The sequence below is a fragment of the Kitasatospora sp. NPDC059408 genome (genome assembly GCF_042751525.1).
GTDB lineage: Bacteria > Actinomycetota > Actinomycetes > Streptomycetales > Streptomycetaceae > Kitasatospora.
In genome coordinates, this window is the sequence record NZ_JBHYWI010000018.1 from 95,798 (window position 1) to 139,362 (window position 43,565).

Sequence of the window (43,565 nt, forward strand, 5' to 3'; positions counted from 1 at the left end):
CTCCTCCGTCCTCCTCTCCTCCCGTCCCTTCCGGCGGGGCGCGCGCGCCCCCCCCCCCCGCCCCCCCGCGACCAGGCTAACCAGACGTCAGCCGGCGGCCGTCACACCACCATCGGCAGCGGCGGTTCGACGGCCAGCGGCGCCGAGCTGCGCGCCCGGTGCTGCGCGGCCCAGGACGCGAGCGCCACCGTGCAGGCGTGGTCCAGGTGTCGCAGGCCGGACCAGTCCAGCTCCACCGGGCGGTCGGCCGGCAGCCGCTCCAGCGCGTCGAGCAGCCGCGGCAACCGCAGGAACGTCGCGTTGCCGCTCAGCCGCACCCGCTGCAGCGCCTCGCCCGAGGGCCGCCGCTCCTCCTCCACCCGGATCTGCAGGTGCGAGGTCTGCCACGCGGACTTCACCACCGCCAGTCCGACGCCGATCAGCACCCCCTCGAACAGGTCGGTGACGACGATCGAGCCCGCCGTCACCCCGAGCACCACCGCCTCGCCCTGGTGCTCCCGGCACAGCGCCGCGATCCGCCGCACCGGGACGAGCTTCGCGCCCGCGTGCACGAGGACGGCGGCGAGCGCGGTGAGCGGGACGAGCCCGAGCACGCCGGGGAGCAGCGCGGTGAACAGCAGCAGCCAGACGCCGTGCAGGGTGCGCGAGGCCTTGCTGCGGGCGCCGGCCTGGACGTTGGTGGCGCTGCGCACGATGACGGCGGTCATCGGCAGCGCGCCGAGCAGTCCGCACACCGTGTTGCCGATGCCCTGCGCGGTGAGTTCGCGGTCGTAGTCGGTGCGCGGGCCGTGGTGCATCCGGTCGACGGCGGCGGCGCTGAACAACGTCTCGGCGGAGGCGATGAGGGTGAAGGCGACGACGGTGCCGAGGCCCGCGCCGCCGGCCAGTTCGCCGAGGGTGACGCGGTCGGGCAGGTGGACGACGTCGAGCAGGCCGGCGACGCGGACCCGGGCCACCGGCAGGTCGGCGGCCGCGGTCACGGCGGCGGCGAGCCCGACGGCGGCCAGCGGGGCGGGCACGCCGCGGGCGACTCGCTCCGGCAGGTGCTTCCAGAGGACGAGCACCAGCAGGGTGGCCACGCCGAGCGCGACGGCGCTCGGGTTCGCGGCGCCGGTGAGGGCGTCGCGCAGCAGGGCGGGCAGGCCGGCGATCTTCTCCGGGCCGGTGGCCGGGGCCCGGCGGTCGGCGAGCGCGTACAGCTGGCCGGAGAGCAGGGTGAGCCCGATGCCGGCGAGCATGCCGTGCACGACGGACGCGGACATGGCGCGGAACCAGCGGCCGAGCCGCAGGGCGCCCATGGCCAGCTGGAGCAGTCCGGCACCGAGGACGAGCAGGCCGAGCGCGTGCGGGCCGAAGCGGTGGACGGCGTCGTAGACGAGGACGGTGAGCCCGGCGGCCGGCCCGCTGACCTGGAGGCTGCTGCCGGGCAGCAGCCCGACCACCAGGCCGCCGACGATGCCGGTCACCAGGCCGAGCTCGGCCGGGACGCCGGAGGCGACGGCCACCCCGACGCACAGCGGCAGGGCGACGAGGAAGACGACGATCGAGGCGGGCAGGTCGTAGCGCCAGGGGACGGTGCGCAGGAGCCCGGTGAGCGAACCCCGGGGCCGGCCCGGGGGCGCGGTGCGGCGGGGGCGGCCCGGCGGGCCCTTGCGGCGGTGGGGCGGACGGCTCACCCGGTCACCGCCGGGCGACGGACGGGGTTTCGGCGCATGGGTACGTTCCTTCCGCGCGCCCGCCGGCGGCGGGCACGCTGCTCCGGGGCGGGCGGGGAAGCGTGCGGGTCGGCATGCGGGGAGGCATGCGGGAAGCGTGCGGATCGGCATGCGGGGAGGCATGCGGGGACACAGGCGCGGACGACACATGCGCAAACACATGCGAGGAAGCGTGCGACGGGACGTGCGGGCGCGAGGGGCACGGTACGAAGGGCAGGGCCTGCGGTACGTCCGGCGCTTGCGGATGCGCGCGGTGCTAGTGGGTGCGGGCGGGAAGAAGGGCCGCACGACGGGGGCGACAGTGGGTGGCCCGGCGTGGCTCCGACGGTACCCAGGGGTGCGGGGCGGGCCAACCTCGCACACGGCCCCTTCACCCGGGCTGCACACCGGGTCCGCTTTCCGGGCCGGAACGCACGGTTCCCCGGGCACACTTGCACGACAGCCGTCCGCGTGTACGAACGAGGTCTGCCCACCACGGATCCCACAGGCCACACCCTGGGCGAACGTCCACAATCTGTTGAATCTCCCCTTGACGCCCCGACAGGCTCCGTCCTACCTTTTCTTCCACATACAGAAACCGTTCTTCCGTATGGTGGAATTCTGGAGATGAGCCCTCCGAGCCACTGCGGGCCGACGCAGGAGAAACCCGATGCCTCGTATGACAGCCGCCCGCGCGGCCGTGGAGATCCTCAAGCTCGAAGGCGTTGAGGTCGCGTTCGGCGTGCCGGGCGCAGCCATCAACCCGTTCTACGCCGCCCTCAAGGCCTCCGGCGGGATCAGGCACACGCTCGCCCGTCACGTCGAGGGCGCCTCCCACATGGCCGAGGGCTACACCCGCGCCAAGGCCGGCAACATCGGCGTGTGCATCGGCACCTCGGGCCCGGCCGGCACCGACATGATCACCGGCCTGTACTCGGCGATCGCCGACTCGATCCCGATCCTGTGCATCACCGGCCAGGCCCCGGTCGCCCGCCTGCACAAGGAGGACTTCCAGGCCGTCGACATCGCCTCGATCGCCAAGCCGGTCACCAAGGCGGCGACGACCGTCCTGGAGGCCGCCCAGGTCCCCGGCGTCTTCCAGCAGGCCTTCCACCTGATGCGCTCCGGCCGTCCGGGCCCGGTCCTGATCGACCTGCCGATCGACGTCCAGCTCACCGAGATCGACTTCGACCCGGAGGCCTACCAGCCGCTGCCGGTCTACAAGCCGACCGCGAACCGGATCCAGATCGAGAAGGCCATCGCGCTGCTCCAGGAGTCCGAGCGCCCGCTGATCGTCGCCGGCGGCGGCGTCATCAACGCCGACGCCTCCGAGCTGCTGCTGGAGTTCGCCGAGCTGACCGGCGTCCCGGTGATCCCGACCCTGATGGGCTGGGGCATCGTCCCGGACGACCACGAGCTGAACGCCGGCATGGTCGGCCTGCAGACCTCGCACCGCTACGGCAACGAGAACTTCCTCGCCTCCGACTTCGTCCTCGGCATCGGCAACCGCTGGGCCAACCGCCACACCGGCGGCCTGGACGTCTACACCGCGGGCCGCAAGTTCGTCCACGTCGACGTCGAGCCCACCCAGATCGGCAAGATCTTCGCCCCCGACCTCGGCATCGCCTCCGACGCCAAGGCCGCACTGGAGCTGTTCGTCACGGTGGCCAAGGAGCTCAAGGCCGCCGGGCGGCTGAAGGACCGCGGCGAGTGGGCCGCCGCCACCCAGGCCCGCAAGGCCCAGCTGCAGCGCCGCACCCACTTCGACAACGTGCCGCTCAAGCCGCAGCGCGTCTACGAGGAGATGAACAAGGCCTTCGGCCCGGAGACCCGCTACGTCACCACCATCGGCCTGTCCCAGATCGCCGGCGCGCAGATGCTGCACGTCTACAAGCCGCGCCACTGGATCAACTGCGGCCAGGCCGGCCCGCTCGGCTGGACCATCCCGGCCGCGCTCGGCGTCGCGACCGCCGACCCCGAGGGCCAGATCGTCGCCCTGTCCGGCGACTACGACTTCCAGTTCATGATCGAGGAGCTGGCGGTCGGTGCGCAGCACCGCATCCCCTACGTCCACGTCCTGGTGAACAACTCCTACCTGGGCCTGATCCGCCAGGCGCAGCGGAACTTCGACATCGACTTCCAGGTCAAGCTGGAGTTCGAGAACATCAACGCGCCGGAGCTGGGCGTCTACGGCGTCGACCACGTCAAGGTCGCCGAGGGCCTGGGCTGCAAGGCGATCCGGGTCACCGAGCCGGAGGGCCTGCTGCCGGCCTTCGAGGAGGCCAAGAAGCTGGCCGCCGAGTTCCGCGTCCCGGTCGTCGTCGAGGCGATCCTGGAGCGGGTCACCAACATCTCGATGAGCGGCAACGACATCGACAAGGTCAACGAGTTCGAGGAGCTCGCGACCCTGCCCGAGCACGCGCCGACCGCCATCAAGCCGCTCGCGGTCTGAGGCGGCGCACGGACCCGCAGCGTGGGGGCGGACGCGCCGCTCAGTGCGCCCCCACGCTCGCGGAACACCGGCGGCGCCGTCGTGGTTGAGCCTTCCGGGAGCGCTACCGTAACCCGGGAGTCCGACCCCACCGACCTGCCAAAAGGGACCACCGTGAGCCTGTACGACATTCCGCTGCGCACGCTGTCCGGCGAGGCCACCTCGCTCGCCGATTACAAGGGCAAGGCGCTGCTGATCGTCAACGTCGCCTCCAAGTGCGGTCTGACCCCGCAGTACGCGGGCCTGGAGCGGCTCCAGGAGCGCTACGCCGGGCGCGGGTTCAGCGTGCTGGGCTTCCCCTGCAACCAGTTCGCCGGGCAGGAGCCGGGCAGCGCCGAGGAGATCGAGACGTTCTGCTCGACGACGTACGGCGTCACCTTCCCGCTGTTCGAGAAGATCGAGGTGAACGGTGACGACCGGCACCCGCTGTACGCCAAGCTGGTCGGGACGGCGGACGCCGAGGGCGAGGCCGGCGACGTCAAGTGGAACTTCGAGAAGTTCCTGATCACCCCGGACGGCTCGGTGGCCGCCCGGATCCGCCCGGCCACCGACCCGGAGTCGGACGAGGTCATCGCCGCGATCGAGGCCGTGCTGCCGGCCTGATCGCCGCACTGCCACGAGAACGGCCCGGGGCACGCGCCCCGGGCCTTTCTCATAGCAACAGCCGTGTGCCCGGCGGCAGTTCGCCGTCCCGGGCGGCGTCGCGCAGGTGCGCCAGCAGGGTCTCGCGCAGCGCGTCGGCGGCGCGCGTGAGCGGCACCTCGTGGCCGTGCGCGACGGCGATCGTGCGCCCCAGGCCCGGTCCCGCGAACGGGGTCACCCCGAGCCCCGAGCGGGCCGCCACCATGCCGGGCACCACCGCGGGCCCGAGCCCCGCCCGGACGAAGCCGAGCACCGCGTCCATCTCCCCACCCTCCACCGCGAACTCCGGCTCGAACCCCGCCGCCCGGCAGGCCGCCAGGGTCGCCTCGCGCACGTCGTAGCCCTCGCGGAACATCACCAGCGGCCGCCCGCGCAGCTCCGTCACCCGCACCGTGCGCCGGGCCCGCTTCGGGAGGGCGGACACCAGCACCAGCTCCTCGTGCAGCAGTTCGGTGACGTCCAGGGCCGGCGCCGCCTCCCCGCTCGCGGGGGTGATCACCAGCGCGAGGTCCAGCTCCCCCGCCGCCAGCCAGCGGACGAGGTCGCGCGAGCCGCCCTCGCGGACCGCCAGCGCCACCCCCGGGTAGCGGTCCCGGAACACCCGCAGGACGTCCGGCACCAGGCTCGTGCACAGGCTCGGCGGCGCCCCCAGCCGCACCCGGCCCCGGCGCAGCTGGACCGTCTCCTGCACGGCGAGCCGCGCGCTCTCGGTGTCCGCGAGGATGCGCCGCGCCAGCGGCAGCAGTGCGTCCCCCGCGTCGGTGAGAGCGATCCGGCCGCGCGTGCGGTGGAACAGCTCGGCGCCCAACTCCCGCTCCAGTGCCCGGATCTGCTGCGAGAGGGACGGCTGCGCCACGTGTGCCGCCTCGGCCGCGCGCGTGAAGTGGCGGGTCTCTGCGACGGCCAGGAAGTAGCGGAGTTGCTGGAGCTGCACACGGCCAGGATAGGCCTCCTTGATAGTGGCTGCCTATCGTCACGAGCCGCATCATGTCTTGGACGCACCCTTGCGGCCGTCCCTACCGTGGCTGCCATGACAACCGCGACTCGGACGGCCCGGCACCCGTCCACCCTGGCGACCCTCTGGCGGTCGACCGTCGGCAAGAAGGCGGTCATGGCCGTCAGCGGACTGGCCATGCTGCTGTACCTGGTCGCGCACATGCTGGGGAACCTCAAGGTGTTCTTCGGCCCCGACGACCTCAACGGCTACGCGCACTGGCTGCGCACCATCGGCGAACCGTTCCTGCGCTACGAGTGGTTCCTCTGGATCGCCCGCTCCGGCCTGCTGGCCGCCGTCGTCCTGCACGGCGTCGCCGCCTACCAGCTGAGCCGGCGCGACCTCGCCGCCCGGCCGAGCAAGTACGTGCACCAGCGCCGCCGCGCGAGCTACGCGACCCGCACGATGCGCTGGGGCGGGGTGATCCTCGCGCTGTTCATCGTGTGGCACGTCCTCGACCTGACGACGCTCACCGTGAACCCCGTCGCCGAGCACGGCCACCCGTACCAGAACATCGTCGCCACCTTCGGCCGCTGGTACAGCGACGTGATCTACATCGTCGCGATGCTCGCCGTCGGCCTGCACGTCCGGCACGGCTTCTGGAGCGCCGCGCAGACCCTCGGCGCCAACAACGCCCGCCGGGACCGGGCGCTGAAGCTGGCCGCCAACGGCCTCGCCCTGATCCTCACCGCGGGCTTCCTGTCCGTCCCCGTGGCCGTGATGACCGGAGTCGTGAAATGAGCTACGCGTCCTACACCGTCGGCGAGCCGATCGCCGACACCAAGGCGCCCGCCGGGCCGATCGAACAGCGCTGGGACCAGCGGCGGTTCGACGCCAAGCTGGTCAACCCGGCCAACCGCCGCAAGCACACGGTGATCGTCGTCGGCACCGGCCTGGCCGGCGGCGCGGCCGGCGCCACCCTCGCCGAACAGGGCTACCATGTCGTCCAGTTCTGCTTCCAGGACTCCCCGCGACGCGCCCACTCGATCGCCGCCCAGGGCGGCATCAACGCGGCCAAGAACTACCGCAACGACGGCGACTCCGTCCGCCGGCTGTTCTACGACACCGTCAAGGGTGGCGACTTCCGCGCCCGCGAGTCCAACGTGCACCGGCTGGCCCAGGTCTCGGTGGAGATCATCGACCAGTGCGTGGCCCAGGGCGTCCCGTTCGCCCGCGAGTACGGCGGCCTGCTCGACACCCGCTCCTTCGGCGGCGTCCAGGTCTCCCGCACCTTCTACGCCCGCGGCCAGACCGGCCAGCAACTGCTGCTCGGCGCCTACCAGGCGCTCTCCCGGCAGATCGCCGCCGGCAACGTCGAGATGCACGCGCGCACCGAGATGCTCGACCTCGTCGTCGTCGACGGACGCGCCCGCGGCATCGTCGCCCGCGACCTCGTCACCGGCGAGATCCGCACCCACACCGCCGACGCCGTCGTGCTCGCCAGCGGCGGCTACGGCAACGTCTTCTACCTCTCCACCAACGCCAAGAACTCCAACGCCACCGCGATCTGGCGGGCCCACCGCCGCGGCGCCCTCTTCGCCAACCCGTGCTTCACCCAGATCCACCCCACCTGCATCCCGCGCTCGGGCGACCACCAGTCCAAGCTCACCCTGATGAGCGAGTCGCTGCGCAACGACGGCCGGATCTGGGTGCCCAAGGCGCGCGGCGACCAGCGGCCGCCGGCCGAGATACCCGAGGACGAACGCGACTACTACCTGGAGCGCGTCTACCCCGCCTTCGGCAACCTCGTCCCGCGCGACATCGCCTCCCGCGCCGCCAAGAACGTCTGCGACGAGGGCCGCGGCGTCGGCCCCGGCGGCCAGGGCGTCTACCTCGACTTCGCCGACGCCGTCCGCCGGATGGGCCGGGACGCCGTGGAGGCGAAGTACGGCAACCTCTTCGACATGTACGAGCGGATCACCGCCGAGGACCCGTACCGGGTGCCGATGCGGATCTACCCCGCGATCCACTACACGATGGGCGGGCTCTGGGTCGACTACGACCTCCAGACCACCGTGCCCGGCCTGTTCGCGATCGGCGAGGCCAACTTCTCCGACCACGGCGCCAACCGGCTCGGCGCCAGCGCCCTCATGCAGGGCCTCGCCGACGGCTACTTCGTCCTGCCGCCCACCCTCAACGACTACCTGGCCCGGGAGAAGCTGCCGGCCGTCCCCGCCGACCACCCCGCCGTCACCGAGGCGGAGGCCGAGGTCGGGGACCGGCTGGGCCTCATCCTCGCCGTCGACGGCGACCGCACCCCCGACTCCTTCCACCGCGAACTCGGCGAACTCCTGTGGGACGAGTGCGGCATGGCCCGCGACGAGGCCGGGCTGCGCCGGGCCCTGGAGCGGATCCCGCGGCTGCGCGACGAGTTCTGGCACCGCATCAAGGTGCCCGGCACCGGCCGGGAGCTCAACCAGTCGCTGGAGAAGGCCAACCGGCTCGTCGACTACTTCGAGCTCGCCGAACTCATGTGCCTGGACGCCCTGCACCGGGCCGAGTCCTGCGGCGGCCACTTCCGCACCGAGAGCCAGACCCCGGACGGCGAGGCCGCCCGCCGCGACGAGGACTACACCTACGCCGCCGCCTGGGAGTTCACCGGCACCGGCACCGCGCCCGTCCTCCACCGCGAGGCGCTCGACTTCGAGTACGTCCACCCCACCCAGCGGAGCTACGCATGAACCTCACCCTGCGCATCTGGCGCCAGGCGGGCCCGGACACCCCCGGCGCGATGACCACCTACGAGGTCGGCGGGATCAGCCCGGACATGTCCTTCCTGGAGATGCTCGACACCCTCAACGAGGAGCTCATCACCCGCGGCGACCAGCCCGTCGCCTTCGACCACGACTGCCGCGAGGGCATCTGCGGCGCCTGCGGCATGGTCATCAACGGGCAGGCCCACGGCCCGGAACGGACCACCACCTGCCAGCTGCACATGCGGCACTTCACCGACGGCGACACCATCGACGTCGAGCCCTGGCGGGCCTCCGCCTTCCCGGTGGTCAAGGACCTCGTCGTGGACCGCTCGGCCTTCGACCGGATCATCGGCTCCGGCGGCTACGTCACCGCCCCCACCGGCAGCGCCCCCGACGCGCACGCCACGCCCGTCCCCAAGGAGGCCGCCGACACCGCCTTCGAGCACGCCGAGTGCATCGGCTGCGGTGCCTGCGTGGCCGCCTGCCCGAACGGCTCGGCGATGCTCTTCACGTCCGCCAAGGTCGTCCACCTCAACGTGCTCCCCCAGGGCGCGCCGGAGCGCTCCTCCCGGGTGCGGAACATGGTCGCCGCCATGGACGCCGAGGGCTTCGGCGGGTGCACCAACACCGGCGAGTGCGCCACCGCCTGCCCCAAGGGCATCCCGCTCCCCAGCATCGCCGCGATGAACCGCGAGTTCCTGAAGGCCGCGCGCGGCTGAACTCCCCCTCCCCTTCGGCCTCCCGTGCGTGCGCGGGAGGCCGAAGCGCGTGCCGGACGCGTCTGCGGCGTCCAGCGGGGCGCGCGGGGCGTCCGCGCGCTCCCCGATGGAGTGGTGGATCGTCAGGACCGGTGCTGCTGCGCGGATTTTCGCGCTACCGTGGTCCTCCGCTACGGAAGGACGGCATATGCCCGAGGTTCAGTCCTGTTCCGGTTGCGGCGGGTCCGGGGGGACCCAGAAGACCGAGGCCACGGTCGAACTGGACGAGGAAGGAAGCATGGTGCCGAGGATCCACACCTTCTGGTCGCCATGCGGTCGGTGCCACGGATCCGGGACGGTGATCGTCGGATGAGGTTGGTCTTCGAATGCGTCGAGTGCGGTGGGCACTACCTGCCGCCCGAGAGCCTGGCGTACCCCGACGGGCCCGCGTCCCCGATCTGGTGCTCGCGCTGCCAGACGGCCAAGCGGGTGGCCGGGGTCCGCGAGGACCCGCTGCTCGCGCGGATGGCGCTGGCCGCCGCCCGCGCCGCGGCGGCCCGGCGCGCGGCGGACACCGAACCGCCCGCGCGCACCGACGTCCGCCCGTCGCGGCCGCCGCTCTCGCGCCGGTCCCGCTCCGGGCCGGGCGGGGTGCGCGGGCGGCTGGGCTGAGCCCCCGCCGCCGTCAGGCCGTCGAGAGGAACTCACGGAGCAGCGCCGCGATGGTGTCCGGGGCGTCCTCGGGGCTGTAGTGGCCCACGCCCGCCGGCTCGACGGTCCGCCCGCGCGGGAACGCCTCCGCGAACAGCGGCAGGAAGTGCCGCGCCCCCCGGCGTCCGGTCCGCGCCGCCCCAGACGGCGAGCGCGGGCACGGCGGCGAGCGCGGCGCGGGCCTCGTCGCCCGGCGTCTCGAACACGTGGGCCCCGGTCGCGAAGCCCTTCGCCCAGCCGAGCGCGCCGGCCGCCTCCGCACGGGTGGGGAACGGCGAGGCGTAGGCGCGCAGCCAGGTGTCGGCGATCAGCGCGTTGTTCTCGAAGCCGTTGAGCTTCAGGGTGCTGAGGATCGTGTAGCCGAGTTCGCCGAGGACGGCGTCCAGGCTGCCGTCCGCGTGCGCGCGGGCGATCCAGCGGACCAAGTCGCGGAAGAGGTAGCCCCAGGTGGGTTCGCCGTGCAGGCAGAGCAGGACGGGGCCGTCGCCCTCGTCGACGTGGTGCATCCGGAAGCCCGGGGCGGTGCTGAAGTGCCGCCGGTACGGGAAGGTGCCGTCGAAGGGCTTGTGGGCGGCGATCATCGCGGGGTGCTCACTCCGTGCTGGTGGCAGGTTGAAACCACTGAGGGCGAGGCCGGACCTCGTGGTTTCATCAAGCAACCAGCACGGTGGGCGAGTTCAGAACAGCGCTTCCTGGGTGTCCGGCTCCGGCGGGCGGACGCGCTCCGCGAGCGCGACGCCGGCGGTGGCGCGGCCCGTGACGGCGGTGAGCGTCCAGCCGGTGAGCAGCCGGGTGTCGAGAAGCAGCGGGTCGGCGCCGTCGGCCTGGTCGAGGAAGAGGTGCCGGCCGACCGGCGCCCGCAGCGTGCCCGCGAGGACGGCGCCGTGCGCGAGCCCGTCGACGTGCCGGTAGCTCTCCGGGGCGCCGCCGGCCAGGCCGAAGCGCTCGACGTGGTCGGTCACCGGGCGGTCCGCGAGCAGTTCCAGGGCGTGGCCGCGCAGGAGCCCGTGCGCCTGCGCCCGGGCGTCGGAGAGCACGGCCCGACGGTGCGGCACGTCGCCGTGCGACCACCAGCGGTCCGTCTTGGCGCGGCTCTTGAACCGCTCGCGCGCCAGGCCCGAGGCGGCGACGGTGAGTTCGGCGCGACGGATCGCCGGGAGGCCGCCGCGCGCGGTGAACGCGTAGGCGAGCGCGCCCTGTTCGAGGAGCCGGCTGTCGCCGCGCTGCTCGGCGGTCAGGCCCACCTTGAGCAGGCCGTCGCCGAACCAGGCCAGGTAGAGCAGGTACGTGCGGCCGTCGTCGAGGATCTGGTCGCGGGCGAGGGCGAGGCCGCGGTCGACGCTCTGGCACGCCGGGCACTGGACGGCGCCACCGCCCGGATCGATCTCCGCGTGGTGCGGACACGGCGTGCGCTCGGTGGCACCGGCCAGCCAGGCCCCGGTGCACCGGCGCGGGCCGCCGAGCAGCCAGCCGACCTCCGTCCCGGCCCCGACGACGCGCTCGTGCACCCGCGGACCGCACACGGCACCGAGCCGCGGCCGGCCCTCGTGCCAGCTCAGGCCGGTGGAGATCCAGCCGGCGGGCCGGTCGGGATGCTGCGGTGCGATCGTCACGGGGCTCCTCTCGGCCGGAACGAGCCCGGGCGCAGCCGGTCTCGGTCGGAACCAGTGAGGCTACCCGCCACCACCGACAGCGGGCACGGCCGGTACGGTGTGCGCGCACTCGACGGCATGCCCGACGACGTACTGCTCGATGCCATACTGCTCGATGACGCACTGGGGGAACGAATGCACGGGACGAGGCCGATCCGCGCATCGGCACGCGTGGTGTGGGCCCACAAGCAGTTGCTGGTGATGCCCGGCATCGCCGGGACGGCCCTGGCAGCGGTGATCGGGCTGCTGGTCGCGCTGGCGGTGGCGCTCTGGCCCCGGCTCGACGGATCCGCAGGGAACATAGCGTTCGCCGTCGCCGGGGTCGCGCTGGTCTCCCTGGTCTGCACCTTCTTCAACGCCGCCCTGATCCTCGCCGCCGACGACGCGCTGAGCGGCCGGCCCGTGACGGTCGGCGGCAGCTACGCGCGGGCCGCGCGGCGGTTCCCGGCAATCGCGGCGTGGGCCGCGGTCGGGGTCCTCGTGTGGCTGGGCGGGGCACTGCTGGAGCGGGTGCCGGTCGTCGGCTGGGTGCTGGAGAAGGCCCTCGGCATCGCTTGGGGCTTCGCGACGTACCTGGTGCTCCCCGCCATGATGGTCGACGGCCTCGGCGTCCGGGAGGCGCTGCGGACGTCCGGGCGGAGCTTCGGACGCGACGGCGGCCGGGTCGTCCGCGGCTCGCTCTGGATCGGGCTGCCGACCCTGCTGGCGTACCTCGCGGCGCTGGGCCTGCTCGTCCTGGGCTTCGGCTCCGACGACCCCGTCCTCACGGTCCTCGCCGCAGTCTGCGCCGGACTCCTGGTGGCCGTCGCGACGGCGGTCGGCGCGGGCCTGTCCGGGGTGTTCCGCACCCGCCTCTACCGGGAGGCCCGCGCCTGACGGCGGCGTCACCCGGGCGCCCGGCATTCGGCGGACACCGGCGAGCGGGCCGAGGGGTGCGTGCCTAGCGTGACGTCCTGGGGGCGATCCGAGCACTTCCGCGGGTCGGGACGGACCGTCCCGGGCCCGCCCTCCAGGAGGCACCGCACATGAGACTTCGGGCTTGTTCGAGCGCGCTGGTGAGCGCCGCGCTGACCCTCGGCCTGACCGCCGCCGCGACCCCGGCCGGGGCCGGGACCGGGGCCGGGACCGCGACCCCGCCCGTGGCCGCCGAGCCGCGGCCGTTCCTCGACCGGCTGAACACCGTGTCCCTCGTCGGGTCCACCGTGCCCGCCAACGGCGACGTGAACCCGTACGGCACGTTCACGATCCGGGAGAGCGTCGGCGACCTGCGCCGGGGCAACGTCCTGATCAGCAACTTCAACAACTCGGTGAACCTGCCGGCGGGCCAGCAGGGCCGGGGCACCACCCTGGTCCAGGTCGCCCCGGACGGCGCCCTGACCACGTTCGCCACGATCGACCCGAACAACCTGCCGGGACCGTGCGACGGCGGGGTCGGCCTCACCACGGCGCTGACCGTCCTGCCCGGCGGCTGGGTGGTCGTCGGCAGCCTCCCCACCTCGGACGGCACGTCCGCCACCGCCAAGGCCGGGTGCCTGCTGGTGCTCGACGAGCACGGGACGGTCCGCGAGACGATCGCCGGGCACGGCATCAACGGCCCCTGGGACATGACCGCCGTCAGCCTCGGCAAGCGCAGCGAGCTGTTCGTCACCAACGTGCTCAACGGAACGGTCGACGGCAACGGCGCGGAGGTGGACGGGGGCACCGTCCTGCGGATCACCCTGTGCGCCGAGGGCGACCAACCGCCCACCCCGGTGGCCTTCACCGAGATCGGCTCGGGCTTCCCCGAGCGGACGGACCCGGCGGCCCTGGTCGTCGGCCCGACCGGGGTCGGCCTGCACGACGGCACGCTCTACGTCGCGGACACCGTGCTGAGCCGGATCACGGCCATCCCCGACGCGCTCACCCGCAAGAACAGCGCGGGCATCGGACGGGTCGTCACCTCGGGCGGCAGCCTCAACGCCCCCCTGGGCATGGCCCTCACGCCCAGGGGCGACATCCTCACGGTCAACGGCGGGGACGGCAACATCGTCGAGACCACCCGGAGCGGACGGCAGGTGGCGACCAAGACGATCAACAACGAGGGCACCCCGCCCGGCGCGGGCGCCCTCTTCGGCCTCGACCTGGACCTCGACCGCGACGCGGTCTACTTCGTCAACAACGCCGACAACGTCCTCGACGTCCTGCACTAGGCGCTCTCTCCCGTCAGGCCGTCGCACCCGGCAGGCCGGCCACCCCCACCGCGTCCAGGAGTGGGCCGCCCGTGAAGGCGGCGAGGGGGCGGCCGTGCCGGGTGAGGACGTACGAGGTGTGGTGCGGCGTGTGGCCGGGCGTCGCGACGGCGCGCAGGGCCAGGCCGTGGTCGGGGTCGAGGTCGAACTCGTCGCCGTCGTGCACCAGGACGCGCCGGTAGGACACCGCCGCGTCGGCGGGCACGAGGTAGTGCGCGCCGGTGAGCAGCGCGAGTTCGGGCCCGCCGGTGGCGTGGTCGTCGTGCACGTGGGTCTCGGCGACGTACGCGATCGGCACGCACCGGCGGGCGGCCGCGGCGAGGACCCGGCCGACGTCGGCCGGCGGGTCGACGGCCACCGCCCCGCCGGGCCCGCCCGCCAGGTAGCCGTGACTGCCCGGCGCCTCGCTCTCAAGGATGTCGACGAAGTACACGCACCCTCCTCACGGATGTACCCCGGATGTACCCCTGGGGGTATCGGGCCGGATCCTAGCAGACGTACCCCCAGGGGTATCGCAGGCGCGCGGTGGGCCGGGGCCGGGGCCGTTAGCATCACGATCATGACCGAGACCCCCACCCCGGACGACCTCGCCACCGCCCTCCGCCTCGCCGCCGACACCCTGCGCGGCGCCCCCGCGGACGCCGACTGGTCCCGCCCCGCCGGCACGCTCGGCTGGTCCTGCTGGGAGACCGTCGAACACCTCGCGGACGACCTCCTCGCCTACGCCGCCCAACTCGGCCCCGCCCGGCCGCCGCGGGACCGCTACGTCCCGTTCGTCTCGACGCGCGAGGCCCCGGGGGCGCCGAACAGCTTCGTCCGCGCCGAGCGCGGGGCCGGCACGGCCGGGCTCGTCGAAGTGCTGGAGGCCAGCGGCGGACTGATGGTCGCCATCGCCCGCACCGCTTCACCCGACGCGCGCGCCTACCACCCCTGGGGCCTCGCCGACCCGACCGGCTTCGTGGCGATGAGCCTGGTGGAGCTCCTGGTGCACCTGCACGACGTCACCCAGGGCCTGGACCTCCCGTGGAACCCCCCGGCCGACATCTGCCACCGCACCCTCACCCGCCTCTTCCCCGACATCCCCACCGTCGACGCCGCCCCCTGGCCCACCCTCCTCTGGGCCACCGGCCGAGCCCCACTCCCCGGCCACCCCCAACGCACGACCTGGCGCTGGCACGCCGACGTCCCCGCCTGACCACCCGGCCCGCAGGAAGTCGGACCCGCCGACTTCCTGCGCGTCGGCCCCATCGGCGCCCCTGAACTCGATGAGCGCGCATCCGGGCCTGCCGGCAAGCCAACATCGGCCTCTCTCCGAACGAAGCTCGGAGAGAGGCCGATACGGTGCCAATCGGACTTCCGCTACTTGGTCTGGGCCTCGTAGGTCCAGCGCTCGTTCGCGCCGCCGGTGCAGTCCCACATGTCGAGCGCGCTGCCGTTCGTGGTGTCCCAGCCGTGTACGTCGATGCAGCGCCCGGATGCCGGGTTGTAGATGGACCCGTCGTACTGGCGGATCCACGTCTGGGCTGCCGGGTTGCCGCAGGGCTGGGCGGTGATCCGGGTTCCGTTGGCGGCGGGCGTGGTCGCCGTGCCCAGGCAGGTGCCGGTGAGCGGGTTCTTGATCTGGTTGTCGGCGGTCATCAGGAGGTGCTGGCTGTCCCCGTTCCAGCAGTCGTAGATCGCGGCGGCGGCGCCGGTGAGGCCGCCCCAGTTGTCCACGCACTTGCCGGGGTTGAAGGCGGTGTGGATCTGGACGAGCGAGTCGGTCGTCGCGAGCGCGTTCGCCTGCGGGTCGGTCAGTGCGTACGGGTAGATCCGGACGTCGCCGACCGCGCCGTTGAGCGCGTTGCCGGCGGGGTAGCGGTTGCTGATGTCGTTGCCGATGTTGAGGCCGCCGGTGGTCTTCCACGCGGTCGGGACCTTGGTGGAGCCGACCGCTCGGCCGTTGACGAACAGCGTGGCGGTGCCCGCCTCTGCGTTGTAGGTGCCGATCAGGTGGGTCCAGACGCCGAGTCGGGGCTTGGCCCGGTCCGTCGTCGGGTCTGTTGCGACGTAGTAGGTGCCGGTGTTGTAGTGATCGCCGTCCGGCAGGACGAAGGCCCATTTGCCGAGCCCGGCCGAGTACTGGAGGTAGAACGGGCTGCGCTCGTCGCCGGTGAGCGACAGCACGCTCTGATAGCCGTTGGTGTTGTTGAGCTTCACCCACGCTGCGACGCTGTAGCTCCGGGTGGTGTCGAGGCCAGACGGTCCGGTGGTGCGGTAGAAGACGGAGCCGTCGAGCGCTGTGGCCTTGTTGGCGTTGCCGGTGTGATCGGCGGTGAGCACGGCGTTCTTCGGGTAGGCAGTGCCGGGCGCTCCGTTCTGGTACAGCGCGTTGGCGTCGCCGGTGTCACCGCTGCTACGGCCGTCGAGTGCCCACCACTGCGGATTGACGGACGTGTTGCCGATCGTGGAGGGGCCGACCTGCCAGGTGTATCCGGCGGCCGGGTTGCCGGGAGCAGTGGGCTGTCCCCACCAGATGTCGATCGTGCCGTTGCCCTTCATGGCCCAAAGGGTCGAGTTGCCGCTGCCGGTGAGGTCACCGTCGGAGCCGACGGTGGGCCAGGTGTCGGCGCTGACTCCGCCGATCTTGGTGCCGGGGCTGATCTGGGTGAGCGTCGGGGCCATGACGGTCTTGCCGGTCGGGTCCAGGATCGGCCTGCCCTGGTTGTCGGTGGCGACGACGGTGCTGGTGGTGAAGGTGTAGGCGAGCAGGTCGTCCCTGGCCGCGTCACCGGTCGCCGCGAGGTTCCGGCTCCACAACCCGGGGTGTCCCTGCTTGGTCCAGTCACCGGGAGTGATGAGTTCCTTGTCCTTCCAGCCGGAGGCGGCCAGTTGGACGGGCTTTCCGAGGGTGCTGGTGTCTGTGGCCGGGTAGTACCAGAGGGCAGCGTCGGAGCCGCCGTTGAAACTTTCGACGGTGAGCAGCCCGGTCTTGTTCTTGAATCCCAGCTTGGGATCGAGGTCGGAGTTCACCGGGTCGCCGAGCGCGGCGACCCGGAGCGTATTCGACCAGTCCTTGGCGTTGTAGCCGGGAGTGCCGAGCCATGCGCAGTTCTCCGTCTGTGTCGGTGAACAGGCGGGCTTCGAGATCGACTTCTTCGCGTCGATCCGCCCGTACACGCCGTCGTTCCCGGGATTGGGATAGACGAGGAGGTCGGGCGAGCCCGGTCCATGGACGATGACGTCATCGAGGTGGGTACCGCCGGTCAGGGTGCCACGGTGCGTGAACTGGAAGTTCTTCCAGCTCAGACCGTCGGGCGCGGCACCGGCGGTGGCGACGGTCGTGACGGACGGGTTCTTGACGTTCGGGTTGCCCGGGGCGTTGTAGGTGCGCAGGTTGCCGGCCTGGTCGGCCAGCAGGATGTCGGGGGCTCCGTCGCCGGTCACGTCGCCGAAGACCGGCGGCGGGCCGTCGGGGTTCCACGGCACGTAGAACGAGTACGACGCGACGGGCGAGACGTTCTGCGCGTTGTCCATCACCTGGATGTACAGGATGTTGGTGCCCCAGCGGCCGGGTGCGACGGGGATCCCGCCTTGCGGCATCTGTGACCCGCAAGCCCAGCCGGCGCCGGAGAACTGGGGGTCCCAGGACCAGCGGGCGCAGACCACACCGGAGGCGTAGCCGCCCCCCGCCGGGGCCGGGTCGGCTGCGGTGAACGGCACGAGACCGGTCTCCCCGACCCGCTTCTTGGTGACCTGGCCGTTGCCGGACGGCGGGTACTTGGTCGCCAGGTCGGCATCCGACAACTGGGTGTAGACGTCCGGGACCGAGAGGGTCGGCGGGGTCAGGTCGACGCCGAAGCGGCAGACCGGGGTCGAGGCCGACATCTGCTGCATCACGGTGTCGGCACCCAGGGCGCCCCAGCCGTAGACGTGACCGTCCTTGATGACGCCGGGCTTGACCTGGAAGACCGCCACGCCGTTGTTGGGCGTCAGAGCGGAGTTGCCTTGGTCGGCGTCGGCGCTGAGGTCGGCGTAGTCCCAGATGTGGAACCAGCCGGTGAGCGAGTTCTGGGCTCGGCTGCTGACAGTGGCGTTGAGCGTGACCGTGCCGTTGAAACCGGCGGAGGAGTTCATCCAGCCGATCGAGTTGCCGTCGCAGCCCTGGTTGGTCGTCTCCGGGACCTTGGTGGTGGGGGCCGGGGAGGCGTTGGGGTTGGTCGGGGTATTGGGGACGCGGTCGTACTTGACGACGACGACCGGGGTGTAGTCGATGCGCTTGAACGCCTTCTGAATCGTCTCGTCGTGAGCGGCGAGGCCGAACGCGAGGCTGTCCCGCGCGGGTGCGTAGTTCTGGTAGACGGAGGTGACGTCGTAGTCGATCTGGTAGCTGCCGGTGCAGCCGTCGTGGTGCGCTCCGGGTACGGACTTCGTGCCGACCACGCCTCCGATGACGCCGGGAGGGTTGTTCCAGGTCGTGTTGTTGTCGATCGGATTGGTGAGGTAGAGGTCGACGTCGTACGGGTTGGTGCAGGAGTAGTCGGAGGACTCGACCTCCCACAGCGACAGGGTCGCGTTGTCGATGACGATGTCGTTGTACCAGCGGGTGTCGAACTGGAAGTACGAGCGTTCGACGCCCTTCTTGGTCCGGTAGCCCTGGAATCCGACGCCGGGGGTGGCGTACTGGTCACCGGTGTTGGCTACGGTCCTCCCGATGTTGGCCGTGGTCGGATAGGCGGATTGGGTCCAGGTCCAGGCGTTGGCCGAGCGGCTGTCGTAGAGCCAGCCCGGGTCGATGAACCAGGGCCCCTGGCCCTGGCCGAGGATGGACTCGTCCGTGGTCAGTTCGACCGCGTCAGGGGTGGCCGTGGTGGCCATGGTGGCGATCTTGGCTCCGGGGCCAGGACCTTCGGCGGTGCTGGTCCGGTCGGACCCGCCTGGTGTCACGTCATCGACGGCACCGGCGGCGTCCCGCTTCGAGGGTGCGGTAGCCGGCGACGTGCTGGTGGAGCTGTCCCACATCTGCGGAGCGGAGGCGTGCCAGCGGACCTTGCCGTCCGCGGTGGTGGCGGTGAGGTTGTTGTCGGCGTCGGCCTTGACGGTCACGCCCTTGGCGGTCGTGGGGAAACGGACCTTCTTGAGTGCCGGGTTCTTCGCCGCTTCGGCGGACTTGACGATCAGGACCGTGCTGAGGCTGCCGAGCTTGGACGTGGCCACCTTGAGGTCGACGCCGGGCGCGACTTCCGGATAGACCAGTGCCTGGCCACCCGGGTCGAGCGTCGGATTGGTGAGCGGGAACGGGGAATCCATGCTCAGCGATTCCCCGTCAGGGCTGGTCAGGGTGGCCAATGGCCCGGCACCCCCGCCGGACAGGCGCACGCCGGAGATCGAGGCCTTGGGGCGGAATCCGCCGGAGCCGTCCGCGATCAGCGTGCCGTCGAGAATGGCCCACGCCCCGTCCTGCTTCACGCGCTGCGGGTCGGCGTGCATGGTCCGGGCGAGGTGGCCGTCGGGAGTGGCGATAGTCTCGCTCGACTCGTCGGTCAGCTCCGGAACCGCGACGGGCTTTCCGGTCTTCTTCGCCTCGGCGATCGCCTTGTCGCCGGGCAGGACGGGCTTCTCGCCTGCGAACTTGGCGTCGCCGGCGGTGATCGCGCCGGACAGTCCGGTCGGAAGGCCAGCCCAAGCAGCGGATGTCGAAGGCGGCGCGGTGTCGGCGAAGGCGCTGGGCGCGATCGGCCCGACCGAGGTCAGCGCGAGAGCCAGACCGATCGCGGCGGCTGATGAGCGCCGTGACGGATACCTGATTCGGCGCATGCCGGAGGAAGCTCCGGGCGGAGCGGTAGGCATGATGTAGTCCCCCCACGAGAGATGCACGTGTCGATGCGTGCGAGCAACCTGCCGGTGAACGTAGGCAGGGCCAGAAGGCAAGCTGTCTCAGCGGCAAAGGCTTCGTCAACCACCTTTCACCGGCTGGATGTCCGATTTGCCATCGGGCCTCCCCGTTTACCCTCCGCGTGAGATCCGTCACCCAGGGCGGGTGTGGTGAATCCGCTCGACCGCCCATTGGTTTGCACGCTACCCTCCGCCACAGTCGTTCGTCCGCGCCGTGTCGCGGTGCGGCCAACTCTGCTGGGGGGCAGTCATTTTGGTTCGTCATGTCCGTTTACGACGATCGGTTGGGCGGGTGGGTCCGCCGCCGACGTGGGGGAAGTCCCGAGTAGCACTCGTCAGTTCGCTGGCGCTTCTTGGAGCGTTGCTGTCACCGGTGGCGCCGGCACTTGCCGCACCGCTGGCGGACAGCGGCAAGGACAAGATCTGGTCACCGCCCAACACGCCGTTGCCGAAGACGGGATCGGTGCCCGGCAAGCACGATGTACCCAAATCGACTCCTCGGGTGACCGGTTCGCCGGACTGGGTGCCGCCGAAGCCTCCGACGGGATCGGCGCACGGCAGCGCGGTGGCAACACTGGCAGCACCTCCGGCCGCCGGTTCGACAGCGGCCCGCAAGGGCGCGGACGGAGTCGAGACGCGGGAACCCGCTGCGGGGGCGTCACAGCGGGCCGGCGATCTGCCGGTATGGCTGGCCCCGGTTGCCACGTCCGGTGAATCCGCTCCGGCCGGCGCTGACGCGGGCTCCGCACCCGTGAACGTTCAGGTCGCCTCATCGACTGTCGCTGACGCCGCCGGCGTGCAAGGTCCACTGGTATCGCTCTCGCGGACCGCGGAAGCCGACGCGGCCAAGGTCAGGATCGGCCTGGACCTGAGCGGAGTGGGGTTCGGCGGGGACTACAAGAACCGTGCGCGACTGGTCGCTCTACCCGCTTGTGCACTGACCACACCGGACTCCACAGGCTGCCTCACCCGTACGCCGGTTGCGTCGCATTACGACCAGCAGACCGATCGTCTGCTGGCCGATGTGGACCTCCCCGCTACCACATCGCCGACGAGCTCGCGCCAGCGAGCACTGGCGAAGTCGTCCGACCTCGGTTCCATGGGCGCGGCGGCGCCGGTCGTCCTGGCTCTGGACGGCACGCCGTCCAGCGGGACGGGCACCTTCAGTGCCACCTCGCTCGGGCCCAGCCAGGCCTGGTCCGCCGGAAGCTCGTCGGGATCGTTCAGCTACGGCTACCCGATCCAGTCCCCGCCCACCTTGGGCGGCGCAGTGCCGTCCCTCGCCCTCGGGTACGACTCGGCCTCGGTGGACGGCAAGACGGCCTCCACCAACTCCCAAGCCTCCTGGATCGGCGACGGCTGGGACCTGAGCTCCGGCTTCGTCGAGCGCTCCTACAAGTCGTGCGACAAGGCCGGCATCCCCGGTTCGGCGGACCAGTGCTGGGGCGGCGCGAACCTGACGCTCTCCCTCGGCGGCCACTCCGGAGAGCTCGTCCCTCATGACGCCTCCTGCGTCGCGGGCAACCCCGCCGACGAGCAGTCCAAGTGCACCTGGCGCCTCAAGAACGACGACGGCACGAAGATCGAGTACCTCACCGGTGCCGCCAACGGCACGTGGAACGGCTCCTACCTGAGGGTCACCGACTCCTCCGGCACGGTCTACTACTTCGGCCTCAACCAGCTTCCCGCCGCCGACGGCACCCCGAGCAAGACCGGGCCCGAGAGTAAGTCCGCCTGGACGGTGCCGGTCTACTCCCCCAACCCCGGCGACCCGTGCTACGACGGCTCCAAGGGCAAGGACTCGTGGTGCCAGACGGCATGGCGCTGGAACCTCGACTACATCGTCGACGTCCACGGCAACCTCACCACCTACACCTACTCGCCCGAGACAAACTGGTACGCCCGCGGCGGCGGCCAGAACGGCGCCGCCGCCGTGAACACCGCGTACACGCGCGCCGGCACCCTCACCTCGATCAGCTACGGCCAGCTGCTGTCCGACCAGCTCACCGTCGGCGGCACCTACCAGCCCGCCTCCAGGATCGACTTCCAGCCCGGTGAGCGGTGCACGTCGACCTCCTGCGACCCGTCGCAGCAGTCTTCCCACCCCGAGTACTGGCCGGACGCCCCGCTAGACAAGCAGTGCCTCGACCAGGGCCGCTGCTCCAACTACGGCCCGAGCTTCTGGTCGACGAAGTGGCTCAACAGCATCACTACCTCGATCCGGTCCGGCGGAGCCTATCGCCAGGTCGACCGCTACGTTCTGACGCACGCCTTCAAGGACCCGAACAACGCAGCCCAGCAGGACCCGGCGAATCCCACGAAGCCGACCGAGAACGCCCCGGTCGCCTGGCTCCAGTCGGTCAAGCGGTTCGGTGAGGACAACTTCAACGGCCAGACCGAGAAGGACCTGCCCGAGGTCACATTCGCCGGCCTGATGATGCCGAACCGGGTCGACGGCCTGGTCCCGGCGCGCGCCCACTACAACCGTCCGCGGCTCGTGGGCATCACCACCGAGACCGGCGGCTCCATCCTGGTGGACTACACCCGGGACTCGTGCTCACGGGTGTCGGGCCGGATGCCGGCCTCGCCCGACAGCAACACGATGAGCTGCTACAACGTCAAGTGGTTCGACAGCGGAGTGCAGAAGACGGTCGACGACTGGTTCCTGCGCTACCCGGTCAAGTCGGTCACCGTCGACCCCAACGCCGCGCTCATCAGCGGTTCGGTGCCCAAGACGACCACCTACACCTACGGTCCCGCGGCGTGGCACCGCAACGACGGCGCGTTCACCGACAACGACTACCGCACCTGGGACCAGTTCCGCGGGTACGCGAGCGTCACCGTGGTGACCGGATCCGGCAAGGACGGCCCGCAGTCCAAGACGTCCACCAGCTACTACCAGGGCATGGACGGCGACTACAAGGCGGACAACAACCCGCGGTCGGCGTCCGTGTCCGGGCCTACGAGTGGAAGCCGACCGGACACGGACTGGCTGTCGGGCCGGGTGCTGGAGACCGACACCTACGCGGACGCGAGCGCCACCTCGCCTGCCGCGGTCGCGGTGAACACGTACGAGAGTCCGAAGGACACCACCGCGACTCACACGCGGACCGGACTGCCCGACCTGGTCGCACGGTACGCCATCGTCAAGACCACCGGCGTCAGCACGGCGGCGACCACGACGGGCACCCGCACGATCTCGACGGTCACCACGAGCGACCCGTCGAACGGCAACCGCGTCCTCACCTCCCTCAGCACCGCAGACGGCACCCCGGACCAATGCACCCGGACCTCGTACGCCACCGGCGCGAACGCACAGATGGCCGCCCTCGTGTCGGAGGTCCTGACAATCTCCGGCAGCAACGCCTGCGGCGCGGCGCCGACGGCGGCCAACACCATCTCCGACAAGCGCACCCTCTACGACGGCCTGGCCTTCGGTACCGCAGGAGCCAAGGCCGAGGTCACCGGCGCCCAGGTCCTCGACAGCTACGACGCCTCGGGCACACCCACGTACGTCACCGTCGGCACCAACACCTACGACGCCTACGGCCGCACCGCCACCGTCACCGACCCGACCGTGACCGACAGCGCCAACCCGAACGGTGCCGTGGTCACCACCGCGTACAGCTCCGCCAACCCCGGCGAGCTGCCCAATCGCACCGTTACCAGCACCGCGGCACCCGCCGGAGCACCCGACGCAGGTGCCCGGCGCGAGACCACGGTCACCCTGGACCCCGCACGCTCGCTGCCCGTCACCACCACAGACCCCAACGCCCGCACGCTCACCCAGGCCTACGACGCGCTCGGGCGCCTCAAGGCCATCTGGATTCCGGGCCGTGACACGGCCGCAGGCGCCAACGTCACGTACGACTACGCCGTGAACGGGCTTACGGCGCCCTCCACGATCACCACCAACTCACTGTGGCCGAACGGCCACGACTACGGCACGTCGACCCAGATCCTCGACGGTCTGGGCAGGGTGGTGCAGACCCAGAGCCCGCCAGCGATCTCGGCCTACCAAGGCCGGATGGTCACGGACTCGTTCTACGACTCCCAGGGACGGGTCAACTCCACCTACGCCGGCTACTACGACGACACCAACCGACCCGGCACCAACCGCTGGATCCCGGACGCCGCGAAGGTCCCGAACAGGACCACGGTCCAGTTCGACGGCGTCGGCCGACCCGTCAGCAGCCAGTTCATCGCACTCGGCCAGCTCCAGACCACCACGACCACGTCCTACCCGGGAGCCGACCGCGTCGACGTGACGCCCCCGGCAGGCGCCACCGCGACCAGCACCGTCACCGACGCCCGCGGTCGCACCGCGCAGCTGTGGCAGTACCGGACACCGACGGCGACCGGCAACCCGGCGGACGCGGACGTCACCACCTACACCTACACACCGGCCGGCCAGGCCGCCACCCGCGTCGATGCCGCGGGCAACACCTGGAGCTACGCGTACGACCAGCGCGGGCGGCAGGTCCGGGCCGATGACCCCGACACCGGTGTCTCCACTCGCACCTACGACAGCGCGGGCCGGCTCGCCACCACCACGGACGCGCGGAACCAGACCCTGGCGATCACCTACGACCTGCTCGGCCGCAAGACGGGCACCTACAACGGGACGGTGAGCCCGGCCAACCAGCTCACCGGCTACTCCTACGACACCCTCCTCAAGGGCCAGGCTTCCAGCTCGACCCGGTACGTGGGCGGCGCCGGCGGAACCACGTACACCAAGGCGATCACCGAATACGACGTCGGCTACCGGCCGACCAAGAGCACCGTATCCGTCCCCGGGAGCGAGATCGGCAAGACCGGGCAGACCACGTTCGAATACACCGCCGCCTACAACCCCGTCACCGGCTCGATGGTCAACGAAGGACGTGCCGCGGCAGGCGACCTCGCCCAGGAGTCGATCAACTACAACTACGAGGCCAACGGCCTCCTCAGCGACATGGGCGGCGCGGGCATCACCTACCTCCGCCAGGCGGACTGGGACGCCTACGGTCGCAACATCCGCTCCACCATGAATCCGTGGGGCACCCAGATCGTCGCGACCAACACCTATGACGAACCGACCGGACGCCTGCTGACCCAGTACGTCGACAAGCAGACTGCCACCACCGGCACCGTCCAGAACACCACCTACACCTACAACCCGGCCGGCAAGGTCACCGCAATCAGGGCCATCCCCGACAACACCCCAGCCGCCACCGACCTGCAGTGCTTCACATACGACTACCTCGGCCGCGTCACCACGGCGTGGAGCGACACCGGGCGGCTCAACCAGCCGACTCCCTCGCTCGCTGGCCAGGGAGCCTGCGCCAACGCCACGCCCACCAGCGGGGCGGTCGCGCCGGCCAAGACCACCGTCGGCGGAAGCACGGCGTACTGGCAGGACTACGGCTACGACCTGGCCGGCAACCGCACACGGATGGTCAGCCACAGCCTGGCGGGCGACACGTCGAAGGACGTGACGGTCGACCAGTCCTTCCCCGCGCCTGGCACGCGCAACACGCCGACCACAGCAGCCGGGACGGGCGGCGGCACCGGTGGCCCGCACGCACTGGCGACCAGCAGGTCCACGTTCGCCGGCGGCTCCTACAACCAGGGCACCGACCAGTACGACGCGGCCGGCAACACCACCCAGATCAGCAACCCCGGCAGCAACAAGACCCTCGGTGCCGGTTTCACCCTCAACTCTGGTGAGTCCGTGCGCTCCAACAGCGTGCAGCTCGCCATGCAGGGTGACGGGAACCTGGTGCTCAGCTCCCTGCGCACCGGGCAGGTGGTCTGGTCCAGCAACACCCAGAACCACCCGGGCGCGTGGGCAACCATGCAGGACGACGGCAACTTCGTGGTCTACGACGCCCAGCGCACCCTGCTCTGGTCCTCGCAGACCGTGGCCGGCGCCGGAAGCGGCTACTTCGCCGTCGTCCAGGACGACGGCAAGTTCAGCGTCTACGCGCCGAACTGGCAGGAAAAGTGGTCGAGCTCCACCTGGAACGCGACCGACGCCGCGAACGGCGCGACGCTGACCTGGGACATCGAGGGCAAGCTCGCCTCCCTCACCCAGGGCGGACAGACCACGAGCTACGTCTACGACGCCGACGGCAACCAGCTCGTACGCCGCAACCCCGGAAAGACCACCGTCAACCTCGGCGGCGGCGACGAGCTCACCTACGACACCAACAGCCAGACCAGCACCGGCACCCGGTACTACACGATCCCCGGAGGCATCACCCTGGTCCGCCAGGGCCCGACCAAACTCACCTACCAGTTCTCCGACACCCACGGCAGCAACACGCTGTCCATCGACTCCGCCACCACCGCCGAAACCCGCCGCTCCTTCGACCCGTTCGGCGCGGCCCGCGGAGCCGGTTCCCTGTCCACCCCGTGGTCCGGCGACAAGGGCTTCGTCAACGGCCTCAAGGACGACACCACCGGCTTCACCAACCTCGGCGCCCGCCAGTACCAGCCCAGCACCGGCCGCTTCCTGAACCCGGATCCGCTCTTGGACGCCGGCGATCCGCTCCAGTGGAACGCCTACGCCTACAGCAACAACGACCCGGTCAACCGCTCCGACCCCAACGGCCTCAAGTCCGAGGAATGCGGCACCCTGTACAACTGCCACGGCGGCACCATCACGTTCAACAACACCGCCGAGACCGGAAACTACTTCGGCCCTGTCGAGCAGCGCCGGTACTACCAGACGATCAAGGACGACACTCAGAGCGTCGAGAACCAGTGGGTCACTTCCCAGATATCCAAAAACACGAAAACGCCGTGGATCAGGCCCACCCTCGGAAACACGGCGTCGAAGTCCTGGCAGGTCACCAAAGAAGTAACGGGGCTGGATAAGGTCCAGGACTGCGCGAATCACCCGACAACGGATGGCTGCGTAGAAGCCGTAGCATCTATCGCGGCCCTGGTCACTGGTGTCAAGTTCGAAAGTCTCGTCGCCAAGGGAATCTTCAGGGACCTCACGGACGGGGCGCGAATCCCTTGCAACAACAGCTTCCCCCCGGACACCCGGGTCCTGATGGCCGACGGAAGCACCAAGGCCATCGGCGACATCGAGCCCGACGACACCGTCATGGCGGCCGATCCTCAAACCGGTAAGACCTCACCCGAACCCGTGACCGCCAAAATCGTCACCCCCGACGACACCAGGTTCACAGAACTGACCCTTTCCACCTCCACCAGCAAGACGACTCCGGAAACAACCGCGACTCTGACCTCTACCGCCCACCACCCGTACTGGGATGAAACAACCAAGACCTGGACGGACGCCCAAGACCTGCAAGTCGGTCACCAGCTCTACTCTCCTGACCACGGCCCGGTCGTTCTCCTCGCAACCCGGACCTACACGACGGCACCGCAAACCGCAGAAAACCTGACCGTCGCGAACCTCCACACGTACTATGTCCTCGCGGGTACCACGCCGGTCCTGGTTCACAACTGTGATACCGAGTTTGCTGGCAATGCAATGAGTGGCCTTCCGAGCAAGGTCACGAGCGGGCGAATATTCGATGCTGGCGGGAATGAGATTTCCACTGGAATTAGTAGCGGTTCGGATGGCACGACGGCGGCTATCGATGATTTCCTCAAGGGATCTCCAAATATTTCGAACCCGCGCGTCGGGCCACACCCGGCAGCCACTCACGTTGAGACGAAGTATGCCTGGTGGATGAGGCAAAATGGAGTGACTGATGCAGACGTGGTCATCAACAATCCCAAGGGGGTGTGCCCGTTTCCCTTCGGGTGCCAGGCTGCGGTTCCAGCGATCCTTCCGCGCGGATCAACGATGCGGGTATGGTATCCGGGGGCGACGGAGCCCCAGGTGCTGGAAGGTTTGGGATAGCCTTGATTCTTAATGCCATGATTCACCGCAAGTGGCACTATGCCGAGACGTGGCCTGAGATGTCGGCGCTGATCACAGAGGTGATGGAGAATCTGGAAGCGGAGAGCAGTGCGCCGTACTGGAGCCCCGGCGACGATGCGTGCTTCATGTTCTCTGATAGGCGTCACGTTGATGGCCCCGATATGCCAGACAACTTTCTCCGCATTTCCGTAAATTCCTCTACGGGTTTCGGGGCGCTCATCTGGTTTGTCAGCGAAAGTCATCCTGCGCAGGGTGGCATCTTCGATCACGTCTGGGTTTCGGATAATCCGAACCCCCCAGGATTCGATCCCCGTGTTGTCTCCGACCCGGGCGAGCCGATGTTTCACGATCCAAGGAGTGCCCTCCCGGTCTCTGAGGTCCGCGCGGCCGTAGAAGAATTCTGTCGCGTGGGTACGGGGGATCGGCCCGAGTGCATTCAATGGGTGCACGGTTACGCGAATGGGCATCGCCTCGGAGACGAGTCGTAGCGAGCCCGGCAAGTGATAATCGCGGCCCCACCGGACGTAGCTCCGGTGGGGCCGTTGGGCTGTCTGACGGCAGTAGTTGACGGCAACGTCAGCGGACGGGTGCTGCACAAAGCGGCGGGTCGTCGCTGTCGTCGGGGTTGGTGACCGTCTCGGAAAGCTTGCCGAGGGTGCGGCCGAGGAGGTCGATGGCGTCGCGCTGGAGGCGGAGTCGGACGTGGGCGTACACCGTCGCGGTCACTCCGATGTGCGCAGGGCCCAGCAACTCCTTGATGACGACGAGTTCGACGCCCTGTTCCAGGAGGAGGGTCGCGGTCGAATGCCGCAGGTCGTGGAACCGGATCGCCCGCAGGCTGGAGCGGCGAAGCAGCGCGTTGAAGTGCCTCGTGAGGGTGGCGGGTTCGATCGGGTGGCCGTCCAGGCGGGTGAAGACGAGGCCGCTGTCCACCCACTCAGCGCCGGCCTGCTGCTTCTCGCAGGCCTGCCGGTCACGGTGTGCGCGCAGCGAGGCGACGCACGCGGCCGGGAGGGCGATGCGACGTTCCGAGCTGATCGTCTTGGTCGGCAAGGTGGTGAGGCCGCCGGTGCGGGTGCGTTGGAGGGTGCGGCGGATGCTGGCGGTGCCGGCGTCGAGGTCGAGGTCTTCCCAGCGCAGGCCGAGGAGTTCGCCCTTGCGGAGCCCGGTGCGAAGGGCGAGTTCGAACAGGGCATGGAGGCGGTGACCCTGCGCGGCTGCGAGGAAGTGCTGGGCCTCGTCGGAAGTGAGGGGGTTGAAGCGGCGGGGTCGGGGTGTGCCGGTGCGGACGTTGCGGGCGACGTTGCGCGGGATCTCTTCCTCGCGGACGGCGTGCTCCAGTGCGGATTTCAGGACGGAGTGGATGTAGGCGAGGGTCAGCGGGGAGAGGTACTTGCGGCAGCACTTCCCGATGGCGCAGCAGCGGGGGCGGCGGCCGGCCTGGGCGTTGGGCTTGCGGCGGGCGTCGATGCCGCGTGCGCAGCACTGGCAGACGGTCCGCAGCCCGTTCAGCCAGGTGCGCACGTCCTTCGCGGCGAGCTTGGCGAGCTTCTTCTTACCCAGGCCGGGGATGAGGTACTGGTTGACGCAGGCGGTGTAGCGGGTGTGGGTGGTCTCCCGGAGCTGGTGGATGGCGACGTTCTCCAGCCAGTACGTGAGATAGGCGGCGACGCTGCCCTGGGCGGAAACGACCGGGACGCCGCGGTTGCTGGTGGCGATCTTCTCGGTGAGCTTGGCGAGGGCTTCCTTGCGGGTGATGCCGTAGACGCGGACGCGCTTGCGGGTGTCGCCGGGGGCGAGGACGTAGCCGGCGGCTTCCCAGCGGCCGTCCTTGCGCTGGTAGACGGTGCCGTCGCCGTTGGCGCGGCTACGGCGCGAGGGGGCGGGGGTGTCGCGGGGTGTGGTCATCAGGCGGCGTCCTGTTCGAGTCGGGTGCGGATGAAGTCGGTGAGTGCGTGGATGGGGATGCGGCGGGCGCGGCCGAGGGTGATGGAGGCGAGCTGCCGGGTGCGGAGCAGGTCGTAGACGGCGGAGCGGCCGAGCTGGAGGCGGGCCATGACCTGGGGGACCGTCAGCAGGTCCCCGGCCGTGCTCGGACCCGTGAGCAGTGGGGTCATCAGAAGCCGCCCTCTGCGGTGAACTGCCGTTCCAGTTCTCTGCGGTGCCACACAGCGGCGGCGAGGAGTTCCCCGCCGGGGCTGTAGCCCGAGCCGTGGCAGGCCCAGTGGCCGATGACGAGAGTCGTGCTCGGGTCGAGGTCGGGCAGGCCGGCGTGTGTACGGGCCTGTTCGGTGCGCCAGGTGCGGCGTCGTCGCGCAGCGCGCCGAGGGTGACCGAGTAGCAGCGGGACTTGGTGGAGAAGTGGCCCCGGAAGCCGAGCATGTGCGCCCACTTCCAGAGCTTGAGGTCCGCGAACTCCGGGCGCTTGCCGAGTTCCCAGCAGGTGCGGATCATCTGCCGCACGTGGCGTTCGACGGCGAGGCGGGGCAGCGGTCGGGCGTGTCCGGTGCCGCCGCAGGCGGTGCACGTGACCGGGGTTCCGTGGCCGGTCAGGGTCATGCCGCGTCCCTGGCAGGGGCGGCAGAACAGGGCGCGGTCGAGGGCGCCGGATGAGTCGGCGGACTTGGTGGCGTACTTGGCCACGTAGGCGGCGACCGCGTGATCGGTGAGTTCGGCGTCGGTGCCGAAGGCGGCGATCTCGCGAACGTCGAGCTATTCGCCCCAGGTGAGTTCGCGTTCCCCGACCGCGTCCGAGACGACGCTGATCGAGACGCGGGCGGCGGCGGCCCGGATGGCGTCGGCGAGCAGGGTCACGGTGGCGGACGGGGGCGGGGGCTGGGTGCTTCCGTCCGGGCCGTCGAGGCGGATGACGGCGTGGAAGTGGACCAGGCCGCGCTTCTGGTACTCGGCGACCTTGGCGAAGGAGACGCGCAGCACTGCGCGGGCCGCCTTCTGGGTCAGGCCGAGCCGGGCGGCGATCTCGCGGCGCAGGTAGATGGTGAAGCGCGCCCACAAGGCTCCGGCGTGGGCGTTGAACAGCACCGCGCCCGGGTAGTCGTAGGTCTTCGGGTCCAGCGGGGTGCCGAGCAGCGCGTCTGCGGGTTCGTGGAGCTTGCCGCAGCGGCAGGGCCGGAGGGCGCCGCCCGTGTCGGTGGGGCGGTTGTGGACGGGGCCGAAGGATGGCGCGGTGAGTGTGGTGAACACGCGGGGGTGGGTGCGGACGGTGTCCGGTACGTTCTAGCCGCCGGTCAGGCCCGCCCGGATCAGTTGGAAGGTGTCGGCGGCGTAGACGCGGGAGCAGGCCGGGCAGCGTGAGGCGCGGCGGTTGCCGCAGGTCGTCAGCAGGCTGCCGGTTGGCTCGTCGGCGGTGGTGTAGGAGCGCAGTACCTCGCCGGTGGCTGGGTCGATGGTGGTGGTCTGGCCGAGCAGGCGCACGGGTTCGGTGCAGCCGCCGAGGCGGTTGATCTGCTGGTGCGCGTGGTCGAAGTCGGGCAGGTTGACCAGGTGGATCAGGTCCCGCACGGCGGGGCTTGCCACGTGGCGCAGGTCCAGCGCAACCATGTCGGGGCGTGTCCCTTCTGTCGGGTGGGGTGGCCCCGAGCAGCAACCAGCCAGTCAGGAAGCCGTGTTGGTGCTGCTCGGGGCATAGGAAGCCGAGCCCGGTCGGGCGGGGTCGGTCAGGTGGGGAAGAGGCCAGCAGGCTCAGGCGGAGAGCTGAGCGTGTGCGGCGGTGGCCAGCGGCAGCGTGACGCCCAGGCGGGCCTTCAGCTGGCCGGGCGTGATGTGCTCGCCCTGTTCGGCGTGGTGCGTCTCGGCGATGCGCCGGGCAGCGGTCAGCAGGGCCTCGGGGACGGCCGGGAGCGTGGCGGACGCGGTCGTCTTGGCCGGCACGGGAACAGGCTCAGGGGCAGGCGCCGGCCCGGAGGGCGATGCGAGGACGGGCTCCGGTACGGGGGCGAGCGAGACGAGCGTGGCCGGCAGGTGTTCCATGGTCGGAACCGGGACCGGGGCCTCTGCCGGGTTCGGGGCGGTCAGGGCGTGGAAGTGGCGGAGGAACTGCAGGCCGACCTGGCCCCAGCCGAGCAGCAGTAGCGGCGCGACCGCATCGACGGCGGCACGGCCGTAGTGCCCGGCTGCCAGGGGTTCGGCGACGTTCAGGGCCAGGGTCAGCAGGCCGCACAGGTGCATCAACCGCGTCGCGGCCGTCAGCTCCTCCTGCGGGACACCGCGCAGGGACAGCAGGCGCAGACCGACGAGGAGCCCGATCACGGACAGGTCAACCATGGGGGCGATCAGCGGAGCGACCGGGTGGGGCACCCCGAGACGCAGGGCCAGTGCCCAGACGTTGCCGAAGGAGAACACGAACGCCAGCAGGGCGATGACCGCCATGACCACGGTCACGGTACGCTGTGTGAGGCGATCCTCGGCCATCAGGCCAACTCTTCTCCCTTGATAGCGAGTTGTATTGGTCGTCAGGCCGCTTCGGTCATCAGGGTGTCGGCGTCGTCGTCCATGAAGGCGGGCTTCCAGTCGATCGGGCCCGGGTAGACGTCGAGGTACGCGGCCGGGTCTTCGGTCAGGTGGGCAGTGTCGTCGGCGATCCGGGCCGCGTCGCCGTCGGACACGTACGGGGTACGCACGCGGGTGAAGCCTGGACGGCCCTGCACTCCCATGGAGGCCACCCCGACGTAGGCCGGGTCCTGGAGGTTGACCGGGTTCGCGTCCGGCCAGTTGCGAATGTCGTCCCCGAGCGCGGCCACGGAGGCTTCCGCCGTCTTCTGTGCGAAGGACAGCCCCAGCGGGCACACGTCCCGGATGAACGTCGGGATCGCGTCGCCGGTCGCTTTCTGGGTGGCCAGGATGACCATGATGCCGACGCTGCGGCCCTTCTTCACCAGGTCCTCGACCAGTCGGGCGTTCTCCGCCGACAGGGCAGCCAGCTTCTTCGTCTCGGCGTCGTTGCCCTTGTACTCGCGGAAGTAGGTGTGCGCCTCGTCAATGATCAGGATCGTCAGCGGCCAGATGCGGGACGGCCCGATGTGCCACATGTTCTTCACGCCCAGCACGGCGCGGATGGACGAGGACCGGCCCCGCCGCAGCTTCACCATGCGCTTGAACAGCGCGTTGGCTTCCGCCAGGTCGTCACCCGCGAAGGCGAACAGGCGGGGTGTCAGATCGGCATAGTCCCCTTCGTGGGCGGTGGAGGCCTTGCCGTCCGCCACGGCGAACTGCACCGCGTCGGAGGGGGCCAAGTCGCAGATGAGCTTGTTGATCAGCGACGTCTTGCCGAAGCCGGGCAGGCCGGCCACCGTCACACCAGGAACGTTCGCCAGCGGCAGGCTGACGTCGTCGGCGTACTCGTCCAGCCCGAGCCCCCACGTGTCCAGGCTCCCCGGCACCGTTCCCGTGGGGACGTGCTCGGTCGGCGTGATGAGCGGGTCCAGGCGCACGGCCCGGATCACCACCCGCCCGGGACCGTCCGGCAGCACGGACACCCGCGTGCAGCGCCAGGCGTCGGCGAGGAAGCGCGCCGAGCGCTGGAACTCCTCCAGCCCCACCCTGGGTAGGCACTTGGCCCGCACCACCACGCCGAAACGGTCCGGCTTCACCTTGATACGCGGAACCAGGACCCGGGGCTTGGGCACCTCGCCCTCGCGGCTGACCAGCTCGGCCAGGAACGTCGGGGTCTTGTCGGTCACCGACAGGCCCGCCATCTTGGCCAGCCGCTCCCACCCGAACCGGATGCGCATGCCCTGCCGGATGCTCGCCCGGGTCTCACGGTCCACCCGCAGGTAGCGGACCAGGCCGACCACGGCCCACAGGGCCGCCAGGGCGAGCACCGCCCCGATCAGGACCGGGGCGATCTCGTTCACGTCCTTCACTTCACGCCTTCCACGTCGTAGATGAACCCGAGGGCGAACCGGCTGCCGGTACCGGTTGAAGCGGCAGTCGGCAAGCCAATGCCCCTACAGAGAAGCTCACTTGACCGCCTCCAAGCTTCCCGCCCGGTAGGCGATGCCCTCCGAGAGCTGGCCGTTGAAGATCCGCGCCCACGGCGTGGCGAACAGGTCCACCGGGCGCACCATGACCCCCGGCTTCAGCCCCTCGGGAAGACCGGACTGGGGGACGGTGAGCTTCATGACCTCCGCGCGCCCCTCTTCCATGAGCATCACCGTGACCGTGAACAGGTGCTCGCCCGTCTCGCGATCGGTGGCAATTTCCCCGGTCTGCGGGTCCTTGATCTTCAGTGTCGCGTCGGTGCCCGTCATGCAGACGGCAGAGGGCAGCAGTCCGACGCGAATCCTGGTCATAGCCATGGCAGTTCCCTTGTTCAGGGGTCGCTTGTTCGACCTGCCAGAACCCTAGCCGCACAACTGAAACAAGCGCAACAAGCGATACACATGGAACAAACGTTGGTGTCGCTACAGCCGAGACGAGTCCCTGGCTCATGTGTCATCTGTGCTAGGCCCCGCTACCCTCAGAGGCATGACGCTGCCGTTTGAAGAGGACTCCCGGCCCCCGTATATGCAGGCCGCCGCTGCCCTGCGCCAGGAGATCCTCGAAGGCCGGCTGGCCCCTGGGGACAAGCTCCCGACGGCGCGCGAGCTTCAAGAGAAGTACGGACTCGCCAGCTCGACCATCCAGAGCGCCCTTCGGGTGCTCAAGAACGAAGGGCTGATCTACTCCGTCCAGAGCCGGGGCAGCTACGTCCGGCAGCGCTCAGGTTCAAAGACCAAGCCCGGCAAGGAAGTTCTCAAGAGAACATCGTTCATGACCGAAGCCATGGACGAGCTCATGCACACCTTGGGATTCAGCCAGGAGTTCATTCACGCCGGGCGCCCGGAGCCCGCCTACCTCGTCCAGGGGCAGCCTGGCCCGACCTCCGAGAACCCCGCGGAGGCCGTCGAGGACAAGACGGCCCCCGACCAGACGACCGCCGAGCGGATCAAGGAACTGACCGAGGACGAGCTGACCCAGCAGGCTGTTGCCTTGATCGGCGAACTCCAACGCCTTGAGGAGATCTACCGGCAGGCCCAGGACACGGGCCGCCTGCTCGCAGAGGAGCTGTTGCATCGGCGGAAGGCTCGGGAGCATCGGGCCCAAGAGCTGGACACGCCTCAGTAAGGGCTCCCGCCACTGCCAGAACCTCCGGCATGCGCTCGCCCGACGAGCGGGAGAGCGCAGACATCCCGAGAAGGTGCCAGCCGCGCGCAGCAGCTCCAGGCGTGTTCGCGGTGGCGAGGAAAACTGGCAGAGCCGGTAGAGCCGGAGCTGTTCAGAGTTTCTTTACTGGATCAAGGCGGCCCGCTGTCGCGGGCCGCGCGCGCTCCGGCCTGGCGGGGCCGCCGCCCGCTCCTGTCTCCGCCCCGCTCAGCGGCGCCCCCACCTGTCCGGGCGCGCAACACCAGCGAGAGCGGCCGTGGTCAACAAGGCTCTACCTCAACCCTTGCCCTCCCTCCGAGGGACCAGGGGCTGAGCGCCGGTGCGGCACCGTCGTGGTGATGGTCGCGGTTCGCGGGTCGTGCTCCTCGCCGGCCGGTCCCCGGAGGCGTACCAGGAACCCCCGGGGGCCGCCAAGACCGAGCGCAGGCGTCACGTGGTGAGCCTTGGCGGCCCCCGGAGAACCCTGGTCCGGCGAAGCTGCCCGACCGACGAGGGACCCGTCCCGCTCAGGCCCGCAGCCTGCCGGAGGCTCCGGTGCCGCGCCGTTCCAGTCAACCGCGTGCCCGACGCCGCGTGTGGCGGTGGGTCACCGTCCCGGGTGGGTATCTGCCCAGAGAGCCTGGTCAGTTCGCCCATCAGGCGTACCGTGGCGCTGGAGGTGGTGAGCAGATGACGATGGAACTCGCGGACAACGTACGGAAGTACCGGCGTCGCGCCGGGATGAGCCAGGAGGAGCTTGCCCACGCGGCGGGCCTGTCCCCAGCAACCGTTCGGAAGGTTGAGCAAGGCGGAACGGTCCGCATGGAGACGCTTCACGCTCTGGCCCGCGCCCTGGGCATCCCCACGGCGGCGCTCGTCGCGTCCGATGCGCCGGAGCCGGTGGGACGGGCGGAGGAGCCGAACCGGCTCAACCTCATCCAGCTTCGCGCCGCGCTCACTCCGGCGGTGGGGCTGGTGGACCAGGACGCCCAGGCCGTGGGCGAGGAACCGAACCTGCGTGCCTACGCGCGAACGGTTCGAGACGCGCGGGTGCTGTACTTCTCCGACAGCTACAAGAGCGTTGCCGCCCAACTGCCCGGCCTGTTGCGGGATGCCGCGCGGGCCGTCGCCCACTACGACAGCGGGGAAGAGCACCGGCAAGCCCTGCTCGCCCGCGCCGAGGCGTTGCGCCTGGCCGGCACCTACCTCACGCAGGTGAGGCAGTACGACATCGCCTACACGGCCCTGCGCGGAGCCATCGCGGACGCGCGGGAGGGCGGGGACCTGCTCGCGGCCGGTTCCGGAGTCGGCTGCATGTGCTGGCTGCTGGTGCGGCAAGGCCGGCTGGAGGAGGCAGAGCGGATCGCCGCCCAGAGCATGGACGTGGTGGAGCCGAAGATCACCGGTGCCGCGCCCGACCACTACGCGGTGTGGGGCGGTCTGGCCATGGAGGCCGCAGCCGCGGCGGCACGCAACAACCGCCCGGACGAAGCCAAGGAGTACCGCAGGGCAGCGCGGGTGGCGGCAACCGCCGTCGGCACGGCGCACCGCAACGTCTCCCGGCACTGGTCCGTCTTCGGACCGGTGACCGCCGCCATCAAGGCACTCGAAGACTCCATGGTCGTCGGCGACGCCCGAGCGGTGGTGCGCAAGGCGGGCGAAGAGGTCGAGCTGTCACCGAAGGCGTGGAAGCGACTGGGCAGGCCCAGCACGAACGACGGGAACCGCTTCACCCTGGACATGGCCCGAGCCCACACCCGAACCGGAGACCTTTCGGCGGCCATGGACGAGCTGACCCGCGCTCGTGAAGCCGCCCCCGAGTGGCTGAGGCACCAGAACTCGGCGGCCGAGACCATGCAGGAGATCCTGAGCAAGCGCAAGCGCACCCTGACCAGCGACATGCGCGAGATGGCCGGCTACCTGGGCGTCGTCGGATAGCTACTACGTAGCGTGGCAGTTCGCGGGCCTTGTGTTGTGATCTGCCCTTCTGGGTCCGTGAATTGACGTGTAGTCAGGTCGTTACGGTCGCCGTGTCCTGTTCCAGCGACCGAGGCCGGAGATCCACTATGGGCATGCCGAGGAGCGATGCGGACCGTCTGCGTCGCAGGGAGTTGCACGAAGCGGCGTCGGGCATGGCGGGACCCCGCCTGCTGCCATGGACCACCGAGGACGGACGCCCCTGCTACCTGAGCACCGACGGCAAGGGCTACATCTCGACGCTCGCCGACGGCATCGAAACCGTGCAGCTCGGCATGGGCCAGGAGCTGCTGGAGTACGCCCGGGGACGGCCTGCCGGACACCGTGCTGGCCCGCAACCCCGAACTCCCCGCCGCGATCGGCTGGTCCGAGGTGTTCCTGGAGCGTTTCCCGGCCGCCTCCCGGCACTTCGGGCGGGGTCTGGCCGTCACCAGGGCCGGCGGCCCGCAGCAGATGCTGCCGCACCTGCTGCTGGGGCAGTGCGGCCTCGACACCCGGACCGGCCGGCTCGACCGGGCCGTCCGCTCGGCGCTGGAGGCCGAACGGCTGGCCCGCGCCGCCGGCGCCCACGACGTGGCCGGCCGCGCCATGGCGCTCCGGGCGACGGCACTCGCGTGGGCACAGGGCACGCAGCAGTCCGCTGCCGTCGTCGCGCTCGCCGAGGCGGGAACCCACGGCACCCGTCCCGGCGACAACTGGTGGGCGGGTTCCGGGGTCGGTGCGCTCGCCCAGGCACAACTCGTCACCGGTGACGCCCCCGCGGCGCTGCGGACCCTGCTGGAGGACGGCGGGGGCGACGGCCTGCCGTTGCTCCAGCCCACCCTGCTCCCCCAGTGGCTGGGCGTCCTGACCATGGCGGCCGTGCGCTGCGGAGACCGGACCGGCGCCGAACGCTGGGCCCGGCAGGCCGACTCGGCCGCCGACCGGCTGGGACTGCCCGGCCAGCGCATGCACGCCCGCCGGGCACGGGCCCTCGTCCACGCCTCCGGCCACGAGCACGACACCGCCGTCGTCCTGTTCGACCAGTCGGCGCAGGGCTTTCGGCGCGCGGGCCTGCCGATCCAGCAGATCTGGACCCTCGTGCTGGGCGCGGCCTCGACGGCGGCGGTCCACGGTCCTGCGGCTGCCACGGCCCAGCTGGACTCGGCCCTGCATCTGGCCCGTCACTACGGCGCCCTGCGGCTGTCCGAGGAAGCCCTGCGGGAGCAGGCGAAGCTGACGACCGGAACGACCCGGGCCCACCGTCCCGTGACGGACCGACGGCAGCCCCTGCGGCTGCTCACCGAGCGCGAGCGCGAGGTCGCCCGGCTGGTCGGCGCCGGCGTCACCAGCCGCCAGGTCGCCCACGAGCTCGTGCTGAGCACTCGCACCGTGGAGACGCACCTGCAACGGATCTACCGCAAGCTCGACGTACCGTCACGAGCCGCACTGGCCCGCCTGGTGGAGCGGGAGCTGCACAGCCCGGGGTAGGCCGGGCAGGGGCGGTCCGGCCTCATCCGCGGACGCTGTTCAGCTCGTCGCGCACCCGGCTGCGGACCCGGGCCACGGCCGGGGACGCGGTGAAGGCGTCCGCCACCTTGATCAGCCAGGCGACCTCCTCGTCGATGCCGACCTGCCCCTCGGACGGGACGTATCCGGCTGACGGTTCGGCGGGGTAACGGTGCCCGGCCCCGGCCGCCTCCAGGGCGGCGGCGATGCCGGCCGCCTCCACGGTCGCGGCGACCTCGTGGCGCCGACGAAGGCGCACTCCACCGGTGCTCGCGGTGCTCGCGGTGAACTCGGCGACCCACGACGGCACCTGCGGGTGCACGTACGGACGGAGCGCGAGCTGGCCGTCACGGATCTCGATGATGCGGCGGTAGAGCGCGAACTGCGCACCGTGCGGCGTGCGCCGCCCCGCCCGCGCGGTTTCCGGCAGCAGCTCCACCGCCGGCACCGTCGCCCGCAGCACCGACCACAACGGTTCCAGTCGGCGGTACTCGTACCGGGCGCGCAGCGGTCGCCACCACCTCGCCAGGTGGCCGCCCCAGGCGGGCGCGGTCGCTCCGGCCAGCATCAGGACGACGCAGACGAGTGCCGACACGGCGGACGCCGCGCTCTCGGCGCCGATCTCACCGCCGGTGGTCAGCAGGTCGACGACGTCGTTGACGTTGCCGGCGATCCAGAGCAGCCCGATCACGGTCCCGGATGCCATCAGCCGCAGTCCGGAGCGGAGCGCGCCCGGTGGCATGCGGCGGGCGGCCCGGCCGGTCAGCAGTCCGAAGACGGCCAGCCGCCAGACCAGGTGGGCCGTGAGCAGCCCGATGTAGGCGACCAGGAGGAACCGCCGCCGGCCGTGCGCGACGACGAGGGCGCCCACCTGGGTGGTGCCGGCGGCGACGTACGCGCCGACGCTCAGCAGGAAGGCCCCGGCCGTGATGGCCGCCTGGCGTCGGAGCCCGCCCCGGACACCGCCCCGGATGCCGTCCGGCGGCTGGATCGAGTAGGCCAGCATGGCCAGGAAGCCGACCGCGAGGAGTTCCAGCTCGTCGCTGACGAGCCGGAGGCAGCCGAATCCGAACCAGGACCACGGCCAGGACCCTAGGCCGCTCACCGCGGTGAACGTCGCCGGAGGCGTCGTCGCCAGCCCCAGCCCCAGGCACAGCCCGGAGGCGTACACGTAGCGGAGCGCCGGATCGGACCGCCGACCGCGGTCGGACAGGGCCTTGGCCGCCGTTCCGACGAGGGTGATCAGGCAGGCGAGGTAGTCGGCCACGTCGGCCAGCCGGTCACTCATGGTCTGCCGCACGGCTCCTCGGTGCCGGTCCGAACACGGAGCCCAGCCGGGTCACCCGGCCGTCGGAATCGCCGGTGTCCGCGGACCCGGTCCGGGCCCGGTGCCTGGCGCGCTGCAGGACGAGGGAGGCGATCAGTTCGGCCTCCTGCTCCTGACGGTCGGAGTAGGCCGAGCGGCCGAGCACGCGCCGGATCAGCTCGCCCGACAGATGGGGCATCAGCGCCTCGGAGGCGGCCGATCCGAGCGCGGTCGTGCCGGTGTGCCCGCAGAGCAGGTGGCCGACCTCGTGGAGCAGGATGTGCTGCTGGTGCAGCACGCTGGTGTCGGAGGGGTATCCGATGTAGTCGGCCCGGTCGGTGCTGGCCAGGATCCCGCACGGGCCCCTGCTCCTCCCCGGCAGCGGCACCAACTCGAGCGGCCTGCCCCGCATTCGCGCCAGTGTCTCGGCGAGGGCCGGCATCTCGAAGGGCTCCGGAAGGGGCAGCGCTTCCGCGATGTCCCGGCACTTCCGCCACAACTCCGCGTCCCTGTGGTCTGCCTGCCTCACGATTCCTCCCCCCGGGCTCGTCGACGGCGCGCCGACGAGAAGTGATCCTAGGCGCGGACGACGGTTCGGCTGGAATCAGCCGGCCCGCCCGGCGTTGGCCTCGCGTCTGGCGATCGCCTCGATCATGTCGCTGATCGTCCCGAGCCCGTCGGCGGACAGGGTCACCGCGCGCAGGGCCACGTCGCGCACACCGGAGTCGCGCAGGGCGCCGAGAAGCTCCAGCTCCTCGGCGATCCGCGCGCTCCGCTCGTCGTCGAAGAAGTAGACCGGGGACACCTGGAAGAAGGTCGCCAGCGCCTCCAGGTGACGCTTGGTCGGGTTGTCCCGCCGACCGGTGCGCAGCTGCCACAGGTACGTCGCCGAGAAGCTCTCACCGGTGGCCTCACGGCAGGCCCGGGCGACCTCGTCATTGCTGTACGGCTCGCGGTTGGGACGGCGAACCACCTGGAACAACCTGTCGATCCTGTCGGCGAGCGTCGACGTGCCGGGGTCGGGGCCGAGCACCGCGGACCTCCCTCACACCTCGCACCGTTCGCCCGGATGCACCGGGCCTCTCGTCGCGATCATCCTAGGTGACACAATCGGGGTGCGTGCCGGACGAAGGCCGACGCCCGCCCCGGCCTGCCGGGTTAGGGACCGACCGGCGCCTGGATGACGGAGCGTCAGCCATGGCCGGCCGGTGCCGCGGACTGATCGGCGGCCGCTCAGCCCTTGGAGTTCTCGCGGAGTCGATGGATCCCGATCAGCAGCATCATCGCCGCCGGCAGTCCGAACAGCACGGAGACCCAGTCGGGACCGATGGCGTGGAAGAACCGCGACGCGGCCCCGGACCTTCGGCCGCCGGCGCCGAGCTGGTCGTCCCAGTGGACCTCACCTCGGCGTTGCACCGAATTGATCCCGGAACGGTGCACTCGGGCACATCGGTAGAACTACGCAACCGGATACTGCGGTTCACCCTGCGGTCGGAACCTGGAGACCGGGACGTGCGGGCCCCGAGGAGGAACCGAGGATTCAACGCGCCCGCCCAGCAGCAGCGGACGCCTCCCCCCGCAGGTCGGGGTGCGTGGCTCGGTGGGGTGTTCACGTTCTATTGTGGCGGGCGCCGGTGGCGGTGCGTGGAGTGGAGGGGTGGACGGTGGCGGGGCGGCGGAACGACGGGGTGCTGGCGGTCTGGGCGGAGACGCAGCGGCAGCAGCAGCGCCGGGAGGAGGCCCGCTGGCGGGCGCAGGCGGCGGAGGAGCGGCGCCGGGAGCGCGAGTTGCGGGAGGCGCAGCGGGCGGCGGTGCGCGGCGAGCGGGAGGCGCAGCGCGCGTACCAGCAGTCGCGGGAGGCGGACGCGGCCCGCCGGACGGCCGAACTGGACGCCCGGGTCGAGGAGTTGCGCGGGTTGCTGGCGGCCGGGCTGCGGGAGCCGGAGTTCAGCCCGCAGGCGTTGCTGGCGCCGCGTCCGGTGCCGCCGTTCGAGCCGGGTGCGCTGGGTGAGCCGGTGCCGATGCCCGATCAGAACGCCTACCTGGTGCCGCCGCCGGATCCTGCGCAGTCCCGCAACGCGGGGGTGTGGCAGCGCTACGAGCAGTACGCGGCGCAGGCGCGCGCCCGGTTCGAGCAGGACTGGTACGCCGCGCAGGCGCAGGAGGCGGACCGGCAGCGGCGGCTGGCGGCCTGTCACCAGGAGTACCTGGAGCGGGTGGCCAGGCACCGCAGGGAGGACGAGGAGCGGACCGTCCGCACGGAGGAGCTGCTGCGCCGGCTGCGTGCGGGCGAGCCGGAGGCCGTCCAGGAGTACTTCACGGCCGGGCTGTACGCCTCCGCCGCGTGGCCGGAGGGCTTCCCGCACCGGCTGGTGGCGGCGTGGGAGGCGTCGTCGCGCCAGCTGGTGGTGAACTGGGAGCTGCCGGGCCCGGACGTGGTGCCGGCCGCGGTGCGGGTGCGGTACGTGAAGTCGGACGACCGCGAGGCCGAGGTGGCCCGTCCCGCGACGGAGCGCAAGGCGCTGTACCGGGAGGTGCTGGCGCAGACCTCGCTGCGGGTGGCGGCGGAGCTGTTCCGGGCGGACCGGGACGGGATGCTGGACTCGGTGGTGCTGAACGGTTTCGTCCGCGGCATCGACCCGGCGACCGGCCGGGAGTCGGAGCGCTTCCTGTCGACGCTGTCGGCCGCGCGGGCCGACTTCGCCGGGCTCGCGCTGGACCGGGTGGCGCCGGTGGAGTGCTTCCAGGGCCTCGGCGGCACGCTGTCGGCGCGCCCTGAGCGGCTGGACGAGGTGCGGCCGGACCGGCTGCCGGAGACGGTGGGCGGGAGCCTGGCCGGGCACGGCGGCGAGGACGACCCGGACCTGTTCGAGATGGACCCGATCGAGTTCGAGAACCTGATCGCGGAGCTGTTCCGGCTGCGCGGTTTCCGGGTGATGACGACGGCCCGCAGCGGCGACGTCGGGGTGGACGTGGTCGCCGAGGACCTCGATCCGGTGACCGGCGGCAAGATCGTGATCCAGGCGAAGCGCTACCGCTCGACCGTCTCCCCCACGGCCGTGCGCGACCTCGACTCCACCGTGCGCCACCACGGCGCGATCAAGGGCATCCTGGTGACGACCGCGGGCTTCGGCCCGGGCTCGTACGAGTACATCCGCAACAAGCCGCTGTCGCTGGTGAGCGGCCCCGAGCTGGTCGAGCTGCTGGCCGAGCAGGGCCTGCGCGGGCGGCTCGGCGGCGCCCCGCACGCCGTCGACGAGGCACCGGACGGGGACGGGCCGGCCGAGCGGCGCACCGGTGTCGAGGTGGTGTGGCGGAGCCGGACGGCCGGCGGGGACGCGGTCGAGCTGGACGTGACGGCGTTCGTGTGCGCGGGCGGCCGGGTGCTGAGCGACGAGCACTTCGTGTTCTTCAACAATCCGCAGGACCCGGACGGCGCGGTGCGCCTGCACCCGACCCGTTCGGTGCCGGGCGAGCCGTTGCGGGCCGCCCGGGTCACGCTGGACCCGGCCCGGCTGGGGCCCGCGGTGGAGGAGGTGGTGATCGCCGTCTCGACCGAGGAGGAGGAGCCGCCGGCGCTGCCCCTCGGGTACGTGCACGGGCTGGCGCTGACGGGCGCGTACGGGCAGGGCGTGGCCGGTCCCGAGCGGTGGACGGCCGACACCGGGGGCGTGCCGGACAGCGCGATGCTGGTCGGGGCGTTCCACCGCAACGGCGGGGGCTGGCGGTTCACGCCCTCGGGCGCGTCGGTGACCAACGGCCTTGCCGGGCTCGCGGGGGCGTTCGGCGTGGCGGTCGAGTAGCGGGGCTCCGCCGAGCGGTATCGGGGTCGAGCGTCATACCTGAGGAGGAGAGGGGCCCCCTCCGCTACGGCAGGAGGGCGGGGGTCACCCCTCCCCGGGACATACGAATCGCCTTCGAAGTCCTTGGAAGGATGGAACGTACCCGATCATCCGTTCCCGTCCCCTCCAGGAGTCCCCCGTGACGATGCCCGCAACCGCCGTCCGCACCGGCCGGGCGGCCGCCCGCGCCACCGGCCTGTACAAGGTCTACGGGGAGGGCGAGACCCGCGTCGTCGCCCTGGAC

Annotated in this window: 29 protein-coding genes and 3 pseudogenes; 16 read left to right on the plus strand and 16 right to left on the minus strand. The window is 71.0% G+C overall.

All coding sequences use genetic code 11. From position 1 onward, the window contains the following. Positions 1 to 101: 101 nt before the first annotated feature. On the minus strand, positions 102 to 1,583 hold the full coding sequence (locus ACFXDE_RS14730) for a SulP family inorganic anion transporter (protein ID WP_380494270.1): 1,482 nt from the start codon (positions 1,581 to 1,583) through the stop codon (positions 102 to 104). A gap of 781 nt (positions 1,584 to 2,364) precedes the next feature. Here ACFXDE_RS14730 and gcl point away from each other — a divergent pair. Next, positions 2,365 to 4,146: a glyoxylate carboligase gene (gene gcl / locus ACFXDE_RS14735; RefSeq protein ID WP_380494212.1), complete on the plus strand. Its 1,782-nt coding sequence runs from the start codon at positions 2,365 to 2,367 to the stop codon at positions 4,144 to 4,146. A gap of 153 nt (positions 4,147 to 4,299) precedes the next feature. After that, positions 4,300 to 4,788 (plus strand): glutathione peroxidase, encoded by a 489-nt coding sequence (locus ACFXDE_RS14740; protein WP_380494214.1) that lies wholly within the window; start codon positions 4,300 to 4,302, stop codon positions 4,786 to 4,788. 49 nt (positions 4,789 to 4,837) lie between these two features. Here the strand turns inward: ACFXDE_RS14740 and ACFXDE_RS14745 are convergent, their stop codons facing one another. Then, positions 4,838 to 5,761: a LysR family transcriptional regulator gene (locus ACFXDE_RS14745; RefSeq protein ID WP_380436261.1), complete on the minus strand. Its 924-nt coding sequence runs from the start codon at positions 5,759 to 5,761 to the stop codon at positions 4,838 to 4,840. A 96-nt stretch (positions 5,762 to 5,857) separates the two neighbouring features. Between ACFXDE_RS14745 and ACFXDE_RS14750 the strand changes: the two genes are divergently transcribed. The 4 genes from ACFXDE_RS14750 to ACFXDE_RS14765 all read left to right on the plus strand — a co-directional run bounded on the left by ACFXDE_RS14750 (position 5,858) and on the right by ACFXDE_RS14765 (position 9,887). Then, positions 5,858 to 6,562, plus strand: a complete 705-nt coding sequence (locus ACFXDE_RS14750) for a succinate dehydrogenase cytochrome b subunit (RefSeq protein WP_380436259.1) — start codon at positions 5,858 to 5,860, stop codon at positions 6,560 to 6,562. Continuing rightward, entirely contained in the window at positions 6,559 to 8,502 is a 1,944-nt protein-coding gene (locus ACFXDE_RS14755) for a fumarate reductase/succinate dehydrogenase flavoprotein subunit (protein ID WP_380436257.1), read from the plus strand. Before ACFXDE_RS14750 ends, ACFXDE_RS14755 begins: the two co-directional genes overlap by 4 nt. Beyond that, complete coding sequence (locus ACFXDE_RS14760; protein ID WP_380436255.1) at positions 8,499 to 9,236, plus strand: succinate dehydrogenase/fumarate reductase iron-sulfur subunit; 738 nt, start codon at positions 8,499 to 8,501, stop codon at positions 9,234 to 9,236. The genes ACFXDE_RS14755 and ACFXDE_RS14760 overlap by 4 nt, the downstream gene beginning before the upstream one ends. 348 nt (positions 9,237 to 9,584) lie before the next feature. Then, positions 9,585 to 9,887, plus strand: a complete 303-nt coding sequence (locus ACFXDE_RS14765; RefSeq protein WP_380494218.1) for a hypothetical protein — start codon at positions 9,585 to 9,587, stop codon at positions 9,885 to 9,887. A gap of 32 nt (positions 9,888 to 9,919) precedes the next feature. On the opposite strand, the gene ACFXDE_RS14770 is transcribed toward ACFXDE_RS14765, so the two are convergent. Both ACFXDE_RS14770 and ACFXDE_RS14775 read right to left on the minus strand, forming a co-directional pair. Then, complete coding sequence (locus ACFXDE_RS14770; protein ID WP_380494220.1) at positions 9,920 to 10,507, minus strand: hypothetical protein; 588 nt, start codon at positions 10,505 to 10,507, stop codon at positions 9,920 to 9,922. Positions 10,508 to 10,603: 96 nt separating this feature from the next. Beyond that, complete coding sequence (locus ACFXDE_RS14775) at positions 10,604 to 11,539, minus strand: DUF2797 domain-containing protein (RefSeq protein WP_380494222.1); 936 nt, start codon at positions 11,537 to 11,539, stop codon at positions 10,604 to 10,606. Positions 11,540 to 11,749: 210 nt separating this feature from the next. On the opposite strand from ACFXDE_RS14775, the gene ACFXDE_RS14780 reads away from it, so the two are divergent. Beyond that, positions 11,750 to 12,454 carry a DUF6159 family protein gene (locus ACFXDE_RS14780; RefSeq protein WP_380494224.1) on the plus strand — a complete coding sequence of 235 codons (705 nt, stop codon included), beginning with the start codon at positions 11,750 to 11,752 and terminating at the stop codon, positions 12,452 to 12,454. A gap of 149 nt (positions 12,455 to 12,603) precedes the next feature. Further along, complete coding sequence (locus ACFXDE_RS14785) at positions 12,604 to 13,767, plus strand: hypothetical protein (protein ID WP_380494226.1); 1,164 nt, start codon at positions 12,604 to 12,606, stop codon at positions 13,765 to 13,767. A 28-nt stretch (positions 13,768 to 13,795) separates the two neighbouring features. Here the strand turns inward: ACFXDE_RS14785 and ACFXDE_RS14790 are convergent. Beyond that, a pseudogene (locus ACFXDE_RS14790) lies at positions 13,796 to 14,239 on the minus strand (MBL fold metallo-hydrolase); the annotation flags it as partial. A gap of 126 nt (positions 14,240 to 14,365) precedes the next feature. Between ACFXDE_RS14790 and ACFXDE_RS14795 the strand changes: the two are divergent. Further along, a complete protein-coding gene (locus ACFXDE_RS14795; RefSeq protein WP_380494228.1) occupies positions 14,366 to 15,001 on the plus strand; it encodes a maleylpyruvate isomerase N-terminal domain-containing protein in 636 nt (211 codons plus the stop codon). Positions 15,002 to 15,165: 164 nt separating this feature from the next. Here the strand turns inward: ACFXDE_RS14795 and ACFXDE_RS14800 are convergent, their stop codons facing one another. Then, positions 15,166 to 19,602, minus strand: coding sequence for a LamG-like jellyroll fold domain-containing protein (locus tag ACFXDE_RS14800; protein ID WP_380494230.1), 4,437 nt, complete (start codon positions 19,600 to 19,602; stop codon positions 15,166 to 15,168). A gap of 1,102 nt (positions 19,603 to 20,704) precedes the next feature. Here ACFXDE_RS14800 and ACFXDE_RS14805 point away from each other — a divergent pair. Beyond that, positions 20,705 to 27,544 (plus strand): DddA-like double-stranded DNA deaminase toxin, encoded by a 6,840-nt coding sequence (locus ACFXDE_RS14805; protein WP_380494232.1) that lies wholly within the window; start codon positions 20,705 to 20,707, stop codon positions 27,542 to 27,544. A 17-nt stretch (positions 27,545 to 27,561) separates the two neighbouring features. Continuing rightward, the gene (locus ACFXDE_RS14810) at positions 27,562 to 28,053 is read left to right on the plus strand and encodes an Imm1 family immunity protein (protein ID WP_380494234.1); all 492 of its coding nucleotides are present in this window, start codon (positions 27,562 to 27,564) and stop codon (positions 28,051 to 28,053) included. A gap of 88 nt (positions 28,054 to 28,141) precedes the next feature. Here the strand turns inward: ACFXDE_RS14810 and ACFXDE_RS14815 are convergent, their stop codons facing one another. From ACFXDE_RS14815 to ACFXDE_RS14840, 6 genes and pseudogenes are all read right to left on the minus strand, one after another. Then, on the minus strand, positions 28,142 to 29,473 hold the full coding sequence (locus tag ACFXDE_RS14815) for a tyrosine-type recombinase/integrase (protein ID WP_380494236.1): 1,332 nt from the start codon (positions 29,471 to 29,473) through the stop codon (positions 28,142 to 28,144). Next, positions 29,473 to 29,682, minus strand: a complete 210-nt coding sequence (locus ACFXDE_RS14820; protein ID WP_380494238.1) for a helix-turn-helix domain-containing protein — start codon at positions 29,680 to 29,682, stop codon at positions 29,473 to 29,475. The genes ACFXDE_RS14815 and ACFXDE_RS14820 overlap by 1 nt, the downstream gene beginning before the upstream one ends. Continuing rightward, a pseudogene (locus ACFXDE_RS14825) lies at positions 29,682 to 31,126 on the minus strand (replication initiator). The gene ACFXDE_RS14820 and the pseudogene ACFXDE_RS14825 overlap by 1 nt, the downstream one beginning before the upstream one ends. A gap of 141 nt (positions 31,127 to 31,267) precedes the next feature. Then, positions 31,268 to 31,996, minus strand: a complete 729-nt coding sequence (locus ACFXDE_RS14830) for a DUF2637 domain-containing protein (RefSeq protein WP_380494241.1) — start codon at positions 31,994 to 31,996, stop codon at positions 31,268 to 31,270. Positions 31,997 to 32,037: 41 nt separating this feature from the next. After that, positions 32,038 to 33,447, minus strand: coding sequence for a cell division protein FtsK (locus ACFXDE_RS14835; RefSeq protein ID WP_380494243.1), 1,410 nt, complete (start codon positions 33,445 to 33,447; stop codon positions 32,038 to 32,040). Positions 33,448 to 33,543: 96 nt separating this feature from the next. Then, a complete protein-coding gene (locus ACFXDE_RS14840; RefSeq protein WP_380494245.1) occupies positions 33,544 to 33,882 on the minus strand; it encodes a hypothetical protein in 339 nt (112 codons plus the stop codon). 169 nt (positions 33,883 to 34,051) lie between these two features. On the opposite strand from ACFXDE_RS14840, the gene ACFXDE_RS14845 reads away from it, so the two are divergent. From ACFXDE_RS14845 to ACFXDE_RS14855, 3 genes are all read left to right on the plus strand, one after another. Then, the gene (locus tag ACFXDE_RS14845; RefSeq protein ID WP_380494247.1) at positions 34,052 to 34,690 is read left to right on the plus strand and encodes a GntR family transcriptional regulator; all 639 of its coding nucleotides are present in this window, start codon (positions 34,052 to 34,054) and stop codon (positions 34,688 to 34,690) included. A 708-nt stretch (positions 34,691 to 35,398) separates the two neighbouring features. After that, positions 35,399 to 36,646, plus strand: a complete 1,248-nt coding sequence (locus ACFXDE_RS14850) for a helix-turn-helix domain-containing protein (protein ID WP_380494249.1) — start codon at positions 35,399 to 35,401, stop codon at positions 36,644 to 36,646. A 363-nt stretch (positions 36,647 to 37,009) separates the two neighbouring features. After that, entirely contained in the window at positions 37,010 to 38,155 is a 1,146-nt protein-coding gene (locus tag ACFXDE_RS14855) for a response regulator transcription factor (RefSeq protein WP_380494251.1), read from the plus strand. A gap of 22 nt (positions 38,156 to 38,177) precedes the next feature. Here the strand turns inward: ACFXDE_RS14855 and ACFXDE_RS14860 are convergent, their stop codons facing one another. The 4 genes from ACFXDE_RS14860 to ACFXDE_RS14875 form a co-directional block, all read right to left on the minus strand. Then, positions 38,178 to 39,461 carry an MAB_1171c family putative transporter gene (locus ACFXDE_RS14860; protein ID WP_380494253.1) on the minus strand — a complete coding sequence of 428 codons (1,284 nt, stop codon included), beginning with the start codon at positions 39,459 to 39,461 and terminating at the stop codon, positions 38,178 to 38,180. Beyond that, complete coding sequence (locus ACFXDE_RS14865; protein ID WP_380494255.1) at positions 39,454 to 39,891, minus strand: ImmA/IrrE family metallo-endopeptidase; 438 nt, start codon at positions 39,889 to 39,891, stop codon at positions 39,454 to 39,456. The genes ACFXDE_RS14860 and ACFXDE_RS14865 overlap by 8 nt, the downstream gene beginning before the upstream one ends. Positions 39,892 to 40,083: 192 nt before the next feature. Continuing rightward, complete coding sequence (locus ACFXDE_RS14870) at positions 40,084 to 40,512, minus strand: XRE family transcriptional regulator (protein ID WP_380436237.1); 429 nt, start codon at positions 40,510 to 40,512, stop codon at positions 40,084 to 40,086. Positions 40,513 to 40,712: 200 nt separating this feature from the next. Next, positions 40,713 to 40,895: a hypothetical protein gene (locus ACFXDE_RS14875; protein WP_380494257.1), complete on the minus strand. Its 183-nt coding sequence runs from the start codon at positions 40,893 to 40,895 to the stop codon at positions 40,713 to 40,715. A 248-nt stretch (positions 40,896 to 41,143) separates the two neighbouring features. Between ACFXDE_RS14875 and ACFXDE_RS14880 the strand changes: the two genes are divergently transcribed. Together ACFXDE_RS14880 and ACFXDE_RS14885 are read left to right on the plus strand one after the other, a co-directional pair. Then, complete coding sequence (locus ACFXDE_RS14880) at positions 41,144 to 43,282, plus strand: restriction endonuclease (RefSeq protein WP_380494259.1); 2,139 nt, start codon at positions 41,144 to 41,146, stop codon at positions 43,280 to 43,282. A 184-nt stretch (positions 43,283 to 43,466) separates the two neighbouring features. Next, a pseudogene (locus tag ACFXDE_RS14885) lies at positions 43,467 to 43,565 on the plus strand (ABC transporter ATP-binding protein); the annotation flags it as partial.

What these genes read in the sequence shown, in the direction of transcription:
- ACFXDE_RS14800 (WP_380494230.1), bottom strand. Translation starts at nt 19,602, where the DNA reads ATGCGCCGAATCAGGTATCCGTCACGGCGCTCATCAGCCGCCGCGATC.
- ACFXDE_RS14820 (WP_380494238.1), bottom strand. Translation starts at nt 29,682, where the DNA reads ATGACCCCACTGCTCACGGGTCCGAGCACGGCCGGGGACCTGCTGACG.
- ACFXDE_RS14840 (WP_380494245.1), bottom strand. Translation starts at nt 33,882, where the DNA reads ATGGCTATGACCAGGATTCGCGTCGGACTGCTGCCCTCTGCCGTCTGC.
- ACFXDE_RS14755 (WP_380436257.1), top strand. Translation starts at nt 6,559, where the DNA reads ATGAGCTACGCGTCCTACACCGTCGGCGAGCCGATCGCCGACACCAAG.
- ACFXDE_RS14815 (WP_380494236.1), bottom strand. Translation starts at nt 29,473, where the DNA reads ATGACCACACCCCGCGACACCCCCGCCCCCTCGCGCCGTAGCCGCGCC.
- ACFXDE_RS14850 (WP_380494249.1), top strand. Translation starts at nt 35,399, where the DNA reads ATGACGATGGAACTCGCGGACAACGTACGGAAGTACCGGCGTCGCGCC.
- ACFXDE_RS14750 (WP_380436259.1), top strand. Translation starts at nt 5,858, where the DNA reads ATGACAACCGCGACTCGGACGGCCCGGCACCCGTCCACCCTGGCGACC.
- ACFXDE_RS14865 (WP_380494255.1), bottom strand. Translation starts at nt 39,891, where the DNA reads ATGCGGGGCAGGCCGCTCGAGTTGGTGCCGCTGCCGGGGAGGAGCAGG.
- ACFXDE_RS14770 (WP_380494220.1), bottom strand. Translation starts at nt 10,507, where the DNA reads ATGATCGCCGCCCACAAGCCCTTCGACGGCACCTTCCCGTACCGGCGG.
- ACFXDE_RS14760 (WP_380436255.1), top strand. Translation starts at nt 8,499, where the DNA reads ATGAACCTCACCCTGCGCATCTGGCGCCAGGCGGGCCCGGACACCCCC.
- ACFXDE_RS14810 (WP_380494234.1), top strand. Translation starts at nt 27,562, where the DNA reads ATGATTCACCGCAAGTGGCACTATGCCGAGACGTGGCCTGAGATGTCG.
- ACFXDE_RS14765 (WP_380494218.1), top strand. Translation starts at nt 9,585, where the DNA reads ATGAGGTTGGTCTTCGAATGCGTCGAGTGCGGTGGGCACTACCTGCCG.
- gcl (WP_380494212.1), top strand. Translation starts at nt 2,365, where the DNA reads ATGCCTCGTATGACAGCCGCCCGCGCGGCCGTGGAGATCCTCAAGCTC.
- ACFXDE_RS14860 (WP_380494253.1), bottom strand. Translation starts at nt 39,461, where the DNA reads ATGAGTGACCGGCTGGCCGACGTGGCCGACTACCTCGCCTGCCTGATC.
- ACFXDE_RS14785 (WP_380494226.1), top strand. Translation starts at nt 12,604, where the DNA reads ATGAGACTTCGGGCTTGTTCGAGCGCGCTGGTGAGCGCCGCGCTGACC.
- ACFXDE_RS14795 (WP_380494228.1), top strand. Translation starts at nt 14,366, where the DNA reads ATGACCGAGACCCCCACCCCGGACGACCTCGCCACCGCCCTCCGCCTC.
- ACFXDE_RS14830 (WP_380494241.1), bottom strand. Translation starts at nt 31,996, where the DNA reads ATGGCCGAGGATCGCCTCACACAGCGTACCGTGACCGTGGTCATGGCG.
- ACFXDE_RS14845 (WP_380494247.1), top strand. Translation starts at nt 34,052, where the DNA reads ATGACGCTGCCGTTTGAAGAGGACTCCCGGCCCCCGTATATGCAGGCC.